This is a genomic window from Pseudoalteromonas sp. SG44-1 (assembly GCF_014164315.1).
Classification (GTDB): domain Bacteria; phylum Pseudomonadota; class Gammaproteobacteria; order Enterobacterales; family Alteromonadaceae; genus Pseudoalteromonas; species Pseudoalteromonas rhizosphaerae.
The window spans coordinates 1-57,671 of the sequence record NZ_JACJEW010000028.1 but is presented as its reverse complement, the minus strand read 5'-3'; the positions used below and the strand labels follow the sequence as shown (position 1 = coordinate 57,671).

52 protein-coding genes (1 of these 52 running past the window's edge) are annotated in these 57,671 nt (G+C 39.8%); 26 read left to right on the top strand and 26 right to left on the bottom strand.

The genetic code is table 11. The annotated features are described in order from the left end of the window. On the bottom strand, window positions 1-229 hold the 5' portion of the coding sequence (locus H5187_RS13975; protein ID WP_145233641.1) for an HU family DNA-binding protein. The gene continues 41 nt to the left of window position 1, outside the view; only the first 229 of its 270 coding nucleotides appear in the window; it begins with the start codon at window positions 227-229; the stop codon falls past the left edge of the window. Window positions 230-403: 174 nt separating this feature from the next. Here H5187_RS13975 and H5187_RS13970 point away from each other — a divergent pair, with 174 nt between their 5' ends. Further along, window positions 404-997: an inner membrane-spanning protein YciB gene (locus tag H5187_RS13970; RefSeq protein WP_145233638.1), complete on the top strand. Its 594-nt coding sequence runs from the start codon at window positions 404-406 to the stop codon at window positions 995-997. A 60-nt stretch (window positions 998-1,057) separates the two neighbouring features. Beyond that, window positions 1,058-1,699 carry a CPBP family intramembrane glutamic endopeptidase gene (locus H5187_RS13965; protein ID WP_145233636.1) on the top strand — a complete coding sequence of 214 codons (642 nt, stop codon included), beginning with the start codon at window positions 1,058-1,060 and terminating at the stop codon, window positions 1,697-1,699. Window positions 1,700-1,765: 66 nt separating this feature from the next. Here H5187_RS13965 and H5187_RS13960 read toward each other — a convergent pair whose 3' ends face one another. Beyond that, window positions 1,766-3,190: a sodium-dependent transporter gene (locus H5187_RS13960; RefSeq protein ID WP_182718902.1), complete on the bottom strand. Its 1,425-nt coding sequence runs from the start codon at window positions 3,188-3,190 to the stop codon at window positions 1,766-1,768. A gap of 316 nt (window positions 3,191-3,506) precedes the next feature. Between H5187_RS13960 and H5187_RS13955 the strand changes: the two genes are divergently transcribed. From H5187_RS13955 to H5187_RS13935, 5 genes are all read left to right on the top strand, one after another. Then, a complete protein-coding gene (locus H5187_RS13955) occupies window positions 3,507-3,809 on the top strand; it encodes a YciI family protein (protein WP_182718901.1) in 303 nt (100 codons plus the stop codon). A 218-nt stretch (window positions 3,810-4,027) separates the two neighbouring features. After that, window positions 4,028-4,291 carry a PepSY domain-containing protein gene (locus H5187_RS13950; protein ID WP_145233630.1) on the top strand — a complete coding sequence of 88 codons (264 nt, stop codon included), beginning with the start codon at window positions 4,028-4,030 and terminating at the stop codon, window positions 4,289-4,291. Window positions 4,292-4,294: 3 nt separating this feature from the next. Then, window positions 4,295-4,969, top strand: coding sequence for a response regulator transcription factor (locus H5187_RS13945; protein ID WP_058558569.1), 675 nt, complete (start codon window positions 4,295-4,297; stop codon window positions 4,967-4,969). After that, window positions 4,963-6,300 carry an ATP-binding protein gene (locus tag H5187_RS13940; RefSeq protein ID WP_149980994.1) on the top strand — a complete coding sequence of 446 codons (1,338 nt, stop codon included), beginning with the start codon at window positions 4,963-4,965 and terminating at the stop codon, window positions 6,298-6,300. The genes H5187_RS13945 and H5187_RS13940 overlap by 7 nt, the downstream gene beginning before the upstream one ends. Then, complete coding sequence (locus H5187_RS13935; protein WP_149980993.1) at window positions 6,287-6,697, top strand: hypothetical protein; 411 nt, start codon at window positions 6,287-6,289, stop codon at window positions 6,695-6,697. The genes H5187_RS13940 and H5187_RS13935 overlap by 14 nt, the downstream gene beginning before the upstream one ends. A 12-nt stretch (window positions 6,698-6,709) precedes the next feature. Here H5187_RS13935 and H5187_RS13930 read toward each other — a convergent pair whose 3' ends face one another. Then, the gene (locus tag H5187_RS13930; RefSeq protein WP_149980992.1) at window positions 6,710-7,750 is read right to left on the bottom strand and encodes an AI-2E family transporter; all 1,041 of its coding nucleotides are present in this window, start codon (window positions 7,748-7,750) and stop codon (window positions 6,710-6,712) included. A gap of 134 nt (window positions 7,751-7,884) precedes the next feature. On the opposite strand from H5187_RS13930, the gene H5187_RS13925 reads away from it, so the two are divergent. Continuing rightward, window positions 7,885-8,778, top strand: a complete 894-nt coding sequence (locus H5187_RS13925) for a TIGR01777 family oxidoreductase (protein ID WP_182794743.1) — start codon at window positions 7,885-7,887, stop codon at window positions 8,776-8,778. Window positions 8,779-8,999: 221 nt separating this feature from the next. Beyond that, window positions 9,000-10,049, top strand: a complete 1,050-nt coding sequence (locus H5187_RS13920) for a GGDEF domain-containing protein (RefSeq protein ID WP_182797965.1) — start codon at window positions 9,000-9,002, stop codon at window positions 10,047-10,049. A gap of 59 nt (window positions 10,050-10,108) precedes the next feature. Here H5187_RS13920 and H5187_RS13915 read toward each other — a convergent pair whose 3' ends face one another. Then, entirely contained in the window at window positions 10,109-10,573 is a 465-nt protein-coding gene (locus H5187_RS13915; RefSeq protein WP_259400365.1) for an N-acetyltransferase, read from the bottom strand. Window positions 10,574-11,056: 483 nt separating this feature from the next. Between H5187_RS13915 and H5187_RS13910 the strand changes: the two genes are divergently transcribed. The 3 genes from H5187_RS13910 (at window position 11,057) to H5187_RS13900 (ending at window position 17,169) form a co-directional block, all read left to right on the top strand. Beyond that, entirely contained in the window at window positions 11,057-14,029 is a 2,973-nt protein-coding gene (locus tag H5187_RS13910) for a TonB-dependent receptor (RefSeq protein ID WP_182797964.1), read from the top strand. Between the two features lie 106 nt (window positions 14,030-14,135). Next, a complete protein-coding gene (locus H5187_RS13905; protein WP_182739222.1) occupies window positions 14,136-15,671 on the top strand; it encodes a tryptophan halogenase family protein in 1,536 nt (511 codons plus the stop codon). Between the two features lie 7 nt (window positions 15,672-15,678). Next, the gene (locus H5187_RS13900) at window positions 15,679-17,169 is read left to right on the top strand and encodes a tryptophan halogenase family protein (RefSeq protein ID WP_182739221.1); all 1,491 of its coding nucleotides are present in this window, start codon (window positions 15,679-15,681) and stop codon (window positions 17,167-17,169) included. A gap of 71 nt (window positions 17,170-17,240) precedes the next feature. Here the strand turns inward: H5187_RS13900 and H5187_RS13895 are convergent, their stop codons facing one another. Continuing rightward, entirely contained in the window at window positions 17,241-19,817 is a 2,577-nt protein-coding gene (locus H5187_RS13895) for an exo 1,3/1,4-beta-D-glucan glucohydrolase (RefSeq protein ID WP_182794742.1), read from the bottom strand. Window positions 19,818-20,138: 321 nt separating this feature from the next. Here H5187_RS13895 and H5187_RS13890 point away from each other — a divergent pair, with 321 nt between their 5' ends. Genes H5187_RS13890 through H5187_RS13880 form a run of 3 tightly spaced genes read left to right on the top strand, consistent with a single transcriptional unit; the run spans window position 20,139 to window position 24,097 of the window. Beyond that, complete coding sequence (locus tag H5187_RS13890; protein ID WP_182734311.1) at window positions 20,139-21,467, top strand: GH1 family beta-glucosidase; 1,329 nt, start codon at window positions 20,139-20,141, stop codon at window positions 21,465-21,467. 43 nt (window positions 21,468-21,510) lie between these two features. Continuing rightward, entirely contained in the window at window positions 21,511-23,037 is a 1,527-nt protein-coding gene (locus tag H5187_RS13885) for an MFS transporter (protein ID WP_145233054.1), read from the top strand. 58 nt (window positions 23,038-23,095) lie between these two features. After that, window positions 23,096-24,097, top strand: a complete 1,002-nt coding sequence (locus H5187_RS13880; RefSeq protein WP_145233053.1) for a LacI family DNA-binding transcriptional regulator — start codon at window positions 23,096-23,098, stop codon at window positions 24,095-24,097. A gap of 38 nt (window positions 24,098-24,135) precedes the next feature. Here the strand turns inward: H5187_RS13880 and H5187_RS13875 are convergent, their stop codons facing one another. Continuing rightward, entirely contained in the window at window positions 24,136-25,101 is a 966-nt protein-coding gene (locus tag H5187_RS13875) for a LysR family transcriptional regulator (protein WP_182718892.1), read from the bottom strand. Window positions 25,102-25,231: 130 nt separating this feature from the next. On the opposite strand from H5187_RS13875, the gene H5187_RS13870 reads away from it, so the two are divergent. Next, complete coding sequence (locus H5187_RS13870; RefSeq protein ID WP_182718891.1) at window positions 25,232-26,179, top strand: sodium-dependent bicarbonate transport family permease; 948 nt, start codon at window positions 25,232-25,234, stop codon at window positions 26,177-26,179. A gap of 45 nt (window positions 26,180-26,224) precedes the next feature. Here the strand turns inward: H5187_RS13870 and H5187_RS13865 are convergent, their stop codons facing one another. From H5187_RS13865 to H5187_RS13855, 3 genes are all read right to left on the bottom strand, one after another. Then, window positions 26,225-29,146: a UvrD-helicase domain-containing protein gene (locus H5187_RS13865; protein ID WP_182797963.1), complete on the bottom strand. Its 2,922-nt coding sequence runs from the start codon at window positions 29,144-29,146 to the stop codon at window positions 26,225-26,227. 86 nt (window positions 29,147-29,232) lie between these two features. Next, complete coding sequence (locus tag H5187_RS13860) at window positions 29,233-29,742, bottom strand: M23 family metallopeptidase (protein ID WP_182794739.1); 510 nt, start codon at window positions 29,740-29,742, stop codon at window positions 29,233-29,235. Window positions 29,743-29,762: 20 nt separating this feature from the next. Continuing rightward, the gene (locus H5187_RS13855; protein WP_182718888.1) at window positions 29,763-30,707 is read right to left on the bottom strand and encodes a Gfo/Idh/MocA family protein; all 945 of its coding nucleotides are present in this window, start codon (window positions 30,705-30,707) and stop codon (window positions 29,763-29,765) included. A 301-nt stretch (window positions 30,708-31,008) separates the two neighbouring features. Here H5187_RS13855 and H5187_RS13850 point away from each other — a divergent pair, with 301 nt between their 5' ends. Further along, a complete protein-coding gene (locus tag H5187_RS13850; protein WP_149980981.1) occupies window positions 31,009-32,178 on the top strand; it encodes an MFS transporter in 1,170 nt (389 codons plus the stop codon). 75 nt (window positions 32,179-32,253) lie between these two features. Here H5187_RS13850 and H5187_RS13845 read toward each other — a convergent pair whose 3' ends face one another. Next, window positions 32,254-32,661, bottom strand: coding sequence for a hypothetical protein (locus tag H5187_RS13845; protein WP_149980980.1), 408 nt, complete (start codon window positions 32,659-32,661; stop codon window positions 32,254-32,256). A 461-nt stretch (window positions 32,662-33,122) separates the two neighbouring features. On the opposite strand from H5187_RS13845, the gene H5187_RS13840 reads away from it, so the two are divergent. The 4 genes from H5187_RS13840 (at window position 33,123) to H5187_RS13825 (ending at window position 38,735) form a co-directional block, all read left to right on the top strand. Further along, window positions 33,123-33,944, top strand: coding sequence for an AraC family transcriptional regulator (locus tag H5187_RS13840; protein WP_182718886.1), 822 nt, complete (start codon window positions 33,123-33,125; stop codon window positions 33,942-33,944). 16 nt (window positions 33,945-33,960) lie between these two features. Next, on the top strand, window positions 33,961-34,557 hold the full coding sequence (locus tag H5187_RS13835) for a LysE family translocator (protein ID WP_182718885.1): 597 nt from the start codon (window positions 33,961-33,963) through the stop codon (window positions 34,555-34,557). Between the two features lie 573 nt (window positions 34,558-35,130). Then, on the top strand, window positions 35,131-37,080 hold the full coding sequence (locus H5187_RS13830) for a methyl-accepting chemotaxis protein (RefSeq protein WP_182794738.1): 1,950 nt from the start codon (window positions 35,131-35,133) through the stop codon (window positions 37,078-37,080). A gap of 296 nt (window positions 37,081-37,376) precedes the next feature. After that, window positions 37,377-38,735: a GGDEF domain-containing protein gene (locus tag H5187_RS13825; protein WP_182797962.1), complete on the top strand. Its 1,359-nt coding sequence runs from the start codon at window positions 37,377-37,379 to the stop codon at window positions 38,733-38,735. 82 nt (window positions 38,736-38,817) lie between these two features. Here H5187_RS13825 and H5187_RS13820 read toward each other — a convergent pair whose 3' ends face one another. Both H5187_RS13820 and H5187_RS13815 read right to left on the bottom strand, forming a co-directional pair. Further along, window positions 38,818-39,645 (bottom strand): phytanoyl-CoA dioxygenase family protein, encoded by an 828-nt coding sequence (locus H5187_RS13820; RefSeq protein ID WP_149980969.1) that lies wholly within the window; start codon window positions 39,643-39,645, stop codon window positions 38,818-38,820. A gap of 115 nt (window positions 39,646-39,760) precedes the next feature. Then, a complete protein-coding gene (locus H5187_RS13815; protein ID WP_182797961.1) occupies window positions 39,761-40,654 on the bottom strand; it encodes a LysR family transcriptional regulator in 894 nt (297 codons plus the stop codon). A 91-nt stretch (window positions 40,655-40,745) separates the two neighbouring features. Here H5187_RS13815 and H5187_RS13810 point away from each other — a divergent pair, with 91 nt between their 5' ends. After that, a complete protein-coding gene (locus H5187_RS13810; RefSeq protein WP_182797960.1) occupies window positions 40,746-41,669 on the top strand; it encodes a DMT family transporter in 924 nt (307 codons plus the stop codon). Between the two features lie 171 nt (window positions 41,670-41,840). Further along, window positions 41,841-42,086 (top strand): hypothetical protein, encoded by a 246-nt coding sequence (locus H5187_RS13805; protein ID WP_145233036.1) that lies wholly within the window; start codon window positions 41,841-41,843, stop codon window positions 42,084-42,086. A gap of 92 nt (window positions 42,087-42,178) precedes the next feature. Here the strand turns inward: H5187_RS13805 and H5187_RS13800 are convergent, their stop codons facing one another. From H5187_RS13800 to H5187_RS13790, 3 genes are all read right to left on the bottom strand, one after another. After that, window positions 42,179-43,528 carry an SPFH domain-containing protein gene (locus H5187_RS13800; protein WP_149980966.1) on the bottom strand — a complete coding sequence of 450 codons (1,350 nt, stop codon included), beginning with the start codon at window positions 43,526-43,528 and terminating at the stop codon, window positions 42,179-42,181. Further along, window positions 43,521-43,859 (bottom strand): methanolan biosynthesis protein EpsI, encoded by a 339-nt coding sequence (locus H5187_RS13795; RefSeq protein ID WP_182785073.1) that lies wholly within the window; start codon window positions 43,857-43,859, stop codon window positions 43,521-43,523. The genes H5187_RS13800 and H5187_RS13795 overlap by 8 nt, the downstream gene beginning before the upstream one ends. A 265-nt stretch (window positions 43,860-44,124) precedes the next feature. After that, window positions 44,125-44,532, bottom strand: coding sequence for a hypothetical protein (locus tag H5187_RS13790; RefSeq protein WP_182718909.1), 408 nt, complete (start codon window positions 44,530-44,532; stop codon window positions 44,125-44,127). A gap of 941 nt (window positions 44,533-45,473) precedes the next feature. Between H5187_RS13790 and sbcB the strand changes: the two genes are divergently transcribed. Beyond that, entirely contained in the window at window positions 45,474-46,919 is a 1,446-nt protein-coding gene (sbcB, locus tag H5187_RS13785) for an exodeoxyribonuclease I (RefSeq protein WP_182757574.1), read from the top strand. A 47-nt stretch (window positions 46,920-46,966) separates the two neighbouring features. Here the strand turns inward: sbcB and H5187_RS13780 are convergent, their stop codons facing one another. The 11 genes from H5187_RS13780 to H5187_RS13730 all read right to left on the bottom strand — a co-directional run bounded on the left by H5187_RS13780 (window position 46,967) and on the right by H5187_RS13730 (window position 56,015). Beyond that, window positions 46,967-47,629 (bottom strand): hypothetical protein, encoded by a 663-nt coding sequence (locus H5187_RS13780; protein WP_246175522.1) that lies wholly within the window; start codon window positions 47,627-47,629, stop codon window positions 46,967-46,969. A 38-nt stretch (window positions 47,630-47,667) separates the two neighbouring features. Further along, window positions 47,668-48,408, bottom strand: a complete 741-nt coding sequence (locus H5187_RS13775; RefSeq protein ID WP_182719151.1) for an iron transporter — start codon at window positions 48,406-48,408, stop codon at window positions 47,668-47,670. Beyond that, on the bottom strand, window positions 48,395-48,721 hold the full coding sequence (locus tag H5187_RS13770; RefSeq protein WP_246175520.1) for a cupredoxin domain-containing protein: 327 nt from the start codon (window positions 48,719-48,721) through the stop codon (window positions 48,395-48,397). The genes H5187_RS13775 and H5187_RS13770 overlap by 14 nt, the downstream gene beginning before the upstream one ends. Window positions 48,722-48,734: 13 nt before the next feature. Beyond that, window positions 48,735-50,039 carry an ATP-binding protein gene (locus H5187_RS13765; RefSeq protein ID WP_182719150.1) on the bottom strand — a complete coding sequence of 435 codons (1,305 nt, stop codon included), beginning with the start codon at window positions 50,037-50,039 and terminating at the stop codon, window positions 48,735-48,737. Next, entirely contained in the window at window positions 50,039-50,698 is a 660-nt protein-coding gene (locus H5187_RS13760) for a response regulator transcription factor (RefSeq protein ID WP_182797959.1), read from the bottom strand. The genes H5187_RS13765 and H5187_RS13760 overlap by 1 nt, the downstream gene beginning before the upstream one ends. A gap of 1 nt (window position 50,699) precedes the next feature. Then, window positions 50,700-51,347, bottom strand: coding sequence for a hypothetical protein (locus H5187_RS13755; RefSeq protein WP_182719148.1), 648 nt, complete (start codon window positions 51,345-51,347; stop codon window positions 50,700-50,702). A 2-nt stretch (window positions 51,348-51,349) separates the two neighbouring features. Beyond that, entirely contained in the window at window positions 51,350-52,144 is a 795-nt protein-coding gene (locus H5187_RS13750; RefSeq protein WP_182797958.1) for an SDR family oxidoreductase, read from the bottom strand. After that, entirely contained in the window at window positions 52,141-52,830 is a 690-nt protein-coding gene (locus H5187_RS13745; RefSeq protein ID WP_145233019.1) for a TenA family transcriptional regulator, read from the bottom strand. The genes H5187_RS13750 and H5187_RS13745 overlap by 4 nt, the downstream gene beginning before the upstream one ends. Beyond that, window positions 52,827-54,299 (bottom strand): AMP-binding protein, encoded by a 1,473-nt coding sequence (locus H5187_RS13740; RefSeq protein ID WP_182739168.1) that lies wholly within the window; start codon window positions 54,297-54,299, stop codon window positions 52,827-52,829. The genes H5187_RS13745 and H5187_RS13740 overlap by 4 nt, the downstream gene beginning before the upstream one ends. Further along, entirely contained in the window at window positions 54,299-54,937 is a 639-nt protein-coding gene (locus tag H5187_RS13735; RefSeq protein ID WP_149980952.1) for a thermostable hemolysin, read from the bottom strand. The genes H5187_RS13740 and H5187_RS13735 overlap by 1 nt, the downstream gene beginning before the upstream one ends. A gap of 196 nt (window positions 54,938-55,133) precedes the next feature. Then, window positions 55,134-56,015: an NAD(P)-dependent oxidoreductase gene (locus H5187_RS13730; protein WP_145233016.1), complete on the bottom strand. Its 882-nt coding sequence runs from the start codon at window positions 56,013-56,015 to the stop codon at window positions 55,134-55,136. A gap of 122 nt (window positions 56,016-56,137) precedes the next feature. On the opposite strand from H5187_RS13730, the gene H5187_RS13725 reads away from it, so the two are divergent. Together H5187_RS13725 and H5187_RS13720 are read left to right on the top strand one after the other, a co-directional pair. Continuing rightward, the gene (locus tag H5187_RS13725) at window positions 56,138-56,659 is read left to right on the top strand and encodes a glutathione peroxidase (protein WP_182731252.1); all 522 of its coding nucleotides are present in this window, start codon (window positions 56,138-56,140) and stop codon (window positions 56,657-56,659) included. Beyond that, complete coding sequence (locus tag H5187_RS13720; protein WP_182797968.1) at window positions 56,619-57,605, top strand: 2-hydroxyacid dehydrogenase; 987 nt, start codon at window positions 56,619-56,621, stop codon at window positions 57,603-57,605. Before H5187_RS13725 ends, H5187_RS13720 begins: the two co-directional genes overlap by 41 nt. Window positions 57,606-57,671 lie beyond the last annotated feature (66 nt).

The following is a 57,671-nucleotide window of genomic DNA, read 5'->3' as shown; positions in this document are numbered from 1 at the left end:
GCTTGTTAGCGCCTTCAATGTCTATTGCCTCTCCCGTTTGTGGGTTGCGTCCTGTACGTGCGGGATAATAACTTAACGCAAACGTGCCAAAGCCATTTACTTGCACTTGATCACCTTCTGATAATGATTTAGTGATGGCTGCAAGCATGCTTGATAAAGCCGCTTGAGAATCTTTTTTAGTTAATTCACTGTGTGCAGACATTGCACTAATCAGTTGTGCTTTATTCATAAAATGCTCCTAAAAATACCGCTTACTCAGTCACTGTTCAGCAGATTTTGGTAATGATTGAATACAAAGGCACGCAGGCTAAGGGTTAGTAACTACTAAGTCAACCTTGTAAACAACACAATAAGTTGATACAACCTCTGCAACTATTTTTGGTTTTAAATTTTTGGGCATTCTATGCATGCAATAATTGAGTTTATTCCGCTAATTTTATTTTTTGCGGTATTCAAGTTAGTTGATATTTACTGGGCAACGGCATTATTAATGGGCACCACTTTTCTGCAGGTCGCTTATTCTTATTTTAAAATAGGCAAAGTACCTACACGCCAATGGTTATTTTTTGCCATTGCAGTGATTTTAGGCACTCTTACGCTGGTGTTTCATGATGAACAATTTGTGAAGTGGAAAGCCACTATCATCTACGCTGTGCTCTCATTAAGCTTATTGATCAGTCGCTACTTTCTTGGTAAAAATTTAGTTAAACAAGCACTCAGTGCCATTTTAAATAATGCATCAGACTCTGAGCAAGAAATTACCGTACCTGAGTCGCTTTGGGATAAACTCAACATATTGTGGATAGCGATCACAGCGGGAATATCAGCGTTAAATATCTATATCGCTTATAACTTTTCTCTCGATTTTTGGGTTAACTTTAAAGTGTTTGGCTTAATGGGGATCACATTTGTCAGTCTTTTTGCCACTATCATCATGTTGTATAAATATTTACCCGATGAAGATGAGCCCAAAGTAGACAATAAAAAGCGCTCTTAATGTCATAAATATGTCGTCTTAGCTTGTTAGCCTAGTATACAAAATCACGCTGAGACGACCTTGAACGCCAATCAATACCGCTGGTTTGAATTTACCTTTATATTTGTATGCCTTCCTTTGCTGGGTTTTTACCTTCGTGCCTACCTTGCTAATTGGCTGATCCCCGCGTTAATCGTGTTAATGAGTGTCTGCGGTATGTTGCTGCTAGGCGATCCCCACTTTAAACGCTTTAGACTTACCAGCCTTGGTCAATTTTCCGCAGTGAAACGCCGACTGTTTAGTTTCTTTTTTATCGGCGCACTGTTTTCAGGGGTTTTTTACGGGATCATTAATCAAGGTAATTGGTTTATGCTGCCTCGAAACTCATTTAATGACTGGTTAATGTTACTCGCGTTCTATCCATTATTGTCAGTCATGCCGCAAGAGTTGATATTTCGAACTTATTTTTTTCATCGTTATAAACGCATCATGCCAAAAAAAACGGTGCGCATAATTGTTAGCGCCACAGTATTTGCTTTAGCGCATATTGTTTATGCTAATTGGGTGGCAGTACTACTGGCATTTATAGGCGGGTTATTATTTGCATTTACCTATGCTCAAAGCCGCTCCACGTTTGTCTGCGTTATCGAACACAGCTTATGGGGACTGTGGATGTTTACATTAGGAATAGGTCAGTACTTAGATTCGGCAACAATCTCTTAACTGAAAAAGCCGTGCTAATGATACTTAACACGGCTTAATTATGGGAAGCTCAATTAGTTGTATTAATTAAAAACCGAAAATGCTCATAGCAAAAAACTTAGTCGCTACGGTATTAATAAATATAACTACTAAAATTACCGGAATAAAGGTTGATAGCGAAAAATTAACGTATTTTTCAGTAAAGCTACCTGCATAGCCTGGACAACCTTGGCTTAGCTCTTCACTTAAACGTACTTTTTTCCAGCGATACATCACGAATAAACATACCATTAAACCATTCAATGGCAAGATAGTGTCGTAAAATACATCATACACAATATCAAATAAGCTTTTAGACGCTCCACCATAGTTAGTAAATGAAGTTAACCCTTCAACCATACCAAACGACATAGTACATAACACTGTCAGTACACCGATGCTACCAGTTAATATCAGTAACGCCATTTTACGACTTATGCCTTTACGGTCACTTAGCGTAGCTGTTGGCACCTCAACGATGGATACCAACGAGGTAATTGCAGCAAAAAATACCAGCAAGAAAAACACAAACGCAACAATTGATGCACCAACATAGCCAATATCAGTTTGTAGCGCGAGTAAAATCTTTGGTAAAAACTCAAAAATCATCGACACAGATGAGTCAGACAATTTAGTAGGATCAGTATCTGGGTTAAAACTAAAGATAGCTGGTAGCACCATAAGACCGGCAATAAACGCCACCAGTGAATCAGTCAGTGCAACCATTTTAGCACTGCCAACAATGTCATCCTTTTTCGAGATATATGAAGCGTAAGTCATCAATATACCCATACCCAACGACAATGAGAAAAACGCTTGCGCTAATGCACCATTCAAGACACTGGCATTCATCTTAGAAAAATCAGGGATAATATAGTACTTAACGCCAGCCATAGCATTGTCTAGCGTCAATACATACGCCACTAATGCGATTAGCAATACGAACAATGCGGGCATTAAAAACTTAGCTGCTTTTTCAATCCCTTGCTTAACACCACCGACTAAAATCAAATTAACAATTAATGCCACGGCTGCCATATACGCAAACACGCTGGAACTATTAATAAACACCCCAAAGCTTTTTGGATCAGCCAACACATCTAAGTTCCCAACCGCAACTTGGCTTAAGTAACCAAAAATCCAGACTGTAATAACCATGTAAAACACTGCAATCATAAACGGGGTTAATACTGCTAAAAAGCCAGCAAAACTCCACTTAGCATCATTACCTGATAATAACTTGTAAGAGCCTAGTGGATCTTTTTGTGCTTGGCGTCCCATTGCCATCTCTGCCATCATTACCGGCAAACAAATAAACACAACAAATAGCGCGTAAACGAGCAAAAATGCACCACCACCATTTTTTGTTGCTGAGACTGGAAAACCAACCAAGTTACCAATACCGACCGCAGAGCCAGCAGCTGCTAATATAAATCCGAGGCGGGAGCTAAAATGCTCACGAGTATCGCTCATTTAAAAACCTTATTATTATTTTGTACCATTCAAGCGACTCTACCAGTGTTGTGCTGGGCTTTTCAAGCAGATTCCACTTAAAAATATAATGATACTGTAAACCTTAGAGGTTGTTGTTCTTTTAAGATTAAAATTTGTTCAAGCTAACAGTGATTAAATCGCAGCATCAGTTTATAGCCTCGAAAGTTAACTAAAAACTGCGTAAAGCTTTCGCGCTTTAGTAAGACTCTAAACTAATCGCAATTTATTCGCCTATTAATTTTGCTGTGCTAATATCAGCATAATTCCAATAATATTGAAATCCAGAGAACACACCATGTTGTATATGATTTACTCAACTGATGTTGAAAATAGCTTAGAATTAAGAAAAGCCGCCCGCCCTGCTCATTTAGCACGCTTGCAAGAATTAGAGGAGCAAGGCCGATTACTGACAGCAGGTCCATTACCTGCCATTGATAGCGCCGAGCCAGCTGACGCTGGTTTTACTGGCTCTTTAGTGATTGCAGAATTTAGCTCATTAGAAGCGGCTCGCGAATGGGCTGCAGCAGATCCTTACGTAAACGGTGGCGTATATGAAAACTCACAAGTTAAACCGTTTAAGAAAGTTTTTCCTGGCTAAGTAAAACCAACAACCAAACTGGATTACACTGTTTAAATGAACCAGAATTTAATGCAATGGCTATAAGACTTAGAGCCAAATCACCACAATTCAGTGTTTGTTCACCGGATGTTAATTAAACTCTGTTGCATTGAATCATCAGATTTAGTGATTTTTCACTTGAATTATAGCTACTTGGTTCATTAAACTATTCAGGTCTGGTTTAGGAGTTTTTCATCATGCGTACTGTGTTAGCTCTCAGCGTCGCCATCACTGTGCTATTTTCGAGTGTTTTTTCGACTAGTAGCCAAGCTGCATCTCAAGTCAATAAAGCTGAGATCAATAAAAAACAAGCTGTTGAGCTTGCTAAAAAAGTCGAAGATGGTAAAACTCTTAAAATTACCGTACTTAACGATATTTATACTGTAAGAATATTAAAATCGGACGGCCATGTCGTCGACGTTCATGTCAATAAAAAGACCGGCGAAGTGAAGAAGGATTAAGAAATGCGAATTTTAGTAATTGAAGATGATTTACACTTAGCAGACAATCTGCGTAATGCATTAGAAAAAGAACGTTATAGTGTCGATCTCTGTCATGATGGCGAAGCTGGTTTATTTCACATCACAGAATATCCTCTTGATATGGCGGTAGTTGATTTAGGCTTACCAAAAATCGATGGTATTGAACTGATCAATAAAGCCCGTGCACAAGGGGTCACCATTCCAATCCTGATTTTAACAGCACGTGACCGTTGGCAAGATAAAGTTGAAGGACTTGATGCTGGTGCTGATGACTATTTAACTAAACCATTTCATGTTGAAGAGTTAATAGCGCGGTGTAATGCGTTAATTCGTCGTAGCGCAGGTAAAGCAAATCCTGAAATGACTGCTGGGCCTATTAAAATTCATACCCGCTCACAACAAGTGTGGGTTGATGACCGAGAACTAAGTCTCACCGCATACGAATACAAAGTGCTTGAGTATTTAATGGTTAATCCACAAAAAGTGATTTCTAAATCTGAGCTTACAGAGCACATATATGATCAAGACTTTGATTTAGATTCAAATGTAATCGAAGTATTCGTACTGCGCTTACGTAAAAAGCTTGACCCTGATGGTACTTTAAATCCAGTAGAAACACTACGCGGACGCGGTTACAGGCTTAAAAGTCAGTGGTAGCATCGCAAATACCGTTAAAAGTAAGGCAAGGATTTATCCTTGTCTTTGTTTTATTAGTCGCTTTACCTATCCTATTCTTCTCTATTGGTAAGGCGTACTACGCTTCATTAGTCGAAGCCACCGAAAAAACCCTCGAAGCCCATTTATATTCTTTAATTTCAGAAGTCGATTTTACTGAGCGCGGCATTATCATGCCCAGCACTATTTTAGCTCCTGAATTGAATCGTTTAAACTCTGATACTTATGCGATGATCTATCGTGAAGAGCAGCCTGTATGGCACTCTGAGTCGGCGGTAAATGTTAACTTTGTGCCTGACGAACTAGAAACCAAAGCAGGCGCTGCCGATTTTCGTCGTGTGGAATATAAAAATACCGTGTATTGGCAACTTAGCCTAACCGTTATTTTAAATAACATTGACCAGTCAGAGCATGCTCGCTTTATTTTATTAAAACGCAATGATGCTCTACTGCGCTTAATGGATGGTTTTAAACAAACCCTTGTAAACTGGATGTACGTCATGGGTGTAGCCATTGCAGCATTAATGGCTGTGGGTTTTGTGTGGAGCGCGCGGCCGTTGCAACGACTGGATAAAGAAATAAAAGCCATTGAGTCAGGTGATATTCAAGAAATTAAAGGACTTTATCCTGTTGAGCTGCAAACTATAAAAGCCGATTTAAATTTACTACTCGAAACTCAGCAACGCCAAAAAGAGCGCTATCGTGCGTCTTTAAGCGACTTAGCTCACGCGCTTAAAACGCCACTGGCAGTATTAAAATCGAGCCCGCTTGCCAACGATGCCGATGCCCAAGAGCAGCTTGACCGTATAAATGTGATGATCGAACACCAATTAAAACGTGCTGCAACAGGTGCATCTGATACTTGGAAAAAACAAACAGCCATTAAGCCGGTGCTCGATTCAATCCTCAATGCAATGAGTAAAGTTTACCGCGATAAAGATATTATTTTTACCCATGCGGTTAAAGACAAAGATTACTTTTTAGGTGACAAAACTGATTTACTCGAACTACTCGGTAACTTAATTGATAACGCCTGTAAAGCTTGTCGTTCACAAGTCGATATCCAAGTCATTCAAAAACGCAATCTCACCATCGCTATTAGTGATGATGGGCCCGGTGTGCCGATTGATAAACGCGAATCCTTACTTACTCGAGGTACCCGCTTGGACACCTACGAAAGCGGGCATGGTGTCGGTATGGCGATTGTGTCAGATTTAGTAAAGTCGTATCACGGTACCCTGACTATTTTAGATGCTGATACCTTAGGCGGCGCGAAATTTATTTTAGAGTTTAACTATAATGATAAAAAATAGTCGGTTAACAACAATCTCAGCACTACTTTTAGCACTGAGTACAACAACGTTTGCAGCAGAAGAGCAATGTACTGTCGTTGAGCAAGCAACACCTGATGAAGCTAAAAAATATATTCAATGTTTAGATAAACAAATAGAAAGCTTAACCCGCATTCAACAAACCTGGATAAATAAAATCACTTTAGATTTAAATAAGATCCAAGAAGATAGCGGTAACACTCAGTTACTACCAATCTTTAAACGTAGCATTATTAGTCATGATAAGTACGTGGAAGACAGCTGTAAATGGCGTTATTTACACAAAGTACCTAACGCCACCCAAGCTGCTATTGTATATAAACGCTGTGAATTGCGTATGTTAGAGCAGCACATCACTGTATTAAAACAACCTATCTAACCACCACTGTGGCTATTTAGACGGTGACTCGATTTCTTCACCATTACCCAAAAGAGTCGCTAACCAACGTCCTTCATCACTAGTTTCTAGGGCAATTTTAACAATCATCGTCAGTGGCACCGATAACAACATACCTACAGTGCCAATCAGCCAGCCCCAAAAGATCAGTGATAAAAATACCACTAAGGTCGACAACCCTAAACCTTTGCCCATGTACTTTGGTTCGACTATATTACCCATCACGGTATTAATAGTTAAATAACCTGCACCTACGATCCCTGCGACCAAGGGTCCTTGTGTGATCAAAGCTAATAAAACAGCTGGGATAGCGGCAATAATAGAGCCAATATTAGGGATGTAATTAAACATAAATGCCATTACTCCCCATAACACGAAGTAGTCAACATTTAAGATCCACAGTAGTAGCCCGGCTAATACACCAGTACCAACACTCACCACTGTTTTGATCGCTAAATAAGAATTAATAGAATTTAAAAAACGGTCTATTTGCTGCATTTTCATATCAGGATCGTCTAATGCCATATGAATTTTATGACTAAGCATAGGCCCTTCAAAAAGCATAAATACCACAGTTAAAATAATTAAGAACAAATTTGCCATCACGCCACCTAAGCCAGTCAGCATACCGGTGGCAACATCAATCATTTTTCCTGGGTCGAACATTGATATAACTTGCTCTTTATTGAGCAAAATATTGTACTTGGCAGCAACATCAACCAACCAAATAAACTCATCCTGTAACTTACTTTTATATTCAGGTAAATGCTGTGAAAAGTCAGTCAATGATTGCCCGACTAAGCTGGCAAGGCTAACCCCTAAGCCAACCACCATCAACATCACTAACATAATCGCGATGCCTTTAGGTATTTTGTACCGACCAAAAAAACTTAATAAAGGACTACAAATAATGGCAATAAATGCTGCAAGTACAAACGGAATGACAATTACACTTGCCGCTTTAATACCGGCTAAAGCAACCACCAACGCTGCAAAGATAACTAAACTTTTGTTTACCCCAGTTAAACTAGCCAAACTACAATCCTTTAAAATATAAACTGCAGCTAGTGTATGTGAAAAGTCTGTAGAATGAAATATTTGCAAAGTGATCAAAGCAGCCTACCCTACGTATAACCAATAAATAATTACTAAAAGAGTTTTATATTGCTATGCATATCTTAATAACTGGCGCAACAGGCCTGATCGGTCGTCATTTGTGCCCTGAGCTGAACAAAGAACATCAATTGACAGTGCTCACCCGCAATCCTGCAAATGCGACAAAACTGTTAGGTGAGAACATTCATACGACTGACTCCCTTGAAGAGGTTGATTTTAATAATCTCGATTGCATTATTAATTTAGCCGGTGAACCCATCGTAAATAAACGCTGGAGCGACAAACAAAAACAAATACTGCGAGACAGCCGTATTTCGCTCACTCAACAAATTAGCGCTGCAATTAACCAATGCGATACACCGCCGCATACTTTTATATCAGGCAGTGCGGTCGGATTTTACGGTCGCCAATCCACCAGTGTAATTGACGAAAGCTTTGTTGATGTGACCCCTGAATTTAGTCATCAACTATGCCATGATTGGGAACAAGCCGCCCTGCAAGCAGAATCAGTCAATACTCGAGTATGTTTATTACGTACCGGTATCGTTTTAGCTAACAATGGTGGTGCATTAGCCAAAATGTTACCACCATTTAAATTAGCACTAGGTGGTCCTATTGCTGATGGCCAGCAAGGCATGTCATGGATACATATCGAGGATATGATTAATTTAATTATACATATTATCAATAACGTGCAACTCAGCGGCGCAATTAATATGACCGCTCCAACACCTGTATCAAATAGCGAATTTAGTCAAAGTTTAGGTAAGGTATTAAATCGACCAGCAAAAATAACTATGCCTGCATGGGTACTAAAATTAGTAATGGGTGAAATGGCAGATTTGCTGCTTTACGGACAATATGTACAACCAACTAAAGCACTTGATAGCAACTATTGCTTTCGTTATAAAAAATTAGACAGTGCACTTACAAACCTATTACAATAAATGCAGCAATTTAATACTACCTTGCTATTTAAATACTAATACATAATAATTATAACAACAGTGACTAAAGCAGCTCGATTAAACAAGGCAGATTCATAATGCTACATTTACCTACTGTGATGAGCATATCATTACTTTTGAATGTCCTGATCGGCGGCTTTTTTTTTACCGTTTATAATTATAAAAAACAACCCTGTTATTTATACTTAGGCGGGTCGTGTATGGTATTTGTGGCCGCGCAAATTTTAGCATGCCTGCGAATAGTGCTTGATAACCCTTTTATTACGCACTATCTGGCTGATATGTGCATCATAATTAGTCCTATACTCGCTCTTATTGGTTTGCAGAAAGTAACTAACCTCACTAAAAATACTAACCGGCACTTTTTAACCTTAGTGATTGTCAGTGCAATTGTGTTACTACCAATCTATGCTATTACAGCAGGCCAATTGGTGACAAGTATTGTTATTGCAACACTCTTTATTTACGGCGCATGTTTAGTTCATAAGATGAAATGCGTAGCACCAATGCAACAAAAAATCTTGTCCGGCTGTTTTATTAGCCATTGTTTGATCATGTATATACAAGCATTTATGTTATTAGCTCCTTTGGTTAGTAATTCTGCAACTGATTATAGTCTTTGGCTACAAATAATTTTAGTAAGCCATGTCATTCTAGCGACTGCTACAGCTTTGGTATTGCCGTTTTTATTATTTGTAAATATTGAAGAAAACCTTCAGCGACTAGTCAATCACGATGTGCTCACCCGCCTCTTAAATAGACGTGGTTTTTTTATGCAAGGTGAAAAACTCCTCAAACAAGGCGTTGCATATCAGCAATCATTTTCGATAGTTATGATCGATATTGATTACTTCAAAAGTGTTAATGATAAATATGGTCACAGCACAGGTGATACCGCTATTAAATGGATCGCGCAACATATCATGGCACAGCTAAATGATAACGATATTGCTGCGCGAATTGGTGGTGAAGAGTTTGCTTTATTACTCCCTGATCAATCTCTTAATCAAGCTCAGGTAACTGCTCAAAAACTCTGTGATGCAATTAGAGGGCATAGCTTACGTTTTAAAGGAAACACTATTAATTTATCAGTAAGTGTGGGAATTAGCAGTAGTTATGATGCCAATGCTTCAATTAAAACACTGTTAGATCAAGCCGATAAACGCTTATATATCGCTAAAGCAAAAGGGAGAGATCAAGTGGTTATTAGTGGTCAACAAACCGACCATGTTGCCAACGGTGTTATGTAACCGAACTGAATTGTAATTTTTTAAGCACTGAGTCCACTGAGTATAACCACTGATTAAACTTAGCCTGGTGTCTTTGTCATATACAAACAATTAGCAAGTGGTATTGGCTCTGGGTAATCAGCAAGCACAAAGCCAAGTTTTTTATACGCTTTAATCGCACTTTTGTTATGAGCTAATACAAATAAAGAACATGTTTGCGTAGCTAAAGTTGATTGACCTAGTTCACTGAGCTGCGTAATTAGTGTTGCTACAATGCCACCACCACGATACTCAGGGTTAACCACTAACCTACCTAGATGACAACGACCAATACGTAAATAAAACTGACCAAAAGCCATTAGCGTATTATCATCAGCAAGCAATACAAATGAGTTTATTTCATCAAGTTTTAAACCCTTTTTGAAAGAATTAAAATCGTACGGGTATCTAAAATTAGGCCCAGCCCATGCATGAACTTCTTCTTCATTTAAAAACCATGACATGATTTCTTTTATGTGGGTATTTCTGACGTGAGTTAACAACATAACGACTCTTACTTAATCTCGGGAAGTACGATATATTCCATGTTAATTGATAACAAACAATACGTTATAAATATACCAACCGCAATTAGATAATAACAATAAGGTACTTTTTACTTATGCTAATTGCTACTCCATCATTCAATTAGCCTCCCGTTTAAGTTCAGTTGTTTTCATATTTATGGGCATAAAAACCATGCGAACACTCATTTACCTAATAAAGTTACAAAGATGAAAATAAAAAATAATTGACCGATAATTATATATAAAACAATAAACACCACATCCAAATAAACAAATTTAATACATTTTAGCTGCAATAAATTAAACACAGTTGTTGACGCAACATAAAAATTACACTAGCCTTTCTGGAAGCGCTTCCACAGAAATTAATACAAGCCGCTATGGAAGCGCTTCCACACACAGTGATACCGCCGCATTTTTGTGGCGAGTAAATAATAATGATAACAGTACGAGGGAAGTCTAATGTCCAAGCATATTTTAATGAAAACAAAGTTAGCCACCAGCTTATCTTTGATTTTAGGTGCCGCAACCACTATGTCTACGTTTGCCGCCGAGGTTGAACAACAAAGTGAATTAGAAGTGATTCAAGTCACCGGTTTTAAAGGCAGTATCAAAGAATCAACTCAGCTTAAGCGTTACTCTTCTGGGGTTGTTGATGCCATTTCTGCAGAAGACATTGGTAAATTTCCAGACACTAATTTAGCTGAATCGCTGCAACGCATTACCGGTGTTTCAATTGACCGCAGCAATGGTGAAGGTTCTAAAGTGACGGTGCGTGGTTTTGGTCCAGATTATAATATGGTGACATTAAACGGACGTACAATGCCTGCGGCCTCTCTTCCTGCTGGTGGTGGTGCTCCAAACTCTCGAGCCTATGATTTTGCTAATCTTGCCTCAGAAAGTGTGAAATCAGTGGAAGTATATAAAACAGGTAAAGCAAGCATCGCATCTGGTGGCATTGGTGCAACCATTAATATCAATACTGCTCGTCCGCTTGATAACCCTGGCCTAGTTGCCAATATTGGTGTTAAAGCACAGCACGATACAACTAACCGTGTCGGCGATGATGTTACTCCAGAAATTTCAGGGATCTTTAGCTGGACAGATGAAGATGCTAAATTTGGTGCTTCACTCACAGCAAGTATGCAACAGCGTGATAGTTCAGCAACCGGGGCATTTGTTGGCGAATGGCGCACCACAGAATATGATGGCACCATCCCTCAAGCAGCAGATGACATTGTATTAGAAAATGCTCCTGCGATGGGCCAGTATTATTCAATGCCATCAGACTTGCGCTACACCATTGCAGATCGTGAGCGAACTCGTACTAATGCTCAATTAACATTGCAATACAGCCCTATTGACTCGTTTACCGCAACACTTGATTATACTTACTCACAGCAAGAGTTATTTGAAGCCCGTGCAGAGCAATCAATTTGGATGGACAACTATAAAACCCATTTAACATTTGATGACAATGCTGTTAAAACACCTATTTATTACCGTGAAGAACGCCGCGACTTATCCACTCGCGACTTAGGCTTAGCATTACAAGAGCAAAATCAAGTAAACGAAAATAATTCAATCGGTTTAAACCTTCAATACTACTTTAGTGATCAACTGAACTTTACGTTTGATGCCCACAGCTCAAAAGCCACCAGCAAACCCGATGCGCCTTATGGTAGTTGGATAAATGCAGGCTTAGGTGCCAATGTCGTGGCCGCACAACAAGTTGACTTTAGCCGTGACTTACCCTCTATGGTAATAGATTTCGATGACTGTAGTCGCACAAATCTAAACTGCTCAGGAGCGCTTGATCAAGCTGATGTAGGTAGCTCAATTTTAGATGCAAACTTTGCAAGTCAAGAATCAACCGTTGATGAATTTCGACTACACGGTAGTTATCTCATAGACAACGGCAGTATCGACTTTGGTATTGAGTCACGCTCAATGGAAAGTCACTCTTTACAATCGCTAACACGTAATACAATGGGTAACTGGGGCATTGAAAACCCTGGTGAACTACCCGATGGCTATTTAGATCCAACTAATTTTTTAGCCGAATTTGATGATTACGATACCAGTGGTTCGTTTGATCAAGGCTTTACCGGTAGTGCTTCACAGATTGGTTACTGGGCGGCAGATCAATACGGGTTCAATTTTGCGGCTGATGGCGCCTTTGCAACAAATCGCACTATTGAAGAAGATATTCAAGCGGCATTTGTACAATATAATTACAGTAACGAAATCAATGGTATGGTATTTAACCTTGTGATTGGTGCGCGCTATGAAACAACCGATATTACCTCAACTGCTAATATTGATTTACCTGATGCAGTTGCATGGGAAGGTAACAACGACTTTAATGTGCGTTACGGCACCAATAAAGATGACTATTCCTTGAGCTCAAGCTATAACCATTTTTTACCTAGCTTAGATTTTAACATTAACGTTATTGAGGATGTGACTCTTCGCGCCTCTTACAGTACCACTATTGCCCGCCCTACTTACGACAATTTAAGTTCTGCGGCAACGGTAGGTGTACCTACCGGCCCTTCGATCATTCCAGGCACCACTAATGCACCAGCAGCAACTGGTAACCCTAGCCTTGTCCCACTTGAATCGAATAATTTTGATGTATCTGCTGAGTGGTACTTCACTGATCTAAGTTATGTGTCGATTGGTTACTTTAATAAAAAAGTAGATAATTTTATTGGTCTATCACCAATGACTCAAAACTACTACGGCTTACGCGATGCATCTGCGGGTCCAAGAGCACAAGCAGCCAAAGCAGAGCTTGAGGCACAAGGTCTTGCGTTTACTGATTCAAATTTATTCCAAATGGTCGCTGCAATGGAAAATGGTGTAGCATTTGACTCGATGAGCTATGAAGAATTTGAAGCCGCTTACGACGTTCTACCAAACAGTGATGACCCACTGATGGACTTTACGGCACAAGTACCAACCAACAGTAAAGATGCCAAAATTGATGGTTATGAATTTGCCGTACAACACTTCTTTGGCGACACGGGTTTTGGCTTACAAGCTAACTACACCATAGTAAATGGTGATATTGATTATAATGTAGCCGCTGTTCCAACCGTCACACAATTTGCCCTCGTTGGCTTAAGCGACACAGCTAACTTTATAGCCATGTACGAAAACGATAAGTTTCAGGCGCGTATCGCCTATAACTGGCGTGATAAATTCTTAAACAGTGCTGCCCGTTACGTTAACGAACCGGGCTTTACAGAAGAGTATTACCAAATTGATTTTAATATTGCTTACAACTACAGTGAACAAATGTCGTTCTTTGTCGAAGGGCTTAACATTACTGAACAAAATATGCGCCAACATGGCCGGTATGAAGCACAGTTATGGAATTTAGAACAAAATGGTGCACGCTATAATATTGGTATGCGTTATAACTTCTAAGCAAGGGTTATTGACTCATTAACGCCATGAGTATTAAGCCGCTAGTTGTTAGCGGCTTTTTGCGTTGCAGGTTAATAGCAATTTTATTAAAACAACAGAGCACACAATGAATAATAAAATACAACACATTGTGGTATTAGGTGGTGGCGCAGCAGGTTGGCTAAGTGCAGGGCTATTAGCCGCTGAACACCCTAAACAAAAGGTTACCTTAATAGAGTCTGCAAACATTGCTATTTCAGGTGTAGGCGAAGGCACTTGGCCGTCTATGCGCAATACGCTCAAGCGAATTGGTATCGAAGAAATAGATTTTATACGTCACTGCGATGCTTCATTTAAGCAAGGTTCAAAATTCATAAACTGGCGTAACATAAATATAGGCGAAAACTACTATCATCCGTTTATGACTCCCGAAGGCTATTTAGAAACCGATTTACACGCTTACTGGCAACATCATGCAAGCACTCAAAAATATGCCGACGCCGTTAATATGCAAAGCTTTGTTTGCCAAGCAGCACTTGCACCTAAGCAGTTACACACACCAGAATACGCGGCGGTCACTAATTACGGCTATCATCTTGATGCCGGTAAGTTTGCCACATTTTTAAAACACCACTGCGTAGAAAAACTCAATGTGCATCATATTATTGATGACGTCATCGAAGTAAAAAATAGTCATGACGATTATATTCATTCACTCACCACCATAAAGCACGGTGACATAGACGGCGACTTATTCATTGATTGTACCGGTGCTCGGGCGCGTTTGATTGGTGAGCACTATGGCGCAACGCTTATCACACAAGATCATATTCTTTTTAATAATAGCGCTATCGCTGCACATCTCCCTTATAACGATAATCAACAAGAGATCGCCTCAGCCACTTTATCAACGGCGCAGCCACATGGTTGGATCTGGGATATTGGTCTACCGAGTCGTCGTGGTATCGGTTATACCTATAGCGATAAATACTGCGATGAACAAACCGCTGTGAACACCTTAAAGAGCTATGCTGCGCTATCTGTTGGTGAACAAGTCGCCGAGCAAATACAAACTCGCAAGCTGAGTTTTCTTCCTGGTTACCGCACACAGTTTTGGGTAAAAAACTGTGTTGCTGTTGGTATGTCGCAAGGTTTTATAGAGCCACTTGAAGCATCAGCACTGGCGATGGTGGAGCTTTCAATCAGCATGTTAAGCGAACAAATGCCGCAAAACCGTACTCATATGGACTTGCTGGCTAAACGATTTAATCAGCGCTTTAGTTATCGCTGGCAGCGAGTAATCGACTTTTTAAAGTTACATTACATATTAAGTGAACGTGATGATAGTCAATACTGGCGTGATATAAAAAAACCATCGAGCATTCCTACTCGTTTGAATGAATTGCTGGCACTTTGGCAATATCAACCACCAAGCAGGTTTGATTTAATTGAAAACGAAGAGGTATTCCCCTCTGCCAGCTATCAATATGTATTGTATGGAATGGGCTTTCACACGCAAAATACAACAGCAGAAAATACCTTTAATAACGCTAAAGCTGGGCAGTATTTTTATCAGCAAAACCGTGAAAAAATTGCCAAATACTTACAAGGGTTACCAACAAATCGCGCATTATTAAATCAACTTTTAAACAATAAGGCTTAACCTGACAATGACACACAACAAACCTATAAAAAATGTGGTTATCGCTGGCGGTGGTACAGCTGGTTGGATGGCTGCGGCTGCATTCAGTAAACTCGTTGGTAAAAATATCAATGTCACCCTTATCGAATCCGACGACATTGCTACGGTTGGTGTTGGTGAAGCTACTATTCCACCGATCCGCACTTTTCATAAATTACTTGGCATAAATGAGCAAGCATTTATGAAAGCTACCCAAGCAAGCTTTAAATTAGGGATCAGTTTTGAAAACTGGGGCGAAAAAAACACCGATTATATTCACTCATTTGGCATGACGGGCAAAGAATGCTGGGCAGGTGAATTTCATCATTTTTGGCTACACAGCTTAACATTAGGACTTGAATCCGAGTTTGGTGATTACTGTTATGAACTGCAAGCAGCTAAACAAGGTAAGTGTGCTTTTAATCAGCAAAATCCAATTAATTATGCATTTCATATGGATGCGAGTCGTTATGCATTATTCCTACGTGAATTTTCAGAACAACTAGGGGTTAAACGTCTAGAGGGAAAAATAATCCACGTTAATAAATGCGCCACTTCGGGCTTCATAAACAGCCTAACTCTTGCAGATGAAAGTATCGTAAATGGTGATTTTTTTATTGATTGTACCGGCTTTAACGGACTACTTATTGAACAGGCTTTGCATACCGGCTATGAAGATTGGTCACACTTACTGCCGTGCGATAGCGCAATTGCAGTACAAACTAGAGCCATTAGCGATGATATAGTGCCTTATACCCGCTCAATTGCACATGATGCAGGCTGGCAGTGGCAAATTCCTCTGCAACAGCGCGTAGGTAATGGTCTAGTGTATTGTAGCCGTTATTTAAACGATACTGATGCAAAGCAGCTTTTACTCAGTAATATTCAAGGTGAAACTCTCACTGAACCCAAAGTAATTAAATTTAAAACTGGCCGCCGACGCAAAGGCTGGAACAAAAACTGCCTTGCTCTGGGGCTTGCCAGTGGCTTTGTTGAACCCCTTGAATCTACCAGTATTCATTTAATTATGTCGGGCATTATTCGCTTTATCCGGCTATTTCCATTTGATGGTATTACCGAACAAGCAATCCACGAATACAACAAACAGCTAAAAAGTGAGATTGAAAACATTCGTGATTTTATTGTCTTGCATTATAAAGTCACTGATCGCACTGATAGCGAATTTTGGCGTCATTGTAAAAATATGGAAGTGCCTGATACCCTTGTTCATAAAATTAGTTTATTCAAAGAAACTGGGCGGGTATTTTTAGATGACGGCGATATTTTTAGAGTCGACTCATGGGTGCAAGTAATGTTGGGTCAAGGTCTCAAACCCAAACAATACCATTTAATTGCAAGCCTGATGAGTGATGATGAGTTAAGCCACTTTCTGAACAGTATCAAACAGCAAATTGCTCAACGCGTGGCACAATTGCCAACACATAAAGCATTCTTACAACAATATTGTCTTGCTGAATAATCTGAGTGAGCATAAAAAGCCCTTTAAAAACGTAAAGGGCTTTGCACAACACAACAAAATCAAAGACTAAGTTAACTATCTGGGCAGATAATTGTTGCCTGTTTTGCTCCTTCTGGCACAAAGTTGATATTCGCCACAGAAACCGAACCGTTACCCGTGCTCTGTAATGAAAATGGGCTAGTCACTCTTGAAAAATCAACGCCTTGCTCAGTAAAGCAGGTTAAGTCTATGCTGAGTGTTTGCCATCTATTTAATGTAGCCTTTTTGAGTTCTGCGCTGATATCAACACGTCCACCACAACCATGCTCGCAACTCATAGCAACAAATAATGGAGCAGCAAATTCGCTATTTATCTTGTAATCAAAACTCAGCGCTGAGTTTGCTTCGATATAAGCCACTTTATCTTCAGTGAAGTTACTATTGATTTCGGCTGTAGTAAGGCCTATACCTGTAAATACAAATGCCATTGCATCTTCTTGAATATTTTTATCTTCAGTACGATAACTAATACCAGCTAATTCAACGCTATTGCTAGCTACTTGAACTTGCTGCTGTGCTGACTTTAAAAACAATCGCCATGGATCAGTCAGCACGCCATTAAAAATAGCCATATTAGGCAAACTAGCTATATCAACACCTGAGTCTTCATTTAAATTATCTGCCAGGGTATTTTTATCTGTATAGGTTAAACCAAAGCCATAAGGAAATAGTGGCGAATAGTCTACATCATCTCTATTTACTGCGGTTTGCAGTGGTGATTTTGGCCATGAAAACGACAATTTACCAGTAAAGTCATGCTGAATATCACCTCCTGCGTCAGTTAATAATACATCGGCCACACCTTGTCCTTCTGTACCCGGTAGCCATGCGGCGACAAACGCATCAGAGGTATTTAACTCAGCGTTAACCCACATTGGTCGACCTGAAATGAATACCGATACGACCGGCACGCCTTTTGATTTAAGCTGTTTTAATAACGCTAACGACTTTTTATTATTACGCTCAAACTCAAGATTATCCCTGTCACCGTGTCCTTCTGCATAAGGTTCTTCTCCAAACACCACAATCGCCACATCAGGTTTTTGTGTAAAGTGTCCATCAGGACTTAAAATGGCCTCTCCACCTGCGGCCGTGATCTGCGCTTTTAAACCCGCAAAGATTGACGTAGCACCAGGGAAATCGGTATTTTCGTTATTGGTGCCTTGCCAAGTAATACTCCAGCCCCCCGCTTGCTTAGCAATATTATCTGCGCCATCTCCGGCAATTAATACTCGTGAATTAGCCGCTATCGGCAAAGTATTGTTGTTGTTTTTTAATAACACCAGTGATCCACGCACAGCTTGTCGCGCAATATCGCGGTGCGCTTGCGCGCCAATTAACTGCGTTTTACCTGAGAACTGACGTTTTGCAGGGCTCGGTTTATCAAATAAACCCGCTCTTAGTTTGACTCTTAAAATACGCGCAACAGCATCGTCAATTCGGCTCATGGCAATTTCACCGGCTTTCACTTGCGCTATCGTATTTTCATAAAGTGGTTTCCACGCCCCCGTAGGAACCATAAAAATATCAAGCCCCGCGTTTACAGCCTGTGGGCAGCTTTCGTTACTACAACCTACAACTTGTCCGTGGCCATTCCAATCACCAACAACAAAGCCATCAAAGCCCATTTTCGTTTTCAGTACATCGGTAAGCAGGTATTTATTGCCATGATTTTTCTTACCATGCCAGCTATTAAACGACGCCATAACAGATTGACTACCAGCCGACAAACCACCAATGTAGCCTTGAGCATGAGTATCAAACAAGGCTTGCTCTGAATCGATATTGTTACCTTGATCGTCACCATCGACGGTACCGCCATCACCTAAAAAGTGTTTAACTGTGCTAATCACCCGCTTATTACTTAAAAAATCACCATCGGCATGGCCTTGCAAGCCGTTAACAATGGCAACTGAGTACCGGCGGACAATCTCTGGATCTTCAGAATACCCTTCATAAGTTCGACCCCAGCGGTCATCACGTACAACAGCAACAGTCGGCGCAAATACCCAATCAATACCAGTAACCATCACTTCGATTGCCGTCGCAGCGGCTATTTTTTCTATTAAAGCGGGATTATTTGCTGCGCCTAAGCCAATGTTATGTGGAAATAACGTTGCACCAATCACGTTATTATGACCATGTACAGCATCGGTGCCCCACATGGTAGGAATATCGATGCCATCAAGAGAATCATCAACCGATGCTTGATACATCTGTTCAGCAAGTGCAATCCAATCTTGTGGTGTGGCATGTTTATTCGCGTTCGGAAATGAGCCTCCGCCATTTAAATACGAGCCAAAACCATATTTACGCATATCATCAGTCGTTATATCGCGGATCTCAGGTTGAATCATCTGCGCAACTTTTTGCTCTAATGTCATCGTCTGCAAGTACTGAACAATCTTAGACTCAATTTGCGGATCAGCTCGAACCACATTATTCAGCTTTGGCCAAATAGCTAGCGATTGTTGCTGCTGCATTTGTTCAACAGCTCTATTATTTTGAGACGTATCTTTACTTTCGCTTGCTGAACAACCAGCCAGAGTAACTAATCCAGCTAACAAACTTAGTGTAGGTAACTTAGCTGTGTGTAAGTGTGTTTTCATTTTTATATACCTATCTATTATCAACTCATTGCTGCTTAAAAGACTCTAAGTACCTGCTGTATTACAAAAGCGAGACCAAGCGGTTTATTCATCTAAGCAACGGTAGAACTATTTTTTGTCATCATTGAAATTAAAATTTAACTGTTGACCTGTTAAGAAATAGTCACTAACCTAAATGTGGAAGCGCTTCCTTAAAGTCATTAAATACCATCTATTGGCATTAATCAAATTAAATATGGAAGCGCTTTCAGATATGTTAGCTTTAAAAGCTAAAAATAACAGCATCACGGACTATAAAAAGAAAGCAGAGGTTTTCTATTAATGAAACAATTATCTTTACCTAAACACTCGCCGCTACTGAGCAAAGACTTCACTTTTGGCGTAGCAACTGCTTCATTTCAAATTGAAGGTGGTGCAGCAGATCGTCTGCCATGTATTTGGGACACCTTTTGTGCTCAAGACGATAAAATTGCCGATAACTCAAATGGTCTAATCGCCTGTGAACACTACACTCGTTGGCCTCAAGATATTGAGTTAATAGATTCTCTGGGCGTTGATGCCTATCGTTTATCAATTTCTTGGCCACGCGTAATGCATCAAGATGGTAGTTTAAACCCATTAGGTGTGAAATTTTATACTGATCTTCTAGATGAACTTAAACGCCGCAACATCAAGGTATTTGTCACTTTATATCACTGGGATCTACCGCAGTATTTAGAAGATCAAGGCGGCTGGTTAAATCGTAATACCGCCTATGAATTTGCTCACTACACAGATCTTATTAGCAAAGCGTTTGGTGATCGTGTTTATTCATATTCAACCTTAAATGAACCTTTTTGCAGCTCTTATTTAGGGTATGAAATTGGTGTGCATGCCCCAGGTATTGTCGGTCGGGAATTTGGCCGAAAAGCTGCCCATCACTTATTACTAGGTCATGGTTTAGCGATGCAAATGCTGGCTAAAAATAGCCCACAGACACTTAATGGTATCGTACTCAACTTTACTCCCTGTTACCCGGTAACACAAAGTGACGCAGATCTTAAAGCCACAGCCTTTGCTGATGATTATATTAACCATTGGTATATGCGCCCTGTAATGACTGGCAAATACCCAGATATTATTGAGCAACTTCCAGCAGAGCAGCGTCCAGATATTCACCCCGGTGATATGGAAATTATTGCGCAGCCATTAGATTACCTTGGCGTTAATTTTTATACGCGTTTACATTACCAAGCAAGCGCTGATGATTTTTATGACGAGCGCCCACATCAAGGCCTATTAACTGATATTGGTTGGGAAATTTACCCGCAAGCACTTACTGAATTATTAGTATCGTTAAATGAGAAATATACCCTACCACCGATTTATATTACTGAAAATGGCGCAGCAATGGCCGACAAGATGATAGATGGTAAAGTTAACGATTCAGATCGCATAGCTTACTATCAGCAACACTTAAACGCATTGCATAACGCAACTGAACAAGGTGTGGTGATCCATGGCTACTTTGCATGGAGCCTAATGGATAACTTTGAATGGGCTGAAGGCTATTCAAAGCGATTTGGTATCGTTTATGTTGATTATCAAACTCAACAACGTACTGTAAAAGCCAGTGGCCTTGCGTATAGTAGTTTAATTACTAGCCGGTAAACTTAGCTAGTGCTCCTTTAAAAACAACAATAAGAAACACACAGTGAACAAAATTCCTTTATACGAAAAAATCGGTTATGCGATGGGTGATGCCGGAGCCAACTTAGTTTGGCGAGGTGCACTTGCCTACCTAGCAGTATTTTACACTGACACATTTGGCATATCGGCTGCGGCCGCAGCTATGTTATTTTTGGTGGTTAGGTTATCCGATGGTGTAACCGATATCATTATGGGAATGATTGCAGACAGAACCACCACTCGGTTTGGTAAATTCAGACCGTGGATTTTATGGTCTGCTCCTTTTTTAGGACTGTTCATGGTGTTGTGTTTCACCACACCTGATTTCAATGACACCAACAAGTTAATTTACGCCTACGTTACCTACATAGGCTTAACGTTAGCTTATACGGTGAGTAACGTGCCTTACTCTGCATTAATGGGAGTAATGAGTCCAGACGATACCGAGCGCACGAAACTATCGAGTTTTCGCTTTGCCGGAGCCTTTGCAGGCGGTTTATTAGTGATGGGCTTTTTACCTGAACTGGTTGCTTATTTTGGCGATGGCGATAACGCCAAAGGTTATCAGTTAACCATGTACTTATTTGCAGCATTACTAATTGTTTTGATGGTGATCACTTTTGTTAGCACCAAAGAGCGGGTAATCCCCCACAAAACAACCAGTGGTAATTTAAAATCAGAGCTCAAAGATTTAACTAAAAACTTACCCTTTATTATTCTGCCATTATTGGCAACTACCTTGTTCTTTTATTATCGCGAAATCTACAGTGGGCTATTTTTTGCATTTATCATGACTATGATGACTGTTGTGATAAAAAAATTACTCAACAAAGATCATCAAAATCTCACCGGAACTCAACGTGATATGGTTGATTTGCTCACCAACAAGCCTTGGTTAATTTTATTAGGCATGGGCTTTTTGACCATGATGTTCAACGGTATAAAGTATGGTGTAATTGCTTATTACTTTAAATATCAGGTTGGCAGCGAACTGATGGCAGGCCAATACTTCGTTGCGTTATTAGTGGTGTCTATCCTCGGCGCTCTTGCCACTGGTAAACTTGCCGAACTAATAGGCAAACGTAATTTATTTATCATCTCTTTAATATTAAGTGGCTTATTAACCACAGCATTTTATTGGGTGCCTGCTGACAACATTGTTGCCATATTTACTTTTGGGTGTGCAGCTGAATTTTTTGCTGCCATGATGCCTACCCTGTTTTTTAGCATGTTAGGGGATGCTGCCGATTATTCTGAGTGGAAAAACAAACGCCGCGCCACGGGCTTAATTTATTCAGCAGGGACGTTTGTGCAAAAAACTGGCGGCGGTTTCGCTGGGGCATTAGTATTAGTGGTATTGGCAGGCTATGGCTATAACGGCATGAACGAAGCAACCATTACGCAATCATTACCTGGCATGCAACTATTAATGAGTTGGATCCCCGCAGCATTTGCTTTTTTAGGTGCCGCCTTGATGCTTATCTATCCGTTGACACCCGCAATGACGCAGAAAATCACGGAAGACTTGGCTTTTAGACGCAGTAATGTGTAAATTATATTTCATTATCAATACGTTTTTATAAAGTGCGAATAATAACGCTAGGAAATTAATGGCTACAATTTATCAAGTATCAGAACTTGCAGGTGTCTCTCTCTCTACGGTATCAAGGGTTCTGAACGACAATGATTATGTAAGTAAAAAAACCAAGAAAAAAGTGCTCGAAGCAATGCAGCAACTTGGCTATCAACCCAGTTCTATTGCCCGTTCTTTAGCATCGAGTCGTACCAGTAGTGTTGGTGTTTTAGTCTCTGAACTAGACGGCCCGTTCTTTGGCCAAATGATGTCGGCGATAGAGCAGCAACTTCGTGCCGCAGGTAAGCATGTTATTATTACCGCAGGGCACAGTGACGAAGACAAAGAGAAAAATGGCTTTGAATTTTTAATCAGTCGTAACTGTGATGCCATAATTGCCCATGTGGAAATAGTATCGGACGAATATCTAATTGAACTTAGTAAGGGAAAAATCCCCATTTATTTAATGAGCCGTTATGTTGAGGAAATTAAAGACAACTGTATTAGTCTTGATAACGTTCTAGGCGGTTATCTTGCCACTAAAACGATGATCAATAAAGGGCACAAAAATATTGCTTATATTGCGGGTCCACAATTTAAAGTTGATGCGTCAGACCGACTCGTAGGACATAAAAAAGCGCTTGCTGAATACAATATAGCCTTTGATGAAAGCCTTTTTTACATAGGCGACTTTAAAGAAACCGGCGGCAATGATGGCTTAAAACATTTTATTGAAAATAAAGCGCAATTTAGCGCAATTGTCTGTGCCAATGATGAGATGGCCTCAGGTGCGATGAAGTTCGCCAGAGAACACGGTTTTAATTTACCGAAAGATCTCGCCATTATGGGCTACGATAACGTGATTTTCACCAATTACCTTTACCCAACTCTAACAACCATAGATAACCCAGTCCCAGAGATGGGCAGAATGGCGGCTAACCTTGTACTTAAAGACATTTACAAACGCCCTGGCATTACAATTAATCGTGTATTCCAGCCGACTCTCGTTTTAAGAGACTCCACGCCAGATATTAATTAATGCGGTAAAATCATTCGTTCACTAGGTTGAATTTTCAACTAACGAATTTGCTGATCAGCTAAACTTAGATTCAGCCCATGCAATTCATTACGTACCCATCGACCATCTAAGTATTGTTCAAGGTGGTCTTGGGCAAATGTTAAAAAACTACGCGCAGCATGAGCAATATGCCGATCAGTGCGGATCACAAAGTACCAATGACTTGCTAAGCTTGCATCACTTACAGTTAATACTTTGAAGCCATGATCTCCTATTGGCAACACATGGCGAGACAGCACACCAATTCCCATTCCTGATGATACTGCAACACGAATAGCCTCATTACTTGCCATTTGCACGCTGTTGCTCAGTACTAAACCGCGTCTTTGCAGTTCGCTCTCAAATAACATCCGGGTTGCAGAGCCAGGCTCCCTTAATAAAAAGCGGTATTTCACTAGCTCAGAAAGTGCAACGTGTTGTTGATTAGCTAATGGATGATCAGTAGGCACAATAAACTCAAGCGGGTTTTTTAAAAACCGTGCCGCTTTTGCATGTTCAAGTGACGGTGGATGGCTAAATACATAAATATCATCTTCACCGCGTTCAAAGCGCGCTAACACCTCTGCTCTATTGCCAATCTCAAGAGGCAACTCAACATGAGGATGCAAATTACTATAGGGCCCGAGTAATTTTGGCAAAATATATTGTGCGGTATTCACCATGGCGATTTTACATCGCCCGCGCTCACCCCCTTTGAGTTCAGCTAAAAAATCGTTGTAATCATCAAAGTGGCCAAACACTCGTTGGCAAGTCCTAAATAACTCATGCCCGGCTTCTGTGACATGCAGTTTTTGTTGCTGCATAATCACCAGCGGCTCATCTACAGCCTCTTGTAAACGTTTAATTTGCAGCGACACCGTTGGCTGAGTTAAGTGTAAACGCCGTGCGGTTTCACTGATCGAGCCGGTTTTTACTACACTCATAAACACTTCAAGCAGCCGAAAAGAAATATGTCTTAAATCCATCGCTATCACATCCCCTCTGGTATTAATCAACCCATAGATAATAACCTATAACCAACTACCAATCATTTTATTATTTACAATGCATGATTTTATCTACAATAGCGCAACTTTAAATTAATAGGAGAAAGGTGTGCCAGATATTGTTGTAATGTTTTTTGTTTTGGGTTTAGTTGCGGGGATTTTACGTTCTGATCTCGTTATTCCAAAAGCAACTTACGAGACCTTAAGTTTGCTGCTGATGCTGACCATAGGCTTAAAAGGCGGCATGGTATTACACGGCAATCTTAGTTGGCAATTATTGCCAGAAATGGGCTCGGTGATGCTGCTTGGCGCATTTATACCTTTAATGCTCTACCCTATTTTAAAATATGTGATAAAACTTTCGGTAGCGAACAGCGCAAGTATCGCCGCCCATTATGGCTCCGTAAGCGCGGGGACATTTGCAGTCGCCCTCGCTTATGCTGAATCGGCGCAGCTAGCAGTAGGTGCTGAAGTAACCCTGTATTTAGTGATGCTAGAGCTTCCCGCGATTATCGTAGGGCTGTTAATTTATCGACGACTTGATAAACAACATAGTGCCGATAATACCTTATCGCTTAAAGCACTCTGGCATGAAACCTTAACCAATAAGAGCGTTATTCTCCTCGTAGGCGGTGTTGTTATTGGTATGATGTATGGCACACAGCAAGGCAGCCAAGTAACTGGATTATTAACCAATAGTTTTAAAGTCGTGCTTGCATTATTTTTACTCGAAATGGGTTTAACGGCAGCGCAAACATTACGCCCTATACCTTGGCATCACTGGAAACTGACACTATTTGCTATAATCAGTCCATTAATATTAGGCGCGATTGGAGTCAGTGTCGGCACTTTATTAGCGCTTGAGTTAGGCTCAATCGTTATCTTGGGGAGTTTAGTGGCCAGTGCATCTTATATTGCAGCGCCTGCCGCTATAAAAGCCGCGATCCCCAAAGCCGATATAGGTCTGGCCATGCTCAGTTCACTAGGCATCACCTTCCCATTTAACGTACTTATCGGAATCGGTTTGTATCATCAACTTGCTGTTGCGATGCAATAAATTAAACAACAGATAAGGGCTATTTAGCCCTTATCTGTCTATAGGTTAAGTAAGCTCGGGCCATTGAATTGACTTACTGTCTTTGCCATTTTTACAGCTAAGTGGATCATTACCTTTATAATTTTTGCATCCCCAAAACTGCCCTTTTGCGCTATTGCGTAATACCATTTCAGCACCGCATTTATCACACGTTGGCACTAGATGGTTACAGGCTGTATTTATACATAATTTAAACCCTGTATAGCGACTGCGAGTCATTGGGCTTTGGCACTGCTCGCACGATTTTTCTTTATGCTCACAACGCGGAAATAACGAACAGCCGTAGAATGGCCCAAAACGACCACTGTGTTTTTTTAATACCCCGCTATCACAGCGCATACAGTTTATATCTGCGATATGTAATTGATCAACATCACTAGTAAATTCATCCAGTTCTATGTCATGTTCAGCAATTAACTCCGAGACAAAACAACTGCTATTGGTCATATCAGCAATGATGTAGGCGCGGTGTTTTGCGCGCGTTAGTGCAACGTAAAATAACCGTCGCTCTTGTGCGTAAGCGAAGTTTTCTGGCGCTGGTAATAAAGCTTCGATAATTGCGGGCGCAACTTTTTCAGATGGAAAACCATGTTTACCCTTTTGTAATCCGATAATAATAACATGATCGGCTTCTTTACCTTTTGAGGCGTGAAAAGACTGCGACTGAATTTTTAACAACGGGTATTTAACACTCATGGTTTTAATATCCGTATTTGTTGGTAGCTGAAACCAAAATCGCGCTAAAAAATACACGGTTGTGGGTTTACATGCCTTGCTGTGTATTGTGCAGAGTATGTCATCAATCGCACCATTTAATAGTTCAGGAATGTCACTGTAATAACTATTTTTATAACCAATAGACGCATTACTACTGCGCCTTAATAACGACACACTAGGATGTGAAACCTGAGTTAAAGAAGTAATCGTTTTATCAAGCTGCGCGGGATTTTTACTAATAAATGCTGAGGCAACTTCACCAATTTTATTATTGAAACGAAACGTAAGATCCAGCGCCGTTTGCGTAGTAAAGCCAAAATACGTTGCAAACTCAGTGGTCAACTTAATATCAGCGCCGCTGAATCGGTAAATTGCTTGCCAATCGTCACCCACTGCAAATACTGAACTACCTTTGTTGCTATCGCGAAGTGCTTTAACCAATCGTGCTCTTGGCTGTGATATATCTTGAAATTCATCAACCATAATATAACGCCAAGGCGATTTAAACTTGCCCGACTCAACATACTCGATTGCCTTGATAATCATATCATCAAAGTCAATTTCACCGCGCTGCTGCAAGTGAGCGTTGTAGTTAGATAAAATTGGTTTTAATAGCGCCAACGCTTGGGTTGTTTGTTTGGCGTCAAGGGAGCGTTTAATGACATCAACTTCATCAGCATCAGTTAAATAAGCCGCCTTATATAAACTCAGCAATTGACTAAATAACGCAGCTAATACGGTGATCCTGCCAGTTTCTTTTAAGCTTTCGAGCAGTGATTCTAAGGGCAATATCTGTGTTTTCACGCTCGCACTTAAAAGCGCTTGTTCAAGTTCGTTTAACAGCTTACCTTGTTTATGTTGCCCATAAGTCAAAGCTATACAGTGAGTGTTATTACTGGCATGAGTGGTATTTTTCCAATCAATTTCGCTATGGTATTGCGCTTTATCAATGTAAGGCGCAGTATTGCCAGCGTCATCGATGCCGTAATATTCAATGTAAATATCGTACTCAGGTAAATAAAAATCAGGCTTGTACTGTCTGCGTTCAATGGTTTTTACGTCAACTTTATAAGGCGCTTCGTATTGATAATCTATGCCGTGATAAAACAGCCAATTAGCTATATATAACTCACCAAAGCTTTTTACCTTGTCGCCTTTTAGGCTACGGATATCGTTATCATTTAAGTAGCTGTAATAATCACCCAATGTTTTAAAATCAAATTCATTTTTTTCAACATAATAGTATTTACTAAAATAATCTAAAACCAGATGACGATACTCGGCACTGTTTTCAATCAATGATTCAAAGCACTGCTGCACCCATTTTGCTTTCACTTTTTCGTCTTCTGCAAATACACTCATAGTCGGTTTAGCACGTTCAACTTGTGAGATAATCGCCAGTCCGACACTATGAAAAGTAGCGGCTTTTATTTTATCGGTGGCGAGCTTATTTTCGATCCGTTGATCCATTTCATCAGCAGCTTTGCGACCATAGGCCAGCAATAAAATATCACTGTAACTTGCCTGCTGACTTTGCACTAAAAACCCCGCCCTGCCAATCATGACACTGGTTTTGCCAGTGCCTGCGCCAGCCAATAACAAGTTATTATCGTCATCAATCACACAAGCACGTCTTTGACTTAGTGTTAATGGATTTGCTTCAACACGGTCAAAAAAAGCGTGGTGTAGGTTAAGTTGCTTAGTAACGTATTTTTGTTGTAGATACTGGGTAAGTGCAGCATCCCAGTTTGCATATTGCTCTAATACGTTTATTTTTTTATCCACTAAAACAAATGCGGGGCTGTTTTTTATCCACGGCAACCAACGTTCATGCTCTTGCTGTGCCAACCGCTGAATATGACTAACATAAGACTGGCGTAAATATCGCTGCTTGACCAGTTTTGTTATTTTATTAAGAAAAGTGTCAAGCTTAGCTTCATTAGCGTTCACCCAATAGCGTTCAAATTCAGCTTGAAATTTACGGTGAGCACCATATGCCAGCAGCGAAAATGTATGATTTTGTTGTGCCGTAACAAAAGAAATCGCTTGACCAAACAAGCCGAAAGCAAACGACGGCGGTGCCTCCAAATCACTCCAACTTATTTGTCTCGTTGAGTTACCTTGGCAAATGGTCAACATATGGTGATCAAACGCCAACATGGCTTTATTAGAAAACATCCTGCCAAACAGGCTAACTGCAATAGAATTCATTACTGCTGAATTCCTAAATCAAAAGAGTGAATTACCGGTATTTTAAGTTAATCAGCTGGATAAGTGTGAAAATAACGGCAATTATTTTAGCGTAGTTTTTCATCTGGATTTAAAAAGAACATTTTCTTCCAGCCTTGGCTTTGCGCGGTCATTAACCATGGGTACGGCAGTAACGATAAAATAGAGTAATGTACGTGAGGTTGTTTACCTGCCGCATTCCCCGTGTCTCCTAAGCTACCAATCACCTCACTGACTGCAACATAGTCTCCTGCACTTACCGAATAACTTTCTAAGTGGGCAAAGTAATGCAGTCGCCACTTAGGCCCAAGTAATGCCACCACTTTACCACCGCGCTTTAGCTCACCTGAATACAGCACCACACCACTTACCGAAGCAACCACTGCCGTGTGTTTTTTGCCAAAAATATCTATCCCTTTGTGTACACCTGATTTACCCCAAGGGCTATACCAAAAGGTATTATGATGCCAATCATTTGCTGTTGCACCTTTGACTGGGATCACTATTTTTTCAGGTATGAGCAGCCCAATAACAAGGACTGTCAAGAATGTTAGTCCCATGTACTTCATCACTTTCATTACAGCTTCCTTGAAATAGTTTAACAGTGAAATAGTTCATTATTGTTTGATACGTGTGCAACCAGCCACTCACACAACTCATGTGTTAAACTATCTTTTTTAAGCTGTAATTGGTCTACCTGCTGCGTTGTAACCGCCGTTAGCCATGCCTCTAGCATTGACTCAAAGCCCCGTTTATATAGTGTTGCTTGCCAATCATTTTGCATCGCGCTCTGCTGTATTCCATTGACCATAGAGGTCATATTGGTTAGCGATTCAAACCGCCACTTTTCATTCAAACCGGTTATTTCAACCACTTCTTCATTACAGCCACTTAATCTATCCATAGCGCCTTGAAATAACCGCCCCTGAAACTCAAAACTAACATGTATTGCTGCCAATAAGCCTTGTGGATCTAGCTGTGAAAACACCTGTAACTGGTTAAGTTGATCAAAACGCTCTACATTTGCAAAATGGCATAAACTATCAACCACATGGATGAAGTCATCAAAAATAAAAGTGCGCGGCTGTGCTGGTAAATTTAAGCGGTTTTTTTGCCATTTAAGATGGCGTATTTGTGGCTTTGCAATATCGGCCATAATTGGTAAAAAGCGACGATTAAAACCTAAAAATAATGGCGTGTTATGTTTAGTTGCTAACGCAATAAGTTCACTTACCTCACTAAAACTATACGCTAATGGCTTATCCACAAACGTAGCGATTTTTTGTTCAAGTGCCTGCTTCGCAAACGTAAAATGAGACTCAGTATTAGTGTGGATCATCACCCCATCGGGCTTACACGCCAGTACCGCTTGGTAATCTGTAAAGCACTTTTGAACCCGATACTGCTTCGCTAACTGCGTTAATGTTGTCAGGTTTCGTGTACAAAAAATAGGATCGATCTGTGCATGTTGCGTGGCAATAGGTAAATATGCTTTTTGTGCTATATCCCCAAGCCCGACTAAAGCGATTGTTAGCTGGTTCATTTTTACTACTGCCTCTTGATGAAAAATAAAAACACAGCATACCAAGTTATTATTTAGATTGATAAAACAACTACAAATTTTAAACAATTTCGCTAAAAAAATGATACCAAAATGACGTAAATAACCGGTTTATTTACCTAACTAAGTGTTCTAAATAAAATGTTGAGTAAATATTCAAATATAACTTTACTTGTGTTCAAAATCGGATTAAATTCGCCGCAAAATTAACCAACCAAAAATAATTGCCAGCTATTAAAACACTCCAACGCAATTATTTATGCCCTTTAAATCGGATTCTTTAATGGTTGAGCTCGCTGCCGGTCATAAACCAAATAACCCACTTGCACCTGTTATTGGTTTGTCTTTTTTTGCTATTGCCTCAGGCTTTTTAATGAGTCTAATTCCTTTATCATTGAGCGCCTTTGGGCTTGATAATGAACTTGCCTCTTGGTTAGCTAGTGTCTTTTATCTTGGCTTATTAATTGGTGCTTTTTTTATTGAGCGTATTGTTGCAAGAGTAGGCCACCGTCATGCTTTTCTGGCATTTCTGGGGTTATTAATTTTCAGTGTTGCAGCACAGCTTATTTTACCTAATGCCAACGTGTGGCTTTTAGCCCGCTTTGTAGCTGGTATCGCCGTAGCTGGGGTATTTGTGGTGGTTGAATCTTGGTTACTAATGACTGACACTGCCAAAGCACGAGCTAAACGATTAGGCCTGTATATGACATCCCTGTACGGTGGCAGCGCCGTTGGCCAACTAGCTATCGATCCGCTTGGCACCAGTGGCCCACTCCCCTATTTGTTTGTTATTGCTCTATTATTTTTAGCGATGTTAGCACCGCTGCTGATTAAATCAGGGCAACCGCAAAGTCAGCACTCGCAAAAGCTACAATTAACTGAGTTAAAAAAGCTCAGTCGCCCAGCAATTTTAGGCTGTTTGGTATCAGGATTAGTACTTGGCCCAATATACGGTTTAATGCCAGTATATATCGCTGCCCAAAGTGAGCAGGCCGCTTTTACTGGCACCTTGATGGCGGTGATTATTTTAGGCGGTATGTTAGTACAGCCGTTGGTGAGTTATTTATCAACACGAATGGCAAAAAGCTTATTAATGGCATTATTTTGTTTATTTGGCGCGATGGGTGTAGTTGGTATTATGCAAGCTGTACACTTCAACGTATTGATGGCCAGTTACTTTATTTTAGGGGCTGCAAGTTTTGCACTCTACCCCATTGCCATCACCTTAGCCTGTGACGCATTGCCAATCGAAAAAATAGTCTCAGCAACGGAAATTATGTTACTGAGTTACAGCTTTGGCTCGGTCTTTGGGCCTTTGCTTGCTGCCAACTTATTTGCTTCAGCTAACGGCATTATGTTGTATTTAGGCGGTTGTTTATTCACCACCTGTATTTATATGCTGATCAAAAGCCTTAAAGGCATCTCCACTGACAATACCCCTGTGGCAGGATAAGCCATAGCCTAATAACGCAAAAACCCCATGCTGAGTTAACAGTATGGGGCTTTAATTCAAGTAATAAGGCCTAATTTATAAAGATAGGTATTCTTTAGCACGAGTAAGGTTATGCGATACCATCGCGCTATCAGCCATTTGTGCAGCTTCATATAAATCTGAAAGACCAGCGGTATCATTTTTAGCCATCATACGTGATACACCGCGATTACTTAATGCAAACGATGTTAATTCACGTAATTTCATTTTTGGGCCTTCGCTTTGTTTTAGCAACGCAATCGCTTTAGTACACATTGTTTCTGCTTGCGCGTAATTTTTTGATTTAACGTTTAGTGCGCAATTATTAAATGATTGTTCAACTGGCTGTGGCGCTGTTGCTGTCTCAATAACCATTAATTTGTAATCACTTTGATCAGCCAGAGCAACAGCTGAACATGTTAATAGTGAGCTAAGAGCAATAGTTTTGATAAGTGTACGTTTCATGATTATATTCCTATTTGATTATTTGCCTAAATCGTGTCGTATCTGGTGCCGACAATTGAACTTTAGAGTGTTAGCTCAATTTCAACAAACGATAAAAATAAACCTAATAGGTGAAGAAAATTAACTTATAGACTTTAGTCTAATAAAACAGCTTCCTCGCTCTGTTAATATTAATTGCATTAAATTATTGACCTTATAGCTTCACGAAAATAACTCAATAACAGGGCAAAAATTATGACGTATAGTTGTTCTCTGCAATTGCTCTTGCATTGCTCTACCTTTTGCCTCCATGAATTTACTTTAACGCAATTAGTGAGCTATTTGATCAGCAAGAATGCCCATATTTTTAATAGATATACTATAGCTGCTTGAATAGCTAAATCGCGCAATTTTGTTCAAGTTTTTATATTTCAATCTGCTTATACTCAAGCAATAGGTGATTAGCGAAGAGTGCGAAGCAAATGAATCAATTTCAGTACATCAACGATAAAACATTAAACCAGTTTACTTTGCTTGATGCGAAGATGACCGACTTTAGCTACTCAAAACATGCCCATGAAGAGTACTCACTGGGTGTTACCTTAAAAGGTCGGCAAGATTTTTTTAGTCAAAGAGCCTTTCACAAAAGTCCAACTGGCGGAGTAATAGTATTTAACCCAGAAGACGTTCACGATGGTCACTCAGGTTTAACAGAACATCTTGAATACGTTATGCTCTATGTACACCCAAATGAATTTGAACCAATGTTTAAAGCATTGGGTTACACCAAACATGCAACGCCAAGAGTCGCTACACCTTTGCTGGCAGACCCACAATTAGCACAGCAGATTTTAGCGCTCAAACAACTTATCAGTGGTAACAATTACACAACCATTGATACCGAAAACACGCTGTTTAATATTGCTCATTCAATCATCAAACAGACAGGCTGCGCCATAGAGCCGCTGGGGCTCAGTTCAAGAAAAGACACTTTATTACTTAAAGCAAAAGACTACATTATGGCGAACTTAGGTCATGACATCTCAATTGATGATATCGCTGGTGTCGCTACTATGTCGAAATATCATTTCATTAGGCTGTTTAATAAGCAGTTTGGCCTAACGCCTTATCAATATGTGGTGAACTGTCGGATAAATATGGCCCGAAAATATATCGAATCAGGCGCACGAGCATCTCAGGTCGCATTAGATTCGGGCTTTGCCGATAACAGCCATTTAAATCGCCATTTCAAGCGTATTTATGGTTTAACTCCTAAACAATACCAATTACAACTTTCGCTCTAAACAATAAGGGATCAAAATGTTAGAAATATTCGCTTATGCAATAGGTATAATGTACACCCCTGGACCCATCAATCTGCTCGGTTTACAAAGTGGCATCAATAATAAAACCACGGCACATTTAGGCTTTTTCTCAGGTGTAGCCACCGCGATGCTAATCTTATTTATATTACTAGGCTATGTGGGTATAGAGTTGATCCCGGCGAAAATATTACCAGTTTTAAGCTTTGCAGGTTGTTTATATATACTATATATCGCGGTTAGAATTGCTAAAACACAGGTCAATTTTAACAATCAAAAAACCACTACAAAATCGCTATCATTTAGTAACGGCTTATGGATGCAGCTACTTAATCCCAAAGCACTGGCTGCGACATTACCCATCACCACCATTCAATTTCCAGCAGCGGATATATCAGGCATGGCAGTCATCGTTTGGTCATGTATCCTCGCATTACTAGCGTTTGGCGCTCCTGCGAGTTACTCATTAGCTGGCCATGCTATTGGTAAACATATGACAAACTCAAAATACTTTAAAATAATTAACTTAGTCATGGCTGTTTTGCTGGTCGTGGTTGCCATTGATATAGCCCTCACACACGTATTAGTACAGTAATTATGATTATTACTTCACTCAGTATGAGTGAAGTAAACAGTTAACTATCCTGCTTGAATCTCTACCTGCTTAATCTAAACCTTTTGATGAACGCACCACTGAATTCTAGCTGTTAAAAATAACATCTTGAAGATTACTTTCTGATAATTTCACATTTTTAACACTACAACCTTGCAACTACACCTTTAAGAGTAAGCATAACGGTTATTAAAAACCACATAAATGTAATATAATACTATATGATTACTTTAGCTCCTCTGCTAATCTACAAAGGAAATTAGTTTTTCTATATCAACCTGAACTCTGGTTAACATTTTAACTAACAGTTTGTTCTTATTTTACAAACTTATATTTCACCTTTCCATCCATAGACTTCCAGTGATAATAAAACGAATTTAAGATATAAGTATTTGATTATTAAATAAATCGAACGCTGGAAATAGCTGCTGGAAATAGATTTATTATCCACAGTTCAAATTATATTAATGGTTCATATTGTGTTCTTTACAGCGTCCCAGTCTTCACTGTTAAGAATATAATATGCTTAACCCCAACTAGAAGGTGTGATTATCAATGTTCAAAAATTTAAACTTAGGGAAAAAAATAGGTGTTGGCTTTGCAACGGTACTTTGTTTGTTATTAGTCGTTGTTGGCATCAGCATGAAAGCATTACAAAAAGCCAGCACAGAAACAGATGAATACCAAAAAATAACGCAAGTCACTACTCTAGCAGGTAGAATTCAGGCCAATATGCTGATGATGCGAATGTCAGCCTCTAAATTTCTGCGCAATAAGGATTCCGAGTCAGTAAAAAGCTTTAAAGAGCGCTTTAATGCCACAATGCAATTTACTACAGATAGTAAAAACGATATCAGCGACCCCAAAATGAATGCTGTAATTGACCAAATATTACAGTTGATAAAAGAATATAATCAGGCGTTTGAGAGCGTTGTAGTATTAATGGATGATATACAAAAAAAACGTATACCAGCCCTTGGTAAATACGGCGAAGAAATGCGCCGTGAATTAGATTCAATTACCGACACGGCGTTTACTGATAACAGCCTGACCTCTTCGTATCAGGGCGCAAATGCACTAAGTTCAATGCTAACTGGCCGTATTTTTGTACTTAAGTTTATTGAGTCGGTTAACAACAAGGACTACCAAGCTGCAATGAACTTTTTAGTCAACGATCTAAAAGGCGAGTTAGACACGCTCGATAGCAATCTACAAAATCCGCAAAGAAGAGCATCTCTTAAAAAAGCGATGCAAAGCTATAACTCATATATTAATCACCTTAAAGAGCTTAATGAGCTGTTAATTAAGCAAAACGATATTTCTAAAAAGACTTTAGACATGATTGGCCCAAAAGTCGCGAATCTAATTGAAGACATTAAGTTGGAAATGCTGAGTAAGCAAACCGCTCTTGGCACTGAATTAAAAGAGGCTATTAGTTATAGCTTTTATTTTTTATTATCAATATCGCTACTCGCTATTGTTATCGGTATTGCAGCTGCAATGATGTTATCCCGCATTATTACCAAGCCAATTCATGAAGCAGTAGCAGCTGCAAATCAGCTAGCAAAAGGTCAACTTAATATAAATATACAAAACACTGCAAACGACGAAACTGGCTTGCTACTTAATGCTATTACCAATACAGCAAACAATTTAAAAGCAATGATCTCTACAATTACAAATGCAAGTAAAGAGCTTGAGTCTGCTTCACAAGAGCTTGCTGCGGTAACAGATCAAACCTCGCAAGGGATCCGCAATCAAGAATCTGAAACAGATATGGTTGCAACCGCTATGAATGAGATGACCATAACTGTGCGTGATGTAGCTAATAACGCAGCTCAAGCAGCCGATGCAGCAAATACTGCAAGTAACGAAGCCGTATTGGGTTACCAAGTTGTCAAAGAAACTATTTCCTCAATAAATAAACTTTCAAGTAATATTAATGATTCATCGTCCGAGTTAAGCGGTGTGCAACAATCTGTTGAGAGCATTAGCACGATATTAGATGTGATCAAAGCGATTGCCGAGCAAACTAACTTATTAGCCTTAAATGCTGCTATTGAAGCTGCCAGAGCTGGTGAGCAAGGTAGAGGCTTTGCAGTTGTTGCCGATGAAGTTCGTTCACTAGCATCTAGAACGCAAAATTCAACGGGTGAAATACATAATATAATCAAACAACTACAAACTGGCACAAATAGCACAGTGGCAACAATGGGTATAGGTAAAGAAAATGCCTTAGTATGTGTTACTCAATCTGAAAAAGCCAGTGCAGCACTTGAGTCAATTACAAATAGTATTTCAATCATAAACGACATGAATATACAAATAGCTAGCGCCGCAGAGCAACAAAGCTCTGTCGCCGAAAGCATTAATCAAAATGTTGTCAATGTGAAAACTATTTCTCAAGAAAACTCAGTTGCAGCAAGTCAAACTAAGAGTTCGAGTGAGGATATCGCCCGTTTAGCAACGCAATTAAATCAATTGATCGTTAAATTTACTGTTTAATGTCATTTTTATATGTAACTGTGTGGTGAAGATTAATTACCGCACAGTTACAGTGCCAGCCAAAATGACTTGTAGAGCTCCATAACCCTTTACCAAATATATAGTTAGCTTGAGCTTTGGTTTAAATATTTAATAACATGTTGATTAAAAATCAATATTCGTTTTACTCTCCAGCCAGAGATAGATTTATCATCAACAGATCAGAATAATTAATGCTTGCTGTGGTCATACTGAATAAGCTAGATTACGCGCTTTTTAAACTATACTTGAGGGACTATTAAGCAGTGAGGAACTTTATGTCGGTATTCAACTGGTACAATGCGTCAATAAAGCAAAAAATTGGTGGATTATTTGTTTTTTTATTAACGTTTTTGTTTTGTGTTATTGTTTTTTCGGCCTATAAAGTAAATCAAATAGAGCGTGAAATGCGCGTAGTGGCTTTTCTGGATATTCCGTTAAGTCAGTTAATGCAACAAGTGGAATTCATAGAGCTTGAACAACACCTGCAATTTGAGCAATTTCAACTAAAAAACAAAATTGATGATAAGCCGCTCAACCCACATCAACAATTTGCTTTTGAAAAACAAAAAATAAAACAATTGCTCGATAAAGCGGTAGCAATGATTAATCACTCATTAGCATTAAAAGAAGTCATATTACAGCCTGAAGCACATCAAAAAGTGGCCACCACAATTGAAAACTATACGCAAAAAAGTGACGAGTTCGAAAACTATTTAGAAAATGTTTACCAACAAAATCAACTTACTGAGCAAGCGCGGTTGCAAGTCGAAACAATGGCAACTGAGCTAGAAAGTGCAGAAAAGCAAATAATAGCGCAATTAAATAAATTAACCTCTGATGATGCGTATTACACAGATCAGCACGAAAAAGACTTTCTATTTGTCAGCAGCTTACTCGGTATATGCGCCATCATCCTAGGCTTGCTGTTAACGACCTTTATTATTCAAATTATTTTACGTCGTATTCAACGCATCCAATCTAATATCGAAACGTTAAACTCTTCTGTTGAACACCATGAGTTACCCTTGGAACTTCAAAAAAAGATCAAAACTAAAGATGAGCTTGCAGCATTAGAACACGATATAAAAATTGTTATATCACGTTTGAATCAGGAAATGACTAGCCGTGAGGAAATTGAAAAACAATTAATAATATTAGCAACCCAAGATCGCTTAACCGGTGTATTTAACCGACACAAGTGGGAAGAACAAATAGAAAACCAGATCAATATGGCAGCACGAAGCGAATATCTATTTGCTTTAATAATATTGGATATTGATCACTTTAAACAAGTTAACGACCAATATGGCCATCAAATAGGTGATAAGTTATTAAAACATCTAGCTACACAATTACAGCAACAAATACATGCCATGGATATGCTGTTTCGTATCGGTGGCGAAGAGTTTGCTATTATCTCTCCTATTCAAGATAAGCAACAAGCCCACCAACTTGCAGAGCGATTACGAGTGTATATTAGCGAATTAGATGAAGTGAGCTTACCTAAAGTGACCGCAAGCTTTGGGGTAACATGTTATCAGGCAGATGACTCGAGTTCAGTTATTTTTAATCGCGCAGATAAAGCACTCTATGAGGCAAAAGCACAAGGTCGTAATTGTATCGTAGTCGCTTAACTTGTATTGGCTGTATTAGTTCAGAGCAAATTTATATATTTAGGCTGGCTTTACACACATGTAAATACCTATGTTGATACTGTTAACTGGCAAACTCAATACAATATTCTGCCGGCTCTATTTGTACTTGAGTTACATACAAATCATTGGGTAGCTGCACATTATTAGCCATATCAGCTGAATTAAGCGCGTTGAGGTTAGCCATTAACGCTTGCCGCTTTTCGACCCACTCACTAGGAAAGCACGGATTATCAATAAAATGTGATACTGCTCTGAACTCAAAATAGATCGTTCTACGTATAGCTGAACCTTTCTGTCTTCCTGATGCATGAACCGTGTTTACATGGTGAATTACCACATCCCCTGCATTGGCCGTAATATCCACACTTTGTAATTGTGCAATGGATAGCTGGCGCTTTAAATCACACACACTTGCTTGGCTACAATGAGACTGCGGGATCACTGTTAACGCCCCTTGCTGCGCTATTGCATCATCTAAATACACCCCCACGGTAAAAATAGGCTCTTGAGTTCTCACCGCCATATCGCGGTGCCAATCAAATCCGCGTGCATCTAATGAATTTTTTATCACAAGTGACTCATAGCTAGGTAAAACAGCTTCGCCGATAATCGCTTCAACGTAACTCATTAGTTTGGTTTGCGCTAGCAGATGAGCAAATTGTGGCTGAAATTGAAAAAGCTCATTAACGCGATACACAAAAGGCTCATCTGCAGTTTGCATAACAGCAATATTATCAAATGGTAAACCGGCTACATAGTGTGACTGTGCTTGAGCAACCAGCTCATCACAAAAGTGCTGCAGTTTTGTGATTACACTTGGTTTAAGTACTTGTTTAATTTTTACAAAACCCTGCTGCTTAAACCGTTCAACCACTAAATTGGTTTGCATATTTAATATCTCCTTTTAATATACAGGTACTTAAATTTGTAGTCCGGCGCTATTAATAACTAAACAGGCTGTATTTCACTTGCCCAACAGTTCAGAAAAGTAATAAAAAAGCATACTAACCTTGCTCAAATCTAGCTAGCACATATTCGATGAATAATCTGACGCGCAATGGTATATGGTCACGCTCCCGATATAACATAAATAAAGTGCGTGCCTTGCTTTGCCAATCAGGCAAAACATGCTGAAGCTCACCTTGAGCTATCATTGGTAATGCATAATAGTCAGGAATATAACCAATCCCCAAGCCTTTTTTAACCGCGTGTGTGAGCATTTGAATTTCATCAAGCTCTAAACGAATGCCCTTACTGGGTTGAAAATCATAAGTATCATCATTTTGTTTATTTACTAACTGCCAAATAGACATCGGCTGGCAAATCACAGCGCTTTTTGCACATAAATCAGTGGGATGCTTAACACTGTGGGTCACCGTCTGCGAATTACTGCACAAAATAAAGTGAATATCTTTAAGTGGCCTCGCAATCCAATTGTCAACCACCGTATTACCCACCCTAAACACCACATCCATTGCTTGCGCTTCAATATCAATTAAAGTATTCGAGAGCCTAATATCTAGTTGGATCTCAGGATATTGCAGTAAAAAATCATAAAAAATATCCCTTAAAAATTGCGAGCCGGCATTAATAGGTGCACTGATTATGATCTTACCTTTCGGTTGATTCTTCTCGATATGAAGATCATCATTAATGCCATCTAACTCAGCAAACAATGCACTCGAACGTTGGTAATACAGCTCCCCCATATGGGTCAGCGATACGCGATGAGCATCACGGTTTAACAATCTAAGCTGTAAATCATCTTCAAGTTGTCGAATACGACGGCTCAATGTTGATAAAGGCACTGATAAAGCCAGTGCAGCATCTTTAAAACTTTTTAAATGGGCAACAATACAAAAATAGCGTAAATCGTCTAGTGAATATCTATATTTCATTTTTGGAATCTACTCTCTTATTTTTGCTTGTTTATCCACATTATGGAAAGTAATACACTTGCCGCAACTTTTCAACATCTCTGGATTGCTGATGAACTTCTCAGCCAACACAAAAGCTATTTTACTCCTGTTATTATGTGCATTTTTTTGGGGAAGTTGTTTTCCTATTGGTAAACATGCATTAAATCAAGTACACGCACTGACTTTAGTATTTTGGCGCTTTAGTATTGCCGCAATCTGCTTGGCTATCTACTTAAAAATAATTAACAGTACAAAACCAAGTTTAACGTTCAACCAATGGGCTTGGGTGATTATTGTTAGTGCTGTTGGCGTAGGTGGCTTAAACCTCGGTTTATTTACCGGGCTGGAACATACCAGTGCCGCAAACGGCTCTTTAATAATGGCGCTGAGCCCACTTGCAACCTCATTAATAAGCTCAGTTGCAAAGCGCTCAATGCCTACTGCAGCACAATGTTTTAGCTTAATCGTTAGCCTATCAGGTGTATTATTAGTTATCACCAATGGCGACTTAGCCGTGCTTTTGAATATGCAAATCAATGCCGGCGACAAAATGATCTTTTTAGGTATGTTAGCTTGGAGTTCATACACTTACTTTAGCCAAGGTATCAATCAGTACATGCCTGTATTGCCTTATACTTTTGTTAGTATGCTAAGTGGTGCAACAATCATTGGCTTAATGTGTTTAGTGACCGCCAATGTACACCCGCTTAGCGAACTCAGTAATAGCTCAATGGTAGGTATTATCGATGTTATTTATATTGGCTTATTTGGAACTGTTGCCGGCTATCTTCTGTGGCTTAATGGCATACGCCAACTTGGCTCAGCGAATGCATCGTTATTCTTTAACTTCGTTCCGGTATTTGCCATGTTAACAGCATTTTTGATGGGCCAACCAATTACAGAACTACAATTAATTGGCATTATTGTTGTGATCATCGGCTTATTACTGCCACGAATTGTTACCCCAAAACGCATTCCTGAACCTTGTAAATAACAAGTAATACAGCACCAGCTCATGATATATAGCGATGGGTTACCTACAACTCTATCGCTATTTAACCGCGTATTATTTTAGGATAAACAAGTAAGTGTGGCAGTTACTCTTTAAATAGAAAGAGTTACAATAATGCATTAGCAGCACACATAAACACCAAAGAGCAAAAAAATGAAAAATAACGACACCTTTAAAACTATCGCCACCTTAATTTTTAAGCAGCTTTATCAGCAGTTTCCAACACCAGTCAATTTAGATCCGAAAGCTATTATAGAAAGTGCATCAGCAGAGCAAATCGAATCAGTTAAAGGCACAATTGCGTTTCTTAACTACGAAGGCTATATTTTTGCTACCCCAAGCGCGACTTTTTTATTAACTGAAAAAGGCTTTGATCACGCTTTATGTCCAAAGTTTTAAATATTAAATCAATACGTTAGCCTATAGTTTACTAAGGCTAATCACATAAAAAAGCCCTAGTTGACTAGGGCTATTAAATACAATTTACTGTTCTACTTTGTTTTTTTATCTTTATCTAAACGCTTTTGTAAGCTCAATGCTGCATCCGCTGCAAGTATGCGCATAAACTCAGAGCCATTGCTTTGCTCGCCCTGCCCGGCACCTATTACAATTTCAGGCACTAAACGACTATTACCTAAACTGGTGAATAAAGCAGTTTGAATTTTAACTTCAGCTTTTAGTGTTTCATCAAACACATACTTAGGATCAAGGGCTGCCGATTTAGCCCGTTGACGCGCTTCGGCAAGTACATCCATCCCCATCGCTTCTAAGCGCTGCTGTTTTAAGATCTCTGCTTGCTCTTTAGCCAATTCAGCTTTCACCGCTACGCGTTGCTGCGCAGAAATAATTGCATTCGCTTTTACTCGTTCAGCATCAATTTGTTCTTTGATTTTTAACTTTTCTGATTCTGCGCGCTGTTTAGCAATCGCTTGTTCACCTAGAGCAACTTCAGTACGGGCTTGTTGTTCAGCTTTTTTTAAATTCTGTCTTGCTAAAGCTTCATCAGCAGCCGCTTGCTTTTGTGCCTCAAGTCTTGCATTAACCTTACTTTCATAGTCAATATCAATAATACTGGCGTCAACCACTGTAATACCATACGCACCTAAAATAGGCGCATTACGTAATGCATTACCTTCTGAATCCTTTTTGATATTGATCGTGACACGTTGCTGTTTACTCAAATTATTTAGCTCATCCGTTTTATCACGTTCACCGCTACTAATAATTTGTTCAGTCACAAAAATACCATTAGTAAGTTGATCTGCAAAATCTTGGCTTAATTGACCATTACCACCAGAATAATGCTGCTCTACAGACATCATCCGCGCAGATGCCTTTACATTTTCAGTGGTAGCGCGCATTAATAAGTTTGAGATCAAGGTTTCTTGCGAACCAAACTCTTCATGGATCTTAAGTAATCCACGTAAAGAACCAGATTCACCAGCAGGCACATTACCAGGTAACCTAAATCGCGACACCCCTCTTGCACCGCCTGTTGTTGTATCTAAAAATCGAATCGGAATTAGCGGCACAATGGCGCTTGCTGTAGCACTACTGTCGCCAGTAAAGTTAATTGAAATAACTTTTTTATAAGCAGATGTAGAACCAAAAGCTTTTAAATAAGGTCCAGCCTGATCGATAACAGTTAAGTTACCCGTAAATGCCGATTGATGAACTAAACGTTCATCAGCTTCATTCCATGAAATAACTTGCGACATAAGCGTAGCAATTACAGCTAATACTATAAAAATAGCACTCACTAAAATAACATTACGACGACCAAATCGACTTATAAAAGAACTCTTATTGCCTTGAGGGGTTACAGCTTGCTGACTATCCATTTTTATTACTCTCCATATCTAATTTTTTCTTAACAAAGTAAATAATTTCTTGCTCACTTAGTTGCCCGCAAAAACTACCAGAGCGATGCAACTCGATGAAAGTTGTTAAAATATCTTCTTTGCTTTTAAGCACTTCATTTTCGGTTTCTTGGGTTTTATTCTTTTCTGTTAGCTGGGTAATTAACTCATCTACAATCGTGTCTTTATCAAATAACACATTGTATTCTTTAGATTTATTAATCCTATTTTTATGCATGTTACTGTAAATCATATACAAAGCAGCGCACAAAATAATGATGAGTATCGTTATCCCAATAAGGTAAAAAATCATAAAATCTACTTATATTGTTTTAATATTGGGGGGTTGGTAATAAGTGTAAAAATGGTTTACACCTGTTAAGCCGAGTATTATACAAGGTAACAGGAACAAAATGCAGGTTTTAAAATACCAAGAAGAAATATAATTTCTCTAATTGTATAAGTAATAACATATAAGTGAGTTTTACGGTTGGCTCAGAAGAGAAACACTTTAAAAAACAAAAAACCACGTTGGCTTAGCCTAACGTGGTTTTGTCTTTAATCGTTTATAAAAACAATTATAAAGAAAGGTATTCTTTAGCGCGCGTCAGGTTATGAGACACCATTTCGCTATCCGCGATTTGTGCGGCTTCGTATAAATCAGAAAGACCAGCCGTATCATTTTTTGCCAACATGCGGGACACGCCACGGTTGCTTAAAGCAAATGATGTTAGCGCGCGAACTTTCATACGTGGACCATTACTTTGCTTTAGCAATGCAATTGCTTTGGTACAAATTTCATCTGCTTGTGCATAATTTTTTGATTTCACATTTAATGCGCAGTTATTAAATGATTGTTCTACTGGCTGAGACGCTGCCGCATTATCAATAATCATTAATTTGTAATCACTTTGATCAGCCATAACAGCCGCTGAGCAAGTAAATAATGAGCCAAGTGCGATGGTTTTGATTAGTGAACGTTTCATGATTATATTCCTATTTGGTTTGAGTCGTGTCATATCGTCTGGGTTGCCGACAACTGAACTTTAGAGTGTTGGCTCAATTTCGACAAACGATAAAACTAAACCCGACAGGTGAAGAAAATTAACTTATAGACTTTAGTCTAATAAACGAACTGATATTCTATTTATTAACGGCATTAAATTGTTCATATACGCCTGACAATGAAATATTACTGGACTTGTACGTAATCGCTATTAGTATTGAATATAAGATAAGTTGTGGACTTTATATTTAGTTTCAGCAACTTAATTATAAAAATAATAATTCTCTTGTTATTTTCAAAGTTGAAATCCTCAACTTGGCTAAACGAGCCTCTGATTGCCGAGTCCCAATTATATAAATTAGCTGCAAACATGCTTTTAAGCTCTTTCTAGTCGTAACAATCTGAAAATAAGCAATTGATGATGAATTCCATCTGAGCAATAGGAAAGCTTTAAAGTATAGAACATGATAAAAAGGTAAAAAACATTCGTGGCTAAAGCACACTCCTACTTATAGGGCCAAAAAGCTCAACAACAATTTAAATATTGCTTTTAATTTAGAGCACTGATTTATAAAAGCTTTAACGCTGATACTCGCCCTTGTTTTCTCGACCAAAAAATACGCCAGCAAGCTTAACGCCTACGATAATGCTCTTGTAGCTCGCAGTAAAATTTTTTCGGGCTAAAACTCAACCTACAATTGAATGTATTCATAGTTATGAGTTTTTAAGCAGGCTTTTCTTTTAATGATTAATTAGGTTTCGCAACACTTAAGACAAGCTACCCGAGAATAGTATGATTACCATCATTTCATCATCCAAACCTATAAACTCCCTCGCCTGTATGCCATAATCTAAATAATTCATGAATTTAGTAACTTGGCGGTATTGCAACCGCTTCAAGCTAACTTAAAGGGTTTTTAAATGGCTTATCAAGAGCAAAATCAAGCAACTATTTATTGGCACGATTATGAGACCTGGGGGGCGAGTCCGCAAAAGGATAAGCCGAGCCAGTTTGCGGGTGTTCGTACTGATCTTGATTTAAACATTATTGGTGAGCCGTTGATTGAATATTGCAAACCTGTGGCTGATTATTTACCGCACCCTGAGGCATGTTTGATCACCGGTATTACTCCGCAAGTGGCGATGCAAAAAGGTTTAGTTGAGGCTGACTTTATTGCCAAAATTCATGCTGAGTTTAGTGTGCCGAATACCTGCGTGGCCGGTTATAACAGCATTCGTTTTGATGATGAAGTAAGCCGTTATAGCTTTTACCGTAACTTTTACGACCCTTACGAACGCGAATACAAAAACAATAACAGCCGCTGGGATATTATAGATTTAGTGCGTGCTTGTTATGCGCTGCGCCCTGAAGGTATTGAATGGCCGTTAAAAGAAGATGGCAGCCCAAGCTTTAAGTTGGAGCATTTAACGGTTGCCAATGGTATTGAACACGCTGCGGCGCATGATGCGTTATCTGATGTAACCGCGACGATTGCTTTGGCTAAACTAATAAAAGAAAAACAGCCAAAACTGTATAACTTCTTTTTTAGTTTGCGCGGTAAAAAAGCCTTAGCTGAGTTAGTTGATGTATTTAATATGACGCCGCTGGTGCATACTTCATCACGTATTCCTGCTACCCAAGGCTGTACCAGTTGGATTGCGCCAATGAGCTTTCATCCGACTAATAAAAATGCAGTAGTGTGTTTTAACTTAACCGAAGATCCAAAGGTATTACTCGATTTATCAATTGAAGAGTTGCGCACCCGCCTTTATACCAAGCGCAGTGAGCTTGCCGATGATGAACTGCCTGTTGGTTTAAAATTGGTACATTTAAATAAATGCCCTATTTTAGCGCCTGCTAAAACTTTATTACCTGAAAACGCCGCCCGTTTAGGCATTGACCGCGAGCAGTGTTTAAAAAATCTTGCGATTTTAAAAGCCAACCCAAGTCTTCGCGATAAAGTCACTGAAGTATTTAACGATAAGCCCGATTACGGTAAAACCACCAATACTGATTACATGTTATACGACGGCTTCACCAGTCATGCTGATAAAGCTAAATTTGCCATTATCCGTGATGCCAGCCCTGAGCAATTAGCGGGTATGAAGTTGGATTTTGAAGATAAAAAGTTTGATAACTTATTGTTTAAATACCGTGCCCGTAACTGGCCGCAATCACTTAATCAAGATGAACTTGATCAGTGGCGTCAATATTGCCAAAACAAATTAATGCATGGTGAAGATCAACCATCGATCAGCGCACAAGATTTTATGGTTACGCTAGAAAATCTTGCCCATGAACATGACGATAATGAAAAAAATCTAACTATTCTAAAAGCGCTTTATAACTACGCGCAAAGTATGTAGTTTGCAGAGATTTAAAGCCGCGAGCAGAGTTTTCGCGGCTTTTTGCTTTAAAATTCAAACTCTAGGGCAAGGCGAAAACTGTGATCTTTACCTTGTTGGCTCAGCTCGGTCACAAATCCTGCTTCCCACTTTAGTTGTCGCTTCGCTGAAAATCGATGCAGCCCAATAAAACCAGGGCCAATACCAAAGAAGTCTTCTCCGGCGTATAGCTCTAATGCAGGCTGAAACTCAGAGCGAAAACGATAGCGATACTGCGCGCGAAACTCAGTTTCCCATTCGTTTTTAATATCACCGCCCCACTCGTAGACTAAAAATGCATTCATGGTGAGGCTAGTCCGACCAAATTCTTTTTCCCATAAAAAGCCAGTTGTGGCTTCATAACTATCTTTGCCTTCTTGCTTTTCAAGTTCAAATAAGGCGCCCCAATCAGCCCATAGCCGCCCTTGCTCAACCAACTGCCAACGCAGTTCTAGTTCGTAGGCTGAGAAACCAAAGTTACCGTCGTCATCGCGTTCTCCAACTGCATAACCTTCCAAACTCATGGTGTCGTTGAACGAGCCACCTAAGCCAATTCGTTGGGCTAAAATATTGCCCTTATCTGTTTGATGAGAGATCAAACGCCATTCAAATTCGCGCTCAAATGGTAATACGTAAGGGTGGTAAACTTTATCTACGACTATTCCATCGGCTCGCACATTAAACGATGCCATGAACAAAAGCGAAGTTAAACACCACGCGAGAATAAATCTCATGATGGCTCCTTTTGAGAAAATTGCCGAGTAAATACTATGCTGGTGCCAATAAAGGCTAAAACCGCCACTAGATAAAGCCATAATGCAGTTTTGCTTGGCGTTGCTTCATAGCCGACTAAGGCTTTGAGTACACGGCCTAACTCTGAGTTTTCGACTAGCACTGCACGCCAATCAAAGTAGTTGGACGTAATATTGATCAAGTCAATTTGGCTGGCCAGATCTAATACTATCAGTAATTTTGCCGAGGCATTAAAAGCCAAAAACAACATCAGTGGATACACACCAAATCGTGCTCTAACACTATGCAGTAAAAATAATAGCAACACACCAAAACTACCACAGATCCCTATTCCCAAAGATGTCCCTATAAGCAAAGGTTTTGATGTGTCGGTGTTATGCCAAAAACCAACCAGATAAATAAAATAGTGACTCAAATACAGCGCCATAACCGCAACTATTGCAAGCAATGCGAATAAACGCTGCTGTTTACAACTTATTAGTGATGCAACATACACAATGACACACAATAGCATTTGACTAAACTCAAGGCCGCGATGATCAAATAACTGGCTCAACCAAGCGGCACTTTGTACATAAATAATACTACAAAGCAGCCCAACAAAAGCGGTCACTATCAGCACACGCTGGTTTAGCTTTAGCAATGACTGTAACAGCACGAGTAAAATCACGACTGGTAACAGCTGATTTATACTCATCAATAAACTAGTTATCAGCATCAGTCTTTCCTTCTACTAATACTGCACCACGGGCTGTGTTAGGTGAAAACTCACCAAAAAACTCATAACGCCCAGGGCTCAGTGGCCCGATATAAATCACACTACTACGATTTGGATACAGCACTTTCTCTCGATTTAAATCAAAGCTGTCAAACTCTTCTGGCGTACTATCTTGATTTTCAATTAAAAGTTTTAGTTTAGTATTGGCCGGAACAATGATCTCCGCTGGATAAAAAAGGTGATCTTTTAAAATTAATTTATATTCTTTAGCAAAACACGAAAACGGTAATACGCTAAATAGCAGCAGGCTGATAAACCCTAACCAGTTATTCACTCTCTGCTCCTTGCATAAATTCTACTCGTACTTGTAAGCCGCCTAATTCACTGTCGGCTAAAGAAATACTTGCATCATAAATTGTTACTATATGTTCAACTATCGCCATACCTAATCCGGCACCTTGCTCTCCAGAGGGGTGTTTATCACCTCCAACACGGTAAAAACGGTTAAAAATTCGTGCTTTATGGGCATCATCAATGCCAGGACCTGAGTCATCAATCTGCCAACCATACTCACCTTGTTGATTATTTAAGCGGATCACTATATTGCCACCACTGGGCGTATATTTTATGGCGTTACTTAATAAATTACTAAATAAGGTTGCCAAGGTAAATTGGTCACCATTAATAACATAATCATCGCCTTCAATACTGATCATATGTTGTTTTGCATCAAGTCGTTCGTATAGCTGTGCAACCACTTGTTGACTGACCTCTAGCACTGAAATTGGGCTAAATTGTGCCTGCCATTGCTCTGGATAGGTGCGTCCCAAAATCAACATTTGCTCAACAATATTACTAAGTTTATCGATACCTTGCGCCATTGCATCAAGTTCCAAGCAACCGTCACCTTGTGCGCGTAGATTATGAACATTTATTTTTAAACTACTCAACGGGGTGCGTAATTCGTGGGCAGCATCTGAGGCAAAAAAGCGTTCTCTTAAGTAGGCACTTTCTACACGTTTAAACAGATCATTTAACCGTGAGATCACCGGTTTAATTTCGTATTCGCTCACTTGCCAATTAATGGCAGTAAAGTCATTGGCTTGTCGCGTTTTTAATAATGTTGAAAGGCGTGTTAAGGGCCTTAATCCTTGTTTGACAAATAGACTGATCAACACCGCAAGCAGTGGCACACTCCAAAGCAAAGGTGTCATTGCTGACAAAATCATGGTCTCGCTAAGGGCATAGCGTTTACTCAGCGGCTCTGCCACCAGCACTTGTTTTGTCTGCATGGTTAATCTGAATACTCGCATCCGCTGTCCGGCTAAGTTTTCAACACTAAATCCATTCAGGCTTGGTTTTTGCGCCAGTTCAGCTAATGATTTAGACGCGCTAAGCAAATTGTTATCTTGCCAAATTTGAAACAGTAATCGAGTTAGATCACTTCTTAACACTGGCTTGTCGCTGTGTATAGGTTGCTCGATCAGTACATGAGCAATGGTTTGCAATTCGTTATCAAGTAGCAGCTCGGCCTGGCTCATACTTTCGCGGTAGCCTTTGCTGAATGCCAAAAAGCAAGTCAGGATCACCGTTGATAAAATAATCAGCGTTAATCTGCGTTTAATTGACACTAACGTTTACCTACCACATAACCTATGCCACGTAAGGTTTTAATTAGATCTTTAGGGAGCTTTTTACGTAGATGATGAATATGCACCTCAATAGTATTTGAACCTACTTCTTCGCCCCATTCATATAGTTTGCTCTCTAATTGTTGTTTGGACAATACGCGCCCTTGATTTTCAAAAAGCGCTTTTAGTAACATAAACTCTTTACGCGGCAGGTTTACCGGTTGCTGATCAAGTGTGACTGTAAAAGCGGAGGTATCCATTTCTACATTTGCTACATTAATAGTACTTGATTGCGCATGAGTTACGCGCCGACTAGCGACTCTTAAACGGGCAAATAATTCAGCAGGATCGAATGGCTTAGCTAAATAATCATCAGCACCTAAATCTAGCCCTTGTACTTTGTCGTCAATACTACCGCGTGCCGTTAAGATTACTACTGGTAAGTTAGGGCGATGCTTTTTGACGTGTTTTAATACATCAATGCCATCGCCATCAGGTAGTCCTAAATCAAGCACAAGTAATTCGATCTCGTCATTTTCGAGCCATTGCATGGCTGATTTCATACTAGCACAGTGCTCGACACTGTAACCTTGTTGGCGAAGTGAACGACATAATCCTTCAGCCACTAACTTATCATCTTCAACCAGTAGTAAATGCATATTATCTCTTTAGTTTCTTATCTACTTTTACCAATAACTGGGTGATCTCTTGCTGGCGGTATAAATCCGCTTTTGGCCTATCAGGGCGTGCCGGTGCCTGTTGAGCGGCAAGTAAATGTGTTTTTGCCTTTTTGTATTCTCTTTCGTCATACAAAAATGCCGCGTATAAGTAATTACTATCGATACCGTTTGGATTAATAGCAAGCGCTTGGTTAAATAATTTACTCGCTTTGTCATCATCACCAAATCCAATTGGCCAACCCGGTACTTTACTGTAAAGGGTCGCTAAACTGGTGTAAGCAGAGCCTGATAACGCATTGGCATCAATTTCTATGGCTTGCTCTAACTGTGCTTTAGCATCTTTTGCTAACCCTAACGCACCTAAGCCGCCTTTTGCCCCAGCATAACTTGATAGCACAATACCATACCAAATATGGCTTTGCGCCTGATCATCATAGGTCTTTGCAAACCCAGCGGCCTGCTCTGATAACTCTTCAAATGCATTGAGCTGCGCTTTATCTACTAATTCATAATTCACAGTTGCCCAACTTGTTTGCACCTGAGTTAATTCGCTAGCAAGATCGGCATGCGCTGCGCTGGTTAAAAATATCCCAGTTAACAAGCAGCTAGTATAAAGTAGTTTAGTCATAGTCATTCACCTTTATCAACTTTATCTGCAAAAAAACTTTTAATTTTAGGAAGTTGTTTTGCAATTGCGTTATCTACTAAGGATGGAAAAGCACCATTTAGTTTGACAAATAAGCGTTCTGGAAAGCCAATGTAACTGCGTGAATTTCCAGATTTCAATAATGAAATGAGCGCATCTGCCACTTTATCAGGTGGATCCATTGTATTGCCTAAAGCTTTATTCATCGCGCGTACTTGCACTGAATTGATATTTGTATCAGTTGCTCTAGGTGCTAAATATAATATTTTTACATCACAGTGACTGAGTTCGCGGGCCAGCGCTTCGGTCATTCCTCGTAAACCAAATTTACTTGCGCAATATAAGGTTTGATAAGGGTAACCAATACTACCAAACGATGATCCCACATTAACAATTGAGCCTTTTTTAGCTAAAATTTGTGGTAAAAATAGTTGGCATAACTTAATTGGCACAGACAGATTAACGATCAGTAAGTCATCTATTTGCTGCTCCGTCATTTCACTAAAACCTTGCATCACATTAATGCCAGCGTTATTGATAAGCATTGTTGCACCGCCAAGTGATTTAGCATGTTCAAGTAGTTTTTGGCGAGTCTGTGCTGATGTTAAATCACCAATAAATATCTCACAGTCTTGGCCACACTTAACCTGTAATGCCTCTAGTTGTGCTTGTTGACGACCAACTAACAGTAAACGCCAGCCATGCTGAATCAACTTTAATGCCACGGCTTGACCAATTCCGCCTGTCGCACCTGTTAACACGCAAAGTGGACGGTTCATGCAGTTTGCTCCAAGTCGCTACTTGCAAACTGTGGATCTGTATCTAATTCACGAAAAATATTGCCATATAACTTATAAAAACATTTAGCGGCATGCACAATCGCTTGTTGATCTGCAGGAGACTCTATTTTATTCATCAGATCTTCAAAAAACTTCACATGCTCAATATCCAAAGCCCCATGAGATGTTAAATAGCTAAATGCCTTTTTAGGTAATCCGGTCATATTGGCTATATTACTTGCCGCATTATCGGCTAACGCAATTGAAGTACCTTCGAGTACATGCACCATGCCAAAAAATGCCAATGGATTACCACGATTAATTGTATCGTAGGCATAAGCAACCATTAACTCGGTGGCAAACTTGGGAGCACTTTGACGTACTTGTTGTTTATCAAAACCACAGGCTGCAATATCATTGAGCACCCACTCTTGATGACCTATTTCTTCTTCTATATATTCTGCAACCGCCTCGCGGATCCACTCTTGTTCAGTCGATAATTTCGCGCCCACGGCCATCATTAATGGCACCGTATGTTTAACGTGATGATAGGCTTGAGCTAAAAATGAAGCATACTCAGTTGTGCTTACTTGCCCCTTGAATACTCGAGCAATGATCGGTGCAGCCAGTAAATACTCGCGTTCTGCTTGGGTTTGTGATTTTAATGTCTCGAAAAAATTGCTCATAATATTGCCTCACTGTACAGTGCTGTTAGTTGTGCATGATAATAGTTTGCTATCGCTTGGCGTTTAGGGCGGTTATTACTGGTTAATAATCCCCGCTCTGCAGTAAGTGGTTCAGCTAAGCGATGAAATGTTTTAATTTGGGCATATTCAGGTAATTGTGCGTTAATACCTCTACAATGCTCCGCTAATACCTCATCAGTCATATTTACTGATGCATAAATAAGTGCTACTAAATGCGCTTTACCTTCACCAAAGACAACAGCTTGTTGTACTTCACTGTTACTGAGTAGCAAAGATTCAGGCCACTCAGCGCTGATGTTGCGCCCAAAACTAGTAATAATTTGGTTTTTTAAACGCCCCTTAATAGTTAACCGACCTTGTTGTTGATCAACCAAATCACCGGTTGCATACCAACTCGTTTGATCATGGGGTTGTTGACCTAAATAGCCTAAAAATAAGGGTCCTTTAATAAATAGCTGCCCGTCTACCAGTTTGCTTTGCAAGTGATTTAACACCCGCCCTGCACACTCTATGTCATCATCATTTGGCGTGTTTAAGCTCACCACTGATGAAGCTTCAGATAAGCCATAACCTTGATAAACTGGTAACCCTAAACTACGCGCTACAGTGATCAATTCACTGCTGAGTACAGCGCCACCAACGGCAATAAATTTCAGGCTCTTTGGTACTGTCCATCCCTGCTTGGCAAACCAGACTAAACAGGTCAATAATTCCGGCACCAAAATAAGCGTATTCGGTTGCACACGATCAATGGCATTGATCAGTTGACTGGCATCATTTAATTTTGCCCCAGAGAAGCCTAATTCTGGCAGTGTCATAACATGCACTTCACCTGCGGCTAGTAACGGTGCAAAAACCCCTGCAATGTTTTCAAGTAATACTGGCAAAGGTAATAAACACAGATGTTTTGGCTGTTTTATCGCTATTTTTTTATGCAATGAGGTCGCCACTTGTAATTGGCTTTGTAAAGATAAACACACTCCCTTTGGCTCACCGGTAGAGCCTGAAGTAAACGTCACTTTTTGGGTATCTGTAAAAAATGTTGTAGGGCTCGACGCGCTTACTTTATAGATATAAAGCGGGTAGCGGGTTAACACGCTCAAGGTCGCAATACATTCTAACCCGTCAAGTTCACAGGGGGTGTCGCTGATAAAATGCGAAACGCCGCTTTTATTCACGCTATTAGTTAGCTGTTGTGGGCTAAAAAAGGTCGGCAGCGGAATGCTTACTTGTTGTAACTCAATCAATGCAAAGTCAACAATTAACCAAGCAGGCGTATTGTCCATTACAAACGCCACGGCTGACATATCAAGCGCTTTAAAGTCGATAATTAACTCGGCCACTGCTTGCATCAGCGTCTGTTTACTGATCGGCTGCATTTGTTGGTCATGATGATCAACAATCACAGTATCAAGCGATGCGTGTGGTAGTTTCGATAAAAACCCCATTATGCCTCCAATTGCGATGCTAATTGGCAACTCGCTTGATGATAGTGCTGTTTAATATTAAACAAATGAGGTGTGTTTATTACGCAATCATGAGCAGCCGCTAAATCTACCACACACAGTGTTGGTTTATTTTCATAATAAGTCCCCCAATCTGCTGGGTTATCAAGTGCCTGACTATTGGCTAATGCAATTTCAGTGCAATTAACTGAGAGCATTTTTAATAATGCTCTAACCTTTGCAGTGGCACAAAATACCAAACGTTTTGCGCCAATTTGATAAAGTGCTTCATTCATTAGTACAAAATGAGCGAGAGTCGCTTTGCGATTTGTTGAACATAAATTACCAAGCTCGTAAATATCTTCCCTCGGTACATCAACAAAGTATTCAATCGGCTCTGGTAAGTATTGCTCGATAAAAAGTGATTGAGTAGCAGCTCTAAGTCCCAGCGTGCAAGAATCAGCGGCAATACTTAATTGGCATAACACCGGCATAAACTGCTTAATATTGGCGCCGTAAGCTCTGGCAAAACTCGCTTTAACGACTTGCTCTAATTGCACACGAAATGGCATGTTTGCATTAGCACACACATAATCATGTGTGTTGGTAACAGGCAAGTTAGTAACTTGAAGTGATTGCATAGTGTTCGCTCTTTTTAGACTATGGGTAAAATCTAACGAGCAAAACTTAAATAAACCTTAAGAAAAATTAATTTTTATAAAAAAACCCAAACAATGTTTGGGTCAGTGATTACGTAACTGGAGATTTCAGGAATAATAAGCCACATCTACCCGCTAATTGCTGGGGGATAGATTTATTATCCGACGCTCTGATTATCTATTTTTTATGTAACGCTTCGATGCGCGCCAATAAGCTTGATGTGTCAAAACGCCCACCACCAAGTGCTTGTACGTCAGCGTAGTACTGATCGACCGTCGCGGTCATTGGTAAAGTGGCACCATTATTTTTTGCTTCATCTAACGCAATACCTAAATCTTTACGCATCCAATCAACAGCAAAACCAAATTCGTACTCACCTGCCCACATGGTTTTGTAACGGTTTTCCATTTGCCATGAACCAGCCGCACCTTTTGCAATCGTCTCAATGACTTTTTCGCCATCAAGGCCTGCTTGTTTTGCAAAATGTAAGCCCTCGGCCAAGCCTTGCACTACGCCAGCGATACAAATTTGATTAACCATCTTACACAACTGCCCAGAGCCAACCTCGCCAAGTAACTGGCTAAAACGGCTAAATGCCGCCATAACTGGTTGTACTTTTGCAAATACTGCTGAGTCGCCACCAGCCATGACTGTTAATACACCATTTTCAGCACCAGCTTGACCACCCGATACTGGCGCATCAATAAACGCAATATCTTTTAGTGCCGCATTAGCGGATACTTCGCGCGCAACTTCGGCTGAAGTCGTAGTGTGATCGACTAAAATAGTGCCTGCTTGCATACCTTTAATCACCCCGTCAGCACCATAAACGACTGAGCGTAAATCATCATCGTTACCTACACACATAAATACGATATCTGCATGTTCTGCGGCTTTTGCTGGCGTTAATGCCACCTGACCTGCGTATTTTTCTGCCCATTGCTGTGCTTTTGCTGTGGTACGGTTATACACGGTTACTTGATGACCGGCAGTTGCTAAATGACCCGCCATTGGATAACCCATTACACCTAAACCGATAAATGCGACTTTCATTGACATAAAATTGACCTATTTCAGTGGTAACTTAAAAAGATAATTTGATTATCTCAACCGAACAGTAAAAAAGCGAATGAAAAAGTCTTCATTAAATTTCTTCATGGACGAGACAAAATAGGTAACCTATGGATAGCATATATCAATTCAGTGCCCCGCTTTATAACGGCGAAAATTTTGCCTTAAGTCAGTTAAAAGGCAAAACGATTTTAATCGTCAATACCGCCAGTAAGTGTAACTTTTCGGTGCAGTTAAGCGCACTCGAAAAACTATATCAGCAATATAAAGCACAAGGGTTTATTGTGTTAGCATTTCCGTGTAATCAATTTGACTACAATGAGCCAATAGACAACATTGATATTAAAGACTTTTATCAACAACAGTTTAATGTTAGTTTTCCTGTGTTTAGTAAAGTAATGGTCAACGGCCCTGATGCTCATCCGTTATTTAACTATTTAAAAGCACATACCCGAGGAATTGCACAAAATCGTGCTATAAAATGGAATTTCACCAAGTTTCTAATAAACTCTGAGGGACAATTGGCGGTACGTTATGCACCGCGCACTAAACCCGACACCTTGAAACAGGTCATAGAGAGTAATATTAATGATGCAACTAACGGTAGCGCTTTTCAGTTCGCAAAAATATGAACATGCATCTTTTGATGCCTGTTTAAACAATCAAACACGCATCAAATTAACCCGTTTTGAACAATCTCTTGATGCGAAAAGTGCCATACTTAGCCAAGGCTTTGATGCTGTATGCGTATTTGTAAACGATATCGTTGATAAAACGGTTATTGATCAGCTTGCTCAATTCGGCGTGAAATGTATTTTATTACGCTGTGCTGGCTTTAATAACGTTGACCTAGCTGCGGCACATGCCCATAACATCAAAGTATGCCGAGTACCCGCTTACAGCCCTGAGGCAGTTGCAGAGCACTGTGTAGCATTAATGCTTACCCTCAATCGCAAAACTCACAAAGCCTATAACCGTATCCGTGAAGATAATTTTGATTTAAATGGCTTGCTTGGCTTTAACTTATTCAAGAAAACCATTGGTATCATTGGCTGTGGAAAAATTGGCTTGGCTTTAGTAAATATACTCAATGGCTTTGATGCAAATGTATTGGTTTGCGACCCTTATGCAGTACCAGGCAATTATACAATTTGTGATCTAGACACTTTATTAAGTCAAAGCGATGTGATCTCTTTGCACTGCCCGTTAACCGAGCAAACTCATCATATGATCAACGAACACGCTTTTGCCAAAATGAAGCAAGGGGTGATGCTTATAAACACTTCCCGCGGCGCATTAGTTGATAGCAAAGCCTGTATTGGCGCACTTAAAACTAAAAAATTGGGTTATTTAGGGCTAGATGTGTACGAACAAGAGTCAGAACTATTCTTTAAAGACCGCAGTGATGAAATTATGCAAGACGATGTGTTTTCGCGTTTGGTAAGTTTTCCAAACGTACTGGTCACCGGCCACCAAGGCTTTTTTACCAAAGAAGCATTGAGTGAAATTGCGCAAATCACCGTAAATAATGCACTTGAGTTCGCTAATAACCAACCACTAAGTAATGAAGTTAAATAAGAGGTTGATTTAGGTGCTAGATGCTAGGTGCTAGGTGCTAGGTGCTAGGTGCTAGGTGCTAGGAGC

Coding starts and splice junctions, on each gene's coding strand:
- H5187_RS13970 (WP_145233638.1), top strand. CDS start 404: ATGCATGCAATAATTGAGTTTATTCCGCTAATTTTATTTTTTGCGGTA.
- H5187_RS13960 (WP_182718902.1), bottom strand. CDS start 3,190: ATGAGCGATACTCGTGAGCATTTTAGCTCCCGCCTCGGATTTATATTA.
- H5187_RS13955 (WP_182718901.1), top strand. CDS start 3,507: ATGTTGTATATGATTTACTCAACTGATGTTGAAAATAGCTTAGAATTA.
- H5187_RS13950 (WP_145233630.1), top strand. CDS start 4,028: ATGCGTACTGTGTTAGCTCTCAGCGTCGCCATCACTGTGCTATTTTCG.
- H5187_RS13945 (WP_058558569.1), top strand. CDS start 4,295: ATGCGAATTTTAGTAATTGAAGATGATTTACACTTAGCAGACAATCTG.
- H5187_RS13935 (WP_149980993.1), top strand. CDS start 6,287: ATGATAAAAAATAGTCGGTTAACAACAATCTCAGCACTACTTTTAGCA.
- H5187_RS13925 (WP_182794743.1), top strand. CDS start 7,885: ATGCATATCTTAATAACTGGCGCAACAGGCCTGATCGGTCGTCATTTG.
- H5187_RS13920 (WP_182797965.1), top strand. CDS start 9,000: ATGGTATTTGTGGCCGCGCAAATTTTAGCATGCCTGCGAATAGTGCTT.
- H5187_RS13915 (WP_259400365.1), bottom strand. CDS start 10,573: ATGTTGTTAACTCACGTCAGAAATACCCACATAAAAGAAATCATGTCA.
- H5187_RS13910 (WP_182797964.1), top strand. CDS start 11,057: ATGTCCAAGCATATTTTAATGAAAACAAAGTTAGCCACCAGCTTATCT.
- H5187_RS13905 (WP_182739222.1), top strand. CDS start 14,136: ATGAATAATAAAATACAACACATTGTGGTATTAGGTGGTGGCGCAGCA.
- H5187_RS13900 (WP_182739221.1), top strand. CDS start 15,679: ATGACACACAACAAACCTATAAAAAATGTGGTTATCGCTGGCGGTGGT.
- H5187_RS13895 (WP_182794742.1), bottom strand. CDS start 19,817: ATGAAAACACACTTACACACAGCTAAGTTACCTACACTAAGTTTGTTA.
- H5187_RS13890 (WP_182734311.1), top strand. CDS start 20,139: ATGAAACAATTATCTTTACCTAAACACTCGCCGCTACTGAGCAAAGAC.
- H5187_RS13880 (WP_145233053.1), top strand. CDS start 23,096: ATGGCTACAATTTATCAAGTATCAGAACTTGCAGGTGTCTCTCTCTCT.
- H5187_RS13875 (WP_182718892.1), bottom strand. CDS start 25,101: ATGGATTTAAGACATATTTCTTTTCGGCTGCTTGAAGTGTTTATGAGT.
- H5187_RS13865 (WP_182797963.1), bottom strand. CDS start 29,146: ATGAATTCTATTGCAGTTAGCCTGTTTGGCAGGATGTTTTCTAATAAA.
- H5187_RS13860 (WP_182794739.1), bottom strand. CDS start 29,742: ATGAAAGTGATGAAGTACATGGGACTAACATTCTTGACAGTCCTTGTT.
- H5187_RS13855 (WP_182718888.1), bottom strand. CDS start 30,707: ATGAACCAGCTAACAATCGCTTTAGTCGGGCTTGGGGATATAGCACAA.
- H5187_RS13850 (WP_149980981.1), top strand. CDS start 31,009: ATGGTTGAGCTCGCTGCCGGTCATAAACCAAATAACCCACTTGCACCT.
- H5187_RS13845 (WP_149980980.1), bottom strand. CDS start 32,661: ATGAAACGTACACTTATCAAAACTATTGCTCTTAGCTCACTATTAACA.
- H5187_RS13840 (WP_182718886.1), top strand. CDS start 33,123: ATGAATCAATTTCAGTACATCAACGATAAAACATTAAACCAGTTTACT.
- H5187_RS13835 (WP_182718885.1), top strand. CDS start 33,961: ATGTTAGAAATATTCGCTTATGCAATAGGTATAATGTACACCCCTGGA.
- H5187_RS13830 (WP_182794738.1), top strand. CDS start 35,131: ATGTTCAAAAATTTAAACTTAGGGAAAAAAATAGGTGTTGGCTTTGCA.
- H5187_RS13825 (WP_182797962.1), top strand. CDS start 37,377: ATGTCGGTATTCAACTGGTACAATGCGTCAATAAAGCAAAAAATTGGT.
- H5187_RS13820 (WP_149980969.1), bottom strand. CDS start 39,645: ATGCAAACCAATTTAGTGGTTGAACGGTTTAAGCAGCAGGGTTTTGTA.
- H5187_RS13815 (WP_182797961.1), bottom strand. CDS start 40,654: ATGAAATATAGATATTCACTAGACGATTTACGCTATTTTTGTATTGTT.
- H5187_RS13810 (WP_182797960.1), top strand. CDS start 40,746: ATGAACTTCTCAGCCAACACAAAAGCTATTTTACTCCTGTTATTATGT.
- H5187_RS13805 (WP_145233036.1), top strand. CDS start 41,841: ATGAAAAATAACGACACCTTTAAAACTATCGCCACCTTAATTTTTAAG.
- H5187_RS13800 (WP_149980966.1), bottom strand. CDS start 43,528: ATGGATAGTCAGCAAGCTGTAACCCCTCAAGGCAATAAGAGTTCTTTT.
- H5187_RS13795 (WP_182785073.1), bottom strand. CDS start 43,859: ATGATTTTTTACCTTATTGGGATAACGATACTCATCATTATTTTGTGC.
- H5187_RS13790 (WP_182718909.1), bottom strand. CDS start 44,532: ATGAAACGTTCACTAATCAAAACCATCGCACTTGGCTCATTATTTACT.
- sbcB (WP_182757574.1), top strand. CDS start 45,474: ATGGCTTATCAAGAGCAAAATCAAGCAACTATTTATTGGCACGATTAT.
- H5187_RS13780 (WP_246175522.1), bottom strand. CDS start 47,629: ATGGCATCGTTTAATGTGCGAGCCGATGGAATAGTCGTAGATAAAGTT.
- H5187_RS13775 (WP_182719151.1), bottom strand. CDS start 48,408: ATGCTGATAACTAGTTTATTGATGAGTATAAATCAGCTGTTACCAGTC.
- H5187_RS13760 (WP_182797959.1), bottom strand. CDS start 50,698: ATGCATTTACTACTGGTTGAAGATGATAAGTTAGTGGCTGAAGGATTA.
- H5187_RS13755 (WP_182719148.1), bottom strand. CDS start 51,347: ATGACTAAACTACTTTATACTAGCTGCTTGTTAACTGGGATATTTTTA.
- H5187_RS13750 (WP_182797958.1), bottom strand. CDS start 52,144: ATGAACCGTCCACTTTGCGTGTTAACAGGTGCGACAGGCGGAATTGGT.
- H5187_RS13745 (WP_145233019.1), bottom strand. CDS start 52,830: ATGAGCAATTTTTTCGAGACATTAAAATCACAAACCCAAGCAGAACGC.
- H5187_RS13740 (WP_182739168.1), bottom strand. CDS start 54,299: ATGGGGTTTTTATCGAAACTACCACACGCATCGCTTGATACTGTGATT.
- H5187_RS13735 (WP_149980952.1), bottom strand. CDS start 54,937: ATGCAATCACTTCAAGTTACTAACTTGCCTGTTACCAACACACATGAT.
- H5187_RS13730 (WP_145233016.1), bottom strand. CDS start 56,015: ATGTCAATGAAAGTCGCATTTATCGGTTTAGGTGTAATGGGTTATCCA.
- H5187_RS13725 (WP_182731252.1), top strand. CDS start 56,138: ATGGATAGCATATATCAATTCAGTGCCCCGCTTTATAACGGCGAAAAT.
- H5187_RS13720 (WP_182797968.1), top strand. CDS start 56,619: ATGCAACTAACGGTAGCGCTTTTCAGTTCGCAAAAATATGAACATGCA.